Below are 57,671 nucleotides of genomic sequence, written 5' to 3'. Positions count from 1 at the left end.
AAGCAGACATCTCTGCTAAAGTACAGCAAGATTTGATTGCTGATGAGATGATCAAGTGGTTAGATAAGCAATAGCATGTAAAGCAAAAAAACTCACTAAATTTTTGTGAGTTTTTTTACATTAAAATCGCGAGCAAGATGGGCAGTGTGAACAGTGAAAAAAGTGTGCTCACTAACGTTGCACTTGATACGAAATCAGGCTCTGTTCCAAACTGTAACGCATACATCGTCGTGTTTGCTGCAGAAGGCATCGCCGCCATCAGAATCATGATCGCTGCGAGCCTATCATCTACCGGAAGAATTAGCGTGATACAAAATGCGATCAGTGGTGACACCGCTAATTTTAGTACTAGAGAATACGTTAATTTCTCCACTTGTACGTGGCGCAATGATATCTTCGCGAGCTGCATACCGAGTATGATCATGATGGTCGGTATCGCAGAGTTCGCCACAAGGTCAAGAGCTTCTGACACAGAACCTTTTATCGGTATGTGTAACTGTTGAAAGACTATACCCGCTATCGCTCCGTATACGATCGGCATCCGTCGCACTGCTCTTAACGCTGAAGAAATCCCGTCGTTTTCCGGACTGCCTTTTGCTGCATAATAGACTCCTACTGTACACATAACTAACTGCTGGATAACCATTAGAACAACCGCATAATCTAACCCTGCTGCCCCAAACGCGAAAAGCGCGACTGGAGTCCCATAGTTCCCATTATTCATGAAAGCAGAAGCTAAAATAACACCGCAGGTTTCCCTAACATTGTATCTTTTAAAATAACTGATCACATATACAAGACCGATCAACGTAAAACATAGAATGAGCGTATAGATGAGCATATATCCATACGTTTTCGTAAAAGTAGTTTCATAAAACGTTCGAAATACAAGAAAAGGAGACATCAGATACAATGCCATCGTGGAAAGTGTTTGTGTTTCAAAGCCTATCGTTTTTTGACCGATAAATCCGATACTAAAGATCGCAAATACCGGAAGAATGATGCTTAGTAGTTCTAACATGTCTTATCCTTCTTTCTGTTAACAACAACGGAAAAAGGCTGACCCGTGAGATCAGCACTTTTCTTATTATCATAGCACAAGGATAAGCATTCTTTTTACGAAGAGCTATCTAAAACGTATGTGCAGAATCTTTAGCACGCGCAATCGCCTTTTCTTTGATCTCATTCGCTTTATCTGGCATCGCCGCGTGTCCTTCTACAAACAATCCCTCGAACGATGGAACTCCAAAAAATTGCATGATCACGCTTAAATAACGGTGACCCATCTCCATTGCTGCTGCAGGTCCTTCTGAATAAATGCCACCGCTAGCCTGGATATGTAAGGCTTTCTTGTTCGTTAAAAGGCCAACGGGTCCCTGGTCCGTATACTTAAACGTTTTTCCTGCCACAGCAACTGAATCGACGTACGCTTTCATAACAGGCGGGAACGAAAAATTCCACATTGGCGTTACGAATATATATTTATCTGCAGAAACAAACTGCTCACAAAGCTCTGATAGTCTTCCTACTTTCGATTTTTCTTCAGAAGACAGCTCCTCAAATCCTTTACCAGATTGCAGTTTTCCCCATCCACTAAATACATCAAGGTCGATGTGAGGAATGTTCTCTTTATACAGATCCACGTGAATCCATTCATCATCCGGGTTAACTTTCTTGTATTCATCCATAAACGCTTTACCTACAGCCATGCTGTATGAACCTTTATCATCATGAGGATGTGCTGTGATATATAATACTTTTGTCATGTAATCTTACACTGCCTTTCTGTTTGTTGATTTCTTCTTAATGATTGTTGCATTTGGATATTTTCCTTTCACTTCTTAGCAAGTTGATTGGAGCGGAAGGTTGCTGACTCCTATGGGACGAGCGGTCAGGTGAGACCCTTAATGGCGCAATGTGGCAAGGGGCTCACCGGTCGCCCCATGGAAAGCGAGCAACCTGGAGCGGAAATCAACTACATTCAGTGTGCTGCAATCTATGCTTAAACATTTCTTTACGAATGATCATAAGGATTACCAGCAATGTTTGCCCTCGCTTCATCCGTTAAAAGAAACGGCTCTTGCAAAGTATCATCATTGAAAACTTCATGGTTTAAAAGACTTCCATCAAAATGAGTCGGTTTATCTTCATTCATCTAAACATTTCACCTCCAACAGAGATAGTTTAAACGGTTGTTTAACATTTGATTCATCACTCATTCGATAAAATAAAAAAAGCTATCTGCACAAACAGATAGCCATAGCAAAAGATTTGAATATTAGTAGCGTTGTCCGCCTAAAGCTTGTGCTACAAGACGCTTAGTGATTTCTCCACCTACAGATCCGTTTGCACGTGACGTAGTGTCTGGTCCAAGGTTTACACCGAACTCAGAAGCGATCTCATACTTCATTTGATCAAGAGCTCCTTGAGCTCCAGGTACTGATAATTGGTTGCTGTTGTTTTTAGCCATTCTATTCACCTCCCTTTCTTTTCTAATCTTAGAATCCCACTAACTTACAATCTTATTCATAACCTTATAAAATTTTTTTCAATGTTTCATTAGGTGCATGTGTATTTTCTGTTTCAAAAGTGATTTGATACGGTTTGTCCAAACACTTTAGACAAGTCTGCATAAGATAATGGAGAAGAGAGGATACACCGAATATTCTCTTTTCGGAAGTTCTATATGGGGGGAATTCATCGTGAGTTTCATTAGTATCTTAAACGGGGTTTTATCTTCTAAAAAACGTGCTAAAAGCAAGAAAAACAAGAAGAGAATCGGCTAACCCAATCAATTAAAGCCACAAAAAAGCTAGCATTTTGGTTAGCTTTTTTTGTTGAAGTTGGGTCGTTGAACTTAAACAAAAATTTGTGAATCTCACCCAGTTCGGATAGACTAATGTTGCTGATACCAGAGCATTTTTGAAAGTGAAAAATGAGGCAGAACTTCATTCTTCTTTAGGAGGATTTATTCGTGACACATATTCTAATTGTTGATGACGATAAAAATATACTCGAGCTTCTGCACTATCAACTAAAAGAAGCAGGATATCAAGTCTCTCAAGCAAAAGATGGGATAGAAGCTTTGAACATCTTACGCCTTAAAAGGTTTGATCTCGCTGTAGTTGATGTGATGATGCCTTATATGGACGGGTTTGCCCTAACACAAGAAATAAGAGAAAAATACGACATCCCTGTTATCTTACTAACCTCCAAAAACCAAATTGAAGACAAAGAACAAGGCTATCTATCAGGAACAGATGATTACCTAATAAAACCATTCGAAGCAAAAGAATTGCTCTTTCGAATGAAAGCTCTATTAAGACGTTACGATAAAAACCAAGATGATGAATCCGTCATCCGTATAGGCCATACAACCGTAAACAAAAAAAGCTATGAAGTTCATATTAACGATCGAACGATTCTACTACCACTGAAAGAATTTGAACTGCTATATTTTTTCATCTCGAATCCTATGCAGGCTTTCACACGGGATCAACTCATCCAACATATCTGGGGTATCGATTATGAAGGTGACGAACGCACGGTAGATGTACATGTAAAAAGGTTAAGAGAACGGTTTTCGAACCTGACTGATGACTTTCAAATCAAAACCGTCCGTGGAGTGGGTTATTTATTGGAGTTAAAAAAATGAAGTCGCTGTACACTAAATTTGTCGTGATAACGATAGGGATCATGCTTTTAAGCGGCGTTTTAGCCTTTATCGCTTCCAATACATACTATCAGCAAAAATTAAAACCAGCTAATGATCAAAAAAATACAGATATTGCGCTTGAGATGGCTTATTTTGTGGAAAAACACCCTACGATCAACCTGAACGATTACTTAGGAAACCTATCTACGGTCGGGTATCAGATCTACCTTGTTGAGAGATCCGGAAACGAAACGTTCTTCGGTGCAAAATTTCGTAACAATGAACTTTCTTCTACAACAAAACAATCTGTACTAAATGGTGATATCTATCATGGGATGCTTCATTTTCCAAAGCAAACGTTTGTAACGGGATTTTTTGCAAACGAACTAAGTAATTCGATTGGTGTTCCTCTAACACATCAGGGGAAAAAGTATGCTCTGTTTATTCGACCTGATATTAAACTCCTTTTTAATGAGATGCATGTTCTATTTGGCTGGCTTTTTGGCTTGATGATTGTCCTCAGTATTTTGATGGTAATCATAAGTACAAAATATTTAGTAAAACCTATCTCTAAATTGACCTCTGCTACCAAGTCACTCTCACATGGCAGCTATTCTGTTGAGCTCGATACGAAACGTCGCGATGAACTTGGTGAACTCTCTCAAAGTTTTCAGCAGATGGCTCGAAAACTCGAACAGTCAGATGAGATGCGAAAAGAATTCATCTCCAATATTTCTCATGATATCCAGTCTCCACTGTCTAATATAAAAGGATATACCAACCTGTTAGGAAAAGAAGAACTGCATTCAAGGGATCGTGAACAATACATCTCTGTTATAAATGGTGAAATCAGTAGACTCTCAAACTTAACGAAGCAATTATTACTTCTTGCATCACTAGATCGGAACGAAGATATCCTACAGAAAAAAACGTTCAATCTGTCACAACAGATTAAAGAACTCATTCGAAATTATCAATGGTTAATAAATGAAAAAGGAATCATGCTTTGCTATTCCTTACCTGATACCGAGTATTTCGGCGATCCTTCACTATTGAATGCCGTATGGGATAACCTTTTAACCAATGCCATTAAATATAATAACCCTGATGGAAGTATTGAGATAGCTGTTGAAACACGAGAAAAATCGATTTTCATCATCTTTAAAGATACGGGGATAGGCATGAACGAGAAAGAAGTGGAAAGAATTTTTGACCGTTTTTATCGGGCAGATGTGGCTCGATCGAAAACAGTTGAGGGTACAGGACTTGGTCTATCGATCGTCGCTACAATCGTAAAACTGCATGATGGAAAAACGGTTGTAAAAAGTAAGAAAAACGAAGGAACTACTGTTACCGTTGAACTTCCTATCGATTAAATATATCAGGCATTCTCAATGAAGATTCATTGGTGATGCCTTTTTTATATGCCCTTCTTCCCTTCTCCCCACAATTTGTAACGTGTTATTCATTCTCCGTTCATATAAGGATTCTAAACTTAGGGTGTAAAAAGATTGGAGGAGAGATGTTATGAGCATCGCATGGAAAGAGATCAAAAAGAATAAAATGAAGTTTTTTATATTAGGTTCCATCATCTTTCTTGTTAGTTTATTGACGTTTATCATTTCTGGGTTGGCCAATGGATTATCACAGGATAATGCTGCTTTGATTAAAGATTTACCGAACGGGCAGTTCTATATAAATCGTGACGCTGAAGAAAATTACAACCTTTCTAGAATCGATAATAGCGTTCAAGAACAAGTGATAAGCAAACAAAAAGACACGGTTGCCTTCTCTATTCAGATGGGCTTTTTAAACGATGAGAGTGACAAACAACGGAGTGTTGCTTTCGTAGCTTCTACCGATTCAAAATTATTCGAATCCGTGGCTCCCGGAGAAATCGTTCTGGACCGCTCTTTAGAGAAAGAAGGGATTGACGTTGGTGACACCTTAGCTTATAAACCATTTGATAAACCGCTTGTAGTTAAGCGTTTTGTTGACCATAAAAAGTTCAGTCACGCTCCTGTTGCTTACGTGAATATTGAAGATTACAAGAAAATGTATCGTTCTGAAGAGATGCAGCTTCTTTTCATACCACGTGCAGATGAAACACAAAATTTCAAAGAGCTGCAATCTTTTTCAAATAATGATTTTCTTAACACGATTCCAAGTTACAGTGCCGAACAAATGTCTTTGAATATGATCGTATGGTTTCTGATCGTGATCAGCGGAATGCTGTTCGCCATCTTCTTCTATATGATGAACGTCCAGAAAATCGGACTATACGGCATCTTAAAAGCAATCGGAGTCAAAACGAGCGATCTGTTTAAGATGATGTGGACACAAATGCTATACATCACTAGCCTATCCCTGGCTCTTTCTATTGGTTGTAGCCAACTATTCAAAAAAATTGCACCTGAAGATATGCCTTATCTGTTAACGAACGAAACCACATTACTATTGTCGATCGTCTTCATCGTGATCGGGTTTATTGGAGCTACACTATCTGGGTTACAAATGAAAAAAGTTGAACCTTTACATGCCATACAACAAGGAGAGGTTTAATATGGATATCTTTACGATTGGAGAATTAAGAAAAACATTTAGTAATGGTGAAGTGAAAGAAGAGGTTTTAAAAGGAGTAAACCTTACGCTTAAGAAAGGTGAAATCACAGCATTAGTCGGCTCATCTGGTTCAGGTAAGAGTACCCTGCTAACGATCGCTGCAGGGTTGCAGCCCGCATCAGATGGCAAAATCTTATTTGATGGACATAACTTAACTTCTATGACATCAGAGGAAATGCGCAGCATAAGAGCGAAGAAGTTCGGTTTTGTTTTCCAATTTGCCCACCTTGTCCCTTTTCTAACCGTTGAGGAGCAATTGGACCTCATGCTGGACGTATCTGAAGTGAAAATGCCGAAAGAAAATCGACAACAAGAAATCCATTATTTATTAGAACGAGTTGGACTATCTCATCGGAAACAGGCTTATCCCGCTTCATTATCTGGTGGTGAGAAACAACGCGTCGCCATCGCACGCGCGATTATTCATAAACCCCAAGTTCTATTTGCCGATGAACCAACCGCTAGTTTGGATTCAAAGAGATCTAAAGAAATCATGTCACTCCTACGTGACTTAACGAAAACGCTCAACATTACGACTCTTATGGTCACTCATGACGAAGAGATGCTTTCTTATGTGGACCATGTTGTTAAAATGAGCGATGGTTTGGTTGTTTAGAATAAACGGGAGAGCTATGGATTTATTTGTTCATAGCTCTTAAAAGTATGCCGGGGAGAATTTAGTAAATAAATAAAAATATATGTTTGACTAATCTCCAGTGGCTCTCCCCCAAGCTTCTCACGATTCAATCCTCGCTGTCCCTTTTTAGTAGTAAAAATCTAACACCTCACATATTTCCGCTTGAAACCAACTTGTCCTCGATCTACCGCTTTTTGAATATTTTCAGCAGCGAGTAGATACTTCGTTTTTTTCTCGTCCTGATTCATTTCTACCGGTCCTATAGCCTTTGCCGTCTCAACTGCTTGTTCATGTAATGGGATGTATGAGACACCCACTGTATAAACAAAATTATTCATCGAAGCCTTTGTTCGTGCAGGGGAACCATGAATAGTGTCTTTTACTACCTCCAGCATTTTTTCTAACTTCGTTGTAGAAAATTCGCTGTCTGGTCGATTACCTAATAACCAGCAGTAACAACTCCAACCCGCTGACATTCTAAGTTCTTCACCACTCCTGATCCATTTGTCCGCTACCTGTTGTGCAATTCCAGTTTCAGCTAGAGTGACTGCTACCACATAATCCGATAACATATAAAAATAAGCACCATCCATCCAACGCTCAAAATCATCTTCGGTCATGCTTGTCGGATCTGCGATGATTCCTGCAAAGTACATCGCATCGTAATTCCCTGTAGCGTAAAGCTCTTCAGCCAATGGTTGATTTCTTTTAATCTTTTTAGCTATCGGCTTCATAGCTCCAGTAGCTACACCAAACACCGGTTCTTTGGCGCCATTGGAGAGATAGATTTTCTTGGTTCGTTCCTTGCCAAGAGCTTCAAGTTCATGCATCACATCTTCTGCATTCATCTATTCCACTTCCTTTTTGTGTTGGAATTCAGGGTCAACTAGTGAGATGAATTTCATCATACACTCCCCTTTTCTCTTCTCGACTGGTTTAGATATTCCTCTTTTATCAGCAACCAACTTGCACCATAAAAAATGAGCGCTCCTTCCAGGACGGAAATGCACTCATTTTTGTACCTAATTATCTGATTATGAATACTTTTATAAAACGAGAAGCCTTTCAACTGTTTTTAGCCATTTCATAATCTCACAATCACTTCAGTTCCATCCTGTGCTTTTACATTCACGAGCTCTAATCCTTTGTGCTTTTTTAACTCTTTAATAATAGGTTTCAGTTCTGATTGATCTATGGAAGGGAAAGAAATGTTTATGTTTTTCTTTTCTAGATGAGGTTTCGACCATTTGTTTGCATGGCAAATGAATATTTTAGAAGTAATAAGGGATATGCCGATATTCAAAAGAACATAAGGGACAGGTATTGAGAATGTTGCCTCTTTTGTTTTGACATTTACATGTAACATATTAGCAACCTCTACTCAATCGTAATTGAAACGGTATCCCCGTTTGCTGATTTCACATCAACAATTTGTCCATCCAGTTCGTTTTCAATCGCTTCAAGGATTAAATTAATATCAATATCCTTTACATACTGTTCAGATTGGGGAATCTTTAAAGCAATGTTATGGCCAGCTGCTAGGACAACCTTAACTAACTTGATCGGGAGGTTTACATTCACGTTGTCACTCTCAGATACAACACGAATTCTTAATGTTTTGTCACTGTAGTTAGAAGATGTATGGCTTGACGGTCTAATTGTTGGACTCTGTTCTTTTTCCTGTAAGACATGAATTAATTCTGAGCCTTTATCTGTACCGATCTTGCCTTCTTGAACCATCGTTAAGACTTTCTCAATCTCACTTTTCATTTCTGATCCTCCTATTCATCTTTTAGCATTTTGATTGCTTCATCAGGCGTAATCTCTCCACGTTCAAGCATCGTAACAATCTTTTTCTCGTCTACCTCATTCTTCTTTTTAGATTCATAACCTAATGAAGATGCAATGTCGTTCAGCTTGCCTCGAACCGTTGGATACGAGATCCCTAGCTCTTTTTCTACCTCTTTAATATTGCCTCTGCATACAAGAAAGACTTCCACAAAATGAAGCTGTTCTTTCGTTAGAGAAACAAATTTAGATAGTTCAAATTCGTTCTCGATTGTCGTGTGACAATGCGAGCAGTGAAGTTTAGTAATCTTTAACGTTTGTGAACAAACCGGACAATTTGTAAGTAATGGGTGAGCCATCTCATTCTCCTTTCTCATCAATTAATCAGATTATATACCTTTAAATTGATAATGTGAATATTTTTTATAAAAATATTAATTATTTTTTATTTATAAATTAATTTTATGGCTTTTTTTAATCCAAATGTTTAATCCACCACTTAAATTATTAAAGTTCCATATAAAAAGACTTTCCTTATTAGAAAGTCTCCGTAAGTTTAAGATTAGATGACTTATCCAGAAGTTTGTGTTCTTCCAGTAAATCAATATTTCGCTTTTTGCTCGCATACTCTTTAATTTGTTTACCAATGTTCGCATAAAGCTCTAGATTCTCAAGCTCTGATAGCGAAATCCACTTAACAGCGGTCTGATTCGGATCAGGCTTTTCCGGTAATTTAGGTGTAGATCCACTTTTCAATGTACAGTCAAACATCATAACTAGCGTGTGTGTTTGGCCATACTTATTTTCGTTAAGATGCGGAGCATACTCATAAACAAAAGCTAACGGACCTACCTCCACATCAATATTAGCTTCTTCCCTTGCTTCCCTTTTTACCGCTTCAGTCAAAGATTCATGAGGTTCCGCTCCACCAGCTGGGAAATCATAAAAAACTCCCCGATAAGGATCATCAAACTCCGTTAATAAGATTTCATCATTTTCAATAATGAGCGCACCCACTCTTACTCGTATATGATAGGTCATTTCAATAGTCCCCCACTATCAAATAGATTTCATTAAAGCTTTTCCCCATATTCTATCAACGCTTATTAGTTCCTCGTCATTGAATTCCAGTCTATAAATATCAGGTTTTGTTGTGCTGTATAGAAACTCTAGACCATATGAAGGATTGAAGTAATTCATCATTAAGGTCATAACGGCACCATGAGTTCCGATCACCATATTTTTATCTTTATACGTATGTAAGAGTTCCCTTAATACTTGTACTGCCCTCTTTTGACAAGCAGCATTTGATTCCCCACCCTCAAGAGAGAAATTAAAGTCTACAAATGATCTTTCTAATAGAGGGCCGAGCTCATTATCTTCTAATCTATTTGAACTTGAAGAAAAAACTCTTTCCCTTAAATCCTCCATAACCAATACTTCTTTCTTTATATGTAAAGCTACCTTTTCAACTGTTAAAATAGAACGGAGGTAAGGGCTAGAGGCAACAACATCGATCTTCTTATCTCTTAAGAGTTCCGTAACACGCCGAGCATCTTCATACCCTTTCTCCGTTAATCCTCTCGTCCGCTCATTGCCTTCCTTTGGTGAGTCACCATGCCTTACCATATATACGATTGTGCTCATGAGATTCCTCCTATGTTGGCTTTCAAGTATTTCTTTTTCTGACTTCAGTAGCAATATAGAGTAACACTCCAAAAATCGCTCCACCAAACAGCATCAATCCAAAATTGCGCGCTAATAAATGAGAACGGGTTAAACATGCTTCCATATAAACCAAGAATTACTGCGATAAGTACCATGCATCCGGTAGAAACATATAATAGTTTTTTTGTGTTTTTTTCCTGCTTTTTTATGTTTAATATCCAGACGTCGATACAAGAATATATTAGCGCTGCGATTGCTCCTATTAAAAAACTTGATAGATTATCTGATACTAGTCCTACAAGTGATCCAAAAACTCCATGTAGTATTATATACAAAGTTAATTTGAGATTCTTTTGAATGACCAGTCTATTAAACAGATATTCAAGTAAACTTGAAACAATAATTCCGTAAGTGAACATAAAAAGTGCAGCATAAAAAAAGATTACAGAACCCCATATTAAATAGCTAATACCAGGATTGCCTCCATTCCAGGCAGTTCCCACTCCCAATATCATGGCTAAAATAAAACTCGAATAAAATGCAGTTAAGAATTTCCTACTTAATGACTTCCCCATATTTATACCTATACCCTTTTACAATCTATGATACTTTGATCAGGTGATTTTTGTAAATTTTACTTTCATCAATAACTAGCTATATCTTCTTTCTTTAATTTCAAAATGGTCCAAACATCTAATAAACCATATAAGATAGCAGCAAAACCACCTACTACTAAGGCAGCTGATCCATTTCCAATTAAAAGGCCAAAGAGGACACCGCCTATTCCGTGTAATAAAATATAAAGGTAGTAATGTGACTTCTTTCTATTACTTAAATTTTTAAAAAACATAGTCTCTAATAAAACAGAAACTAGATTACCATATGTAAAAATAATCCCTCCTGCAAAAATACAATAAAAGAGTATGCCTCTTACAAAATCAATGAGTCCTAAATCGAAAGTGGAAATAATAGCTGGAAGTTCAGGCAATATCATAATAAAAGAAAAAATGAGCGTTGATAGTGCAGAAACAAAACCTTTACGCAATATAAGATCTCTAACCATGAATAATCCTTTTTTTTTATATTTTCATAATTGATTGTACTACCAATAAATGTAATATACAATTGATTATCTAACGGTCATTGACATGGAAGAGTATATATATTCACTCATCCAGAATAACTTTTTCCAGCTCAAAACATTGAAAAGAAAAGCATTTTAGATCGTTTTCTTACTCTTACAATTATAAGAAGTGTTTATCGTTAAAAATTATGCCTTAAATATGTCATGGGTATTACATGTACTTTCCTCAAGCTAAAGGAGATCTTGGAAACAGTGAACAAAGAAGATATGCAAAAACAATTTTATAATGTTTATAGGGCACTGATAAGCATCTCGGAATTCGAAGAGTGGCTTTATGTAACACCAGAAATTGAAAATGTTTATGGTAATGACTTTTACTTCAACTTACTTGATTTAAATTATAGAAGTAGGTTTATTAAACATGACCTAGAAAAACTCATCAAGATGAAAATTCCATTTGGTGATTTTGAACATATGCGTATCGTTTCACTATTAGAACATATTATTAAAGAAAATCGAGACTTGGTAGAGGTACTAGAGGAATTATACGATGATTATTGCAGGGGATATTCGTTTCTTCGATTTTTAGGATTAACTTACATGAGCGGAATTGATGATCTTCCAAAACTAAAACAAAAAGAAAAGTGGAATAACAAGGAATTTGATTGTAAACGAAATATACTTAATACCATCAAACCAAAGATGGTTAAAGAAGCACAGAGATTGTTGTCATTATTAAAGAATGGACTGTTACGGATAAATGGTGAATATAATTTTGAGGATTTTCGAAACGAAGAAGAAAAGATTGAGCTAAATAATATTGAAAAGATGTTTAAGGACTAGATTAATTATTTTTCCTATTTTTTCCTTATATTTCGTTAATAGCAAGCAAGAAACCTTATTCTTATCAACTAGGCTAGAAGATAACATAAACTTTGTATTGCCATGTTAAATATCACATAAAAATAGAGAGGTATTTTATATTGAGTATACTAGGTGCAATTTTCATTACGATTTTTCTTAGTTCTATCTTTGTAACTATGTTTATGTCTATACTTGAATTTGAGAGCATATCGTCTTTAATTTTACTAACTACATACTTTTACACTTTATTTCTCCTGATCTGTGTATTTTTCTTTTACATTTTTCCATGTGTTCTACTGATTGATAAATATATAAGGCCGAGTAAAAAATCAAGATTTACACTTTATATCTTCTTAGGTGTAATAGGAAGTGTCTTTTTTTCTTACCTTATGAACATATACAGGAGTTCTAACTGGTTTATACTTCTCAACAGTATTACAACAATGATTATTTATTACTCTGTGGAATTTAAAATAAAAAAACGCATCGTTTTGAATAAATCCAGAAATTATGAATTATAAAACTCTATCTGGTTCATTTAAAGTAAATTAGCTCAAAGGAAGAACGACTCTTATAAGCTGTGATAGTATAATAATTTAAATTTGTTGCCTCCCATTCATCGAAAAAGGAGGTTCATATTAAAAAAAGCACCAGATTGTGTAGTAACTCATTTAATGAAAACTGGTATTAAGCTTACTAATATAGCTAACAGCATCTATATCAAATAACGTCCCCTTTAGCTGAAAAGAAACAACATACATTAAGAAAATTAAAGTTCCTTCCCTTCAAGATTATAAAATTTAGGTTCACTCTGCACTTCTTCTTTTGTTGGTTTATAAAAGAACCACACCTTCTCAGCATCAAGCGATATAAGTTCTGCTTTTCGCCTACCCAAGATTACTTGATCAACTTCAGAACTTACTATTCCGTAGTATTCACCATCTTTACCCCCGCCAACAATCATTTCTCCGTTAAGTCCTTGTTTAATAGGAATTTGGTTTGTGTTAGTATTCTTCCAACCATATGATTTAAGCTTGAATTCCGAAATATAAAGGGTAGGTATATTTTTATCTCCTTGAAAAAAGACATAAGCTTTATGTCCATGATCAACATATATAGTTTTATAAATTTTTTTAATACCAACGCTGATCTCATCACTATGATAAATTACTTCTTAAGGTGAAGTACTGAATGCACTTTTGTTATTATATTCAATTACTGCTAAAGCCAATCCAAATAATAAAACCATTCCTATAATTATGAATAGACCTTTTTTCAATTTTACACCCCTTCATAAAAGCTCAAACTATACTTTATTATGCTTTGTACTTTTCGTTATATAAAGCTACTAAATGATTACTGTATTAAAAAGGGCACAATCAGTTTTCTGAACCTTCAACTATTGCACCCGATTGTTGATTAAGTACAGAAAGAAATAATTAGAGTATTCATCCTACATTCAAAAAGATTATGTATTCATATTTTTCGTAGCACGGTTATACCAAAGATATATATTAAAAGCTCCGAAGACAATTGTTAGCACCATTATCGCAGCAAATATATTTTTAACTGGTAGCAGATAATTCGACAATACCATAAGAATCACATACAATAACCAACCAATGTTAAACAATTTTTTATTCATAACGGCACTCTCCTCTAGCTTAGGGATTCATAATGCTAACAGTTTTTTAAAATAAAATCTTGAAATATTCAGTTCAATAGGCTTTAATTGTTATTTTGATTGTATGCTTCACTATTTGTAACAATCACACTGGTTTTTGAAATAAATTTAAGCTCCAACAGAAGTCAAGTTTGCACTAAGAATAATCATTATCACCAAAATAACGAAGAGAATAATACGCTTCAAAATAATTCCCCTGTAATATTTATTACTACTTAATAAGGATAAATTCTTAACTCTAATCGCATCTTCCTTATTCAACAACCCTGCTACGTTTGTTTAATAAGTTCCATAAAAAAAGGCGTTAATCCTTCTTAGATCAACGCACCCGATTGTTGAATAAACTTTTTATATCCATTTTGCAAACCACGCAACATAATATGCAGCCGGGATAAAGATAAGTTGTGCCATGAATGTACCTACAAGTTTTGAGCTTATCATCGTTAACGAGTAACTTTTCAGAAAAATATACTTGCTTTCTTTCTTAACCACTCTGTCAGCTAGAACTGAAGCTTTTGGATCAATGAATAATGTTAAAAGGATCGTTGCAATACCGTTAATAATGCCAGATGACATTAATGCTGCTTGTGCATAATCTTTTGGTACCAACATTGAAGCATAAATAGAAGAAAGTACGCCTATTGTAAAAACCGCAGAGATTACAACATTTATAACAAATAAACGTTTAGGAATGGTACTCATTGTAATTCCGTTTAGATATGAAATCTTCGGAATTCTAATACACTTTATAAGTTTTTTAAATCCGCATAAATTTAAATTCTTAACTAGTAGTTTAATTATTGAACCTCTTTCATTTGAAAGCTGAACAATAGCTCTTGAAAAGATGGTGATGAATGTCGGAAATAACAGTATACCAACGATAACACCTACGGACGTTACACCAATTAGTACGCGATATTGTCCTTCAATAAAGGATAATTTATTTGAATTTGGTGCCTCCGCAATAAGTTTTGCGGTTAAAGGTTGTTGGATCATCGTAGAAAATCTCGATACAATAACCATTGTACTGAACAATGATAACGCTGTAGCTATGAGCTTTACTCTAGCTCCAGATATTCGGGTTGAATAAGCTAAGGTTTCAATGACCGTTATTATTAAAAGAAAAATAGATATGATTATTACTTTACCTGTGATTAAGTCCATTTTTTATCTTCCTTCACAAAGAATAATACCAATTATTTCTCAACATTCCCCTTAACACAAGCATAATAGCAAAAAAGCTTTCTTATTTACAGATAAGCACCTGATTGTGGAATAAGTAACAAGTAAGTTAACAGTTATTTAAACATAGATTTCAGCTCTTCAGGAACAATTACAACATCCTGAATTTCATATTTATCGTTAGGAGTTAAGTTAAGTAAAACCATTTCGTTATTATCAAATTCTAGCAACTGATAAGTTTTATAAGTTGTACCGGCACTCATTAATTGTTTTACTTTTTTTAAACCTTCATCTGAGATTTGTTCCTTTCGCCCTTCAGCCATAAGAGTTTTAGCGAGTTCGTAATTTTCAACTCTAACAGCTTCCTTGAACGACAATCCTACATCAACAGGTTCTCTTTTAGTTACTCCTTTCTAAATAACAATTCCTAAAAAAAGATTTAAACAAACAGAAAAAGCAATTACAATACTTTTGAGTTTCATAATTACCTCCCTTGTATTTATTACTACTTGTTCTTTCGCAATCCTGCACGGTTTATGAGTAAGAGAAATGCGAAGAACCATCTTATTGATGTCCAGCCATTGTACCCGATTGTGGAATAACTAGTACAGGAAGACTTTCCAATAGGTATAGTAATTTAAAAAATAAAACGCTCTGAGTGTACGACTCAATACTTTATTGCATCTAATATTAATGATGGAAAGGCTAGTTTATCTCCTTGATTTCTAGGATCAAACTTCTTGGAGCGAAAAATAACACCATCCTGACCATCCCATTCATTAAAGTGAAATTGACCGTCCTCATCACAGTATTCAAGTAAAGTTACTTTATACCCAGCAGCTTCAAATATTTTCGTTAAAGTTTTATAATTATAAACTATTTTATGACTTGAAGCAGGATGGTCTATTGGTCCAGGTCCACCTACTTTTATTATGTTTTGGTAATCCTTGTCTCGAAAATATCCATCAGGAACTGCACAACGAATATAACCTTTTGGTTTTAAAAACTTATAACATAGTTGTGCTGCACCAATCCCTTCTTCATAGGAAAGGTGCCCCCAAACGTGTTCGGCGAGAATAGCTGTTAAAGAATTTTCATCAAATTTTTTATTCCAGGTATCCATATCAATTAAATTAAGTTCATCTTGCTGAGTATGTATCCAACCTAGATTATTATTGTACTCGCCTGCTCCAATAACTACTTTGATTTCTTCTTGTTTTATTACCAATTGTTTCACCCCGAAGTTATTTATTGTCTATAAAACACAAAGGTTATTCTATTCACACCTCAGAATTCACCTATCCATGAAAATCAATCTTACCTTTAAAATTCAATAAAAAAGAGCACTTCCCCTTCTTGAAGAAATGCACCCGATAGTTGAATAGAAAAACAAATAAAATCCAAAACGTTTTTATCTATTTAACTTAGTGTTTAATACTTCTATTGAGAAAGCTTCTATTAATTCTTCTTTTTAATTAGTTGTCTAAGGTCCACAAATAAGTACATAGAACCTACAAATATCAACAGAAAAATTATAAATTCCATAATATCAGGTCCAATAAACCCGTTGGTGAATGACAAGAAATAAAACAAAAAACCGAATGAAATGTATATAGATGCCGTTATATGTTTCATAATTATCTACTCCTCATTTAGAATAAGTAAGATTTTCCTTCTTTCACAATCCTGCTCGGTAGTTCAATAAGTTCCATAAAAAAAGCGCTAATCCTTCTTGGATCAACGCACCCTATTCTTGAACAAAAATTGATTAACTAAAGCACGAGAAGTTCCATGCTATTCACGTCGTTTTATTCTTTTGTCTGGTCCTTATATCTCCAGCAATTCTATGGAATTACCATCTGGATCTGATATTCCTACTGAGGATCGACTCTCCTCTCTATTAATTCCCTGAATATGTTTACCACCACACTGAGAAACTTTAGAAAGTATTTCTTCCAAGTTTGATACTTGTACAGTAAATTGGATATTATTTTTTTCAGCTTTTATACCCAGCATTTCATTCGGACAAAATAATAAACCAATTTCCCCAATCTTTCCTTTATAAAATCGAAAGTCCCCCACCTTAAAAGGACTCAATTCGGCGTTTAAAAGTTGATTGTAAAAATTAACCATCTCGTCCTCTTGGTTATAAGCAATTGTAATTTGTGAGATTGCAAAAGATATTCCATTCATAACTAACACCTCCATCTCTTATTCAGCAATCCTGCTACGTTTGTTGTTTATAATTAAAAACAAAAACAATTTTGTTCAAAACTCTTCATTAAATAATAATTTTGTTTAACCTCATTAGTTTAGAGCCATTGACCTCAGTGGAAAAACTAAATTTTTCGTAGTAAGATACTAATCTGTCAGGACAATACAGCTCTACCCTTTCAACATTAGCTACCTTAGGGTGTTCTAAAATTTCGTTGATTAGTAAAGTTCCTATCCCATTATCTCTATATGATTTTTTTGTAATCACATCAAATATAAAAGCTCTATAAAGAGTATCTGTAATAACACGAGCAAAGCCAATCAATTCGTTAGTTTCGTTACTTAATATACCTATACTTACCCCGCTATTAGATATTAGTTCCTTAATTGATGATGGATCTCTGTTTTGAGTCCACCACTCGTTTTTAAATAATTCATAAACCTCTAATATAAGGTCTTCGTTAAACTCTTGAATAACTGTGTAATTCATCTTTTACCCTCATTCATTTATATATTTTGATTTACACCAATTATTTCAAATTTATACAATTTGTACAATCTACTTCTTCCACAATCTGGACCGTTTGTTGAATAACAGAAATAAAAAAAGACTCACGTTAAATGAGCCTTTTAAATATAAATTATGCGATTCCGGTTAATTATGAAAAATCACATTAATCCCCAACAGCAGCATTCCGATCCACTACATCATGGACGAGAAGTACACCTAGTTGATGGTGCTCATTTTGATAGAGTGATCCTTGAACGAATCTAATCTCACCATTCAGGTTAAGAACTTCAAGTTTGCAGTATGCAGCGTTGATTTGAAGGGCTTGGTACAAACTTGTTTCTTGAGAAAGTGTTACTCCGTTTACTTTCACAATGACTTCGCCGATCTTTAATCCCATCTTTGCAGCAGGTGTTCCTGGCACGACTGAAAGAATCATAACTCCCTGATCTCTTGGCACAAAGTGCGAGGGTCTTGAATCATCACGTTGACTTGTTACGAGGGTGATGAGTTCGCGACCAGCAAGCCCCGCAGCAATGGCTATCGCAATTAATAGCGGTAAATTATAAAAATGACCGACTGCTGCAATGCCTGTTACGATAAACCCTAGTAGTATTACTTGTCTACCAAGGTGTTTAATCGCTTCTTCTGGAAGCGTATGTGTGACCAGCTGACGATATCCAATGGCAAACGGCACGAGGAAGAATGAAAATCCTACCGCGCCCATTGGGAACAGCGGCCACCAGTCTAGTACAGGAATGGAGCCTACAGGAAGTACTAAGAACTGAGGAACAATCCAAAATCTCGTAGCTTCATGTGCCCCAATATAATGTCCTCTTTTACCTTTGAACAGTCGAGGGGACGTGCGATCTGCACCTTTCCAGATAACCAAAATTCCTTCTTGTATCAAAAGAACACCAATAATGACCGCTAATGAATCAAGCGGCGTTTTCTGAACATCTACAATCCATCGATCTACAAAAGAAATACCAAGTTGAAACTTAGGGAGCAATAGCCCGACAACTGCCGATAAACTTACAGCATAAGCCGGGTTCATAAACCTTGTTTTAAACGTTAATCCTAATGCCAGATAGACGACTCCGATTAAAGCAATCATTCCAAGCGGCAATGTAATACCAGCTGCCACAAAGATTACAGAACCGATGAGTCCGATCAGAATACCTGGCAGCAATGAAAATATTAAATTATCAATAACAGGATGCACGCGTACTTTAAACTCTTTTCTCTCTCGTTTCACACGTTTTAATCCAATTAAAAAAGCTACAAGAATAAAAACGTAAAAAAGCGGGTGTGAAAAAAGCAGCAGCATGCCCTGAAGTAATTCTTTCACAAAGGTGTCTGTCATGTGCGGTCTCTTCCTTTCTCAACTTTCAATTCATCCACTTTTTCTTCAATACGTTTCAACCTTCTATCCGTACTCACAGCTCGCTTCACTAATAACCCCACTCCAACGATAATGGCGATCAGCACCAAAAACAAAACCAGCTGATAAAGAACATCTCCAACATTCAATGACTGCATATTGTCTACCCCTTTAAACATGACAAAGGATTTTATCTTTCTAATCGTTTGATTTTCATTTTTTTAATACCCGCCATGGAAATTCTTCAAGGATTTTATTTGTTTTTGTTAAGACTTCCCTGAATAGTTGATTGGAGCGCAAGGTGCGAGACTCCTGCGGGACAGGCCGGCAGGTGAGACACTTATACGTGAAGCGTACGAATGTGGCTCACCGCCTGCCCCGCGGAAAGCGAGCAACCTGAAGCGCAAATCAACCTCTTTCAAAGACATCGAAGCTTCACCAAAAAAATCCGTAGAGAATAATTTCCTCTACGGATAGTATTCGTGTTTCAGTTGTTTTTTCCTGCCATAATCCCTTATTTTGCAAGCAATTCAATCGCCGTTTTACGTTGAACATCGTTCTTATCATCACGGATGGAATCGATCACTTTTGCCTCCATCTTACCAGCTGTCTTCGTATCGACTTTCCCTGTTGCTGGCAAGTTGTTCGCACGCTGGAACGCGGTTACCGCAGCTTGCGTCTTTTCATCAAAATAGCCATCTTCTCTACCCGTTTGGAACCCTAAACCGTTCAACATCACTTGAGCGTTCTTTACTTGCTCATTGTTCATATCAAACTCTAATGCTTTCTTCTCAACCGTAATAGGGTTTGTGTAGAAGTAGTCTGGCTGCTTCACTTCAAAAGTAGGCTTTACCCCTTTTTTGTGAATCCAGTTTCCATCAGGTGTCAGCCACTTAAACAATGTAAGCTTGATGTTCGATCCATCCCCAAGATCAATCGATTGCTGAACCGTACCTTTACCGAACGATTTCTCACCAACAAGGTCATAGTTTCCTGCTTCTTTTAAGGCAGCAGCTAAAATTTCGGACGCTGACGCACTACCTTTGTCGATCAAACCGATGATCGGATAATCTTTCTTTTCTTTTAACTTCGAAACATAACGTTCTTTGTTGCCTTTACGGTCTTCGATCTGAACGAATGGTTTCTTTTCAGGAATGATCTGACGAAGAATGCTATCAACCGCTTCTAGATAGCCTCCTGGATTACCACGAACGTCAATAACAAGACCATCAATCTTTTCTTTTTCTAACTCAGTCAACTGTTTCTTAAAATCAGATCCCGTTTTTTCTGAGAAAGATGTGATTTCAAGTACACCGATCTTTTTCCCTTTTACTTCTTCAATATCAGAGTAAACAGTCTCAATCGGAATCTCATCACGAGTTACTTTGACTGGCATTACATCGTTTACGCCTGTGCGTTTTACACCAAGAGTCACGACAGATCCTTTTTCGCCACGGATTTTTAACACGGCTTTATACAGATCTAGGCCTTCAACGCTTTTACCGTCGATCGTGATGATCTGATCGTTTGGCTTTAATCCTGCTTTTTCGGCAGGTGAATCTTTGAACGGTGCGACGATCGTTACTTTACCGTCTACCATACTTACTTCTGCACCGATTCCTTCAAAAGAAGAATCGAGTGACTGTGTAAACTGACTTGCCGTTTCTTCATCCATATAAACGGAATATGGATCTTTTAACGTTTTGACCATTCCTTGAATGGCACCTTCAAGGAGTTTGTCACGATCAACATCTTCTACATAACGAGAAGAGATGATCTCATACGTCTTCTGAAGCTTCGCAAACTCTTCGTCGTTGTCGACTTTCGTTGCGGTCTTCGGAAGATCGTTTACTTCACCGTTCTGTACATACTTCGAATCGTTTCCAAACAGTGCCATCGAACCATACATGCCACCGGCACCAACAAGCAAGGAAAGAACAATCAGCAGGGCCAACATTTTTTTATTTACGTTCATTCTGCTCACCTCGTTTTTGCAGGAAAAGGCATCACACCCTGCAAAGTGCGATGCCTTCCATTGTAAGAGTCTTTAGGCAACAGCCTGTCTCCTACTTCACTATATGAATAGCTTGTTTACTTTATGTGTTTATTTTACCAGTAAGCCGCAGGATTTACAGCATTTGTTTTTCCTGCATTCCAAGGTCCTTTGTGAAGTTCAAAGTGTAAATGCTGACCAAATGAATGTCCAGTGTTCCCCATGTTGCCTAGGAACTGCCCTTTTGAAACAGATCCGCCTGATACAGCGCGGCTGCTCATGTGAGCGTAAACCGTTGTCCATTGCTGCCCACCGATCGAGTGAGAGATGTATACAACGTTTCCGTATGAAGATGAGTACTCAGAACGAATAACTGTTCCATCTGCAGCTGCATAGATCGGAACGGTTCCACCTTGAGCGATGTCGATTCCTTCATGCATACCACTACTTCTGTTACCAAATCCAGAAGAAATTCTTCCAGCGGCAGGTTTGATGATCATACCGTTACCTGAAACAGGTCCCATTGAAGGAGCTGATCCACCTGAAGACGATGATTCACGAGCAGCTTTTTCACGTGCAGCTGCACGAGCTTGTTCAGCACGGAACGCATCTTCTTGAGATTTTAGAAGGGCACCTTCGTTTTCGATCTTATGTGCTTCAGCATGCAAGGAGTCTTCTTCTTTTTTAAGAGAAGCCATCAGACGAGTTTTCTCATCCATTTGCGCTTTTAATTGCTGTTGCAACGCTTGTAATTCTTTCATTGCGTTTTGTAGGTTAACTAGTTTTTTCTCAACGTCTGCCATCTTTTTCTCTAGAAGCTCTTTATCTTTCTTTTGTTCTTCTAAAAGCTGACGATCTTGTTCTGCAATCATGTTCAATGCTAGAACGCGGTCAAGAAAATCACCAAAATCTTTTGAACCAAGAACAACTTCTAAGTAAGAAACAGCTCCGCCAGATTCATACATAGAGTTAACACGTTCTTTTAATAGAGCATCTCGCTTATCGATTCGCTTTTGAACAACAGCGATCTCGCCCTTTAATACGTCGATCTCTTCTTTTGTTTCTGTAATATCTGTTTGTTTCGCTTGTACTTTCAGATCTGTTTCAGAAGAAAGCTTATCAATCCTTGCTACTTCAGCCTCAATCGCTTCCTGGCTGCTTTTGTTCTTGTCCAGCTTAGCTTTTGCAGCCTCCGCTTTCTTTGCATTTTCTTGTTGTTTTTTCTTGATGCTTGATAAAGATTCCGCGTGAACGACGGATTCAGAGTGATACCTAGTAAAGGCGCCCAGTGCTAAGCTTAGTGAAAGCACTGTACCAACCACTTTCCTTTTCATTCGTTTTCCTCCCTAACCCCAATTAATTGTTTCGTTTTTCTTGGATCTCTTTATTTCTGCTATCTTTACTTAAATCTTCAAGAACTTACGAACAGACGTTAAGCTTCCCCAAACGCCGATCACTCCACCAATCAGAATCATCAACAGCGCTAGCTGCGGGATAAGTGGTGTTACTGGCAATAGCTCAATGAATACTGTTCCTAATTTTTGATTAACGATATCGAAAATCGCTTGATAGCCTACTGTGATAACAACGATCGGAAGTACAGCACCCGCGACACCTAATGCAAATCCTTCAATGAAGAACGGCCAGCGGATAAATCCATTCGTCGCACCAACGAGTTTCATAATTTCAATCTCGCGTCTTCGTGTTACGATTGTTAATTTTATAGTATTTGAGATGAGGAACATCGCTGTGAATACAAGTCCTAATACGAGGACGATCCCAACGTTGCGGGCAACATCTGTTACTTTAAAGAGTTTCTCGACGGTCCCTTTTCCGTACTCAACTTTGTTTACAAATTTAAATTTCTCAACTTCTTTTGCTACAGCAGCCGTATCTTGTGGCTTTTCTGTATAGATGATGAACGCATCTCGCAGTGGATTTTCATTCTTAAGTGATGAGAAGGCTTTCCCTTCATCTCCTAAACTTTCGATCAGTTCATCAAGACCTTCTTCTTTAGATTGATACTCTACCTCTTTTACCTTACCAAGCTTTTCGAGCTCTTGTTTATAACCATCGTAACTTTCAGGCTTTTCTGTTCGTTCGATGTACGCTCTGATCTGTACATCGTCTTCAATCTGACTTGCAATATAGTTAATGTTCAAGAGGATTGCCAAGAACACGCTTACTAATAGCAAGGTTACCGTTACAGCAGAGATGGAAGCAAAGGACATCCAGCCGTTTCTTCCCATGCTCTTGAATGCTTCTACAAAATGTCGCTTTAAAGTTCTAATCTTCATAGCCGTAATCCCCCTTCGCCTCATCACGTACAATTCGGCCGCCTTCGATGGCGATTACGCGCTTTGTGATCGTATTTACAATTTCTTTATTGTGAGTTGCCATAACAACTGTCGTTCCACGAGTGTTAATCTCTTTAAAGATATCCATGATCTCCCACGCTGTTTCTGGGTCAAGGTTACCTGTCGGTTCATCCGCAATCACAACTGGTGGATGGTTTACGATTGAACGTGCAATGGATACACGCTGTTGCTCTCCACCTGATAACTCATCAGGGAACATGCGCGCTTTGTTTTTTAGTTTTACAAGATCAAGAACTTCCATAACACGTTCTCTGATCACTTTTGGCGATTCTTCAATAACTTCAAGTGCAAAAGCTACATTTTCGTATACCGTTAAACGCGGCAACAGTTTAAAGTCTTGAAAGATAACCCCAATCTTTCTTCGTACTTTAGGAATCTGTCTTTCTTTCATTTTTGCAAGGTTTGTTCCATTAATAATAATTGAACCTTGTGTCGGTTTCTCTTCACGATACATACATTTTATAAACGTGGATTTACCTGCTCCACTTGGTCCGACTACATAAACAAATTCACCTTTTTCTATGTAGACGTCAATTCCGTTAAGTGCCATAACACCGTTCGGATACGTTTTCCAAACATCAACCATTTCTATCAAACAAAATCACTTCCTTACTACCCCAAAAAATATTTCCCTGATCAATCAACAAGTTCTATATAAAGGTCTTTCGACAAAAACGCGATATATGTCATTTTTTTTCCGCAATAACTATTATAACATCTCGTACTGACAATTTTATTACAGTTGTGTTTCATCTTCCCTCAAACAAGGGACCATGGTCATGTTTTCTGATTTACGTAAGACATAAAATACGACACAATTCGCTGTAATCCTTCATATATCATTAAAAACCTGCAGGGAGACTTTTCGACACAAGCACTATAAAACCGACCATCGCTAAGAATTTTCGGGTCTTTTGGCCTGGTATTGTAGGGGTTTTTTCATAAGATAGTTCTTTAATTCTAGTAAAATGGGCACCTATGTGTGAATGGTACTTGAAAACAAAAGAAAACCAGTCGAGACGAGTCCCAACTGGTTACAGTTTTAAGTAATTATCCGCGTTTAAAGCCTTCTCCCAACACTTCATTCGCATTTACAACGATTACAAAAGCATCTGGATCTACACCTTTTACGTATTGTTTCAATTTTGTTACTTCATATTGAGCGACTACGACCATCAACATCGGTCGTTCATCTTGTGTATAACCACCGAACGCATTGATTTTCGTAACCCCTCTATAAATGTGAGTCAGAATCCCTTGACGAAGCTCATCTTCTTTATCTGAAATGATCAACGCCATCTTAGTCGTCCCTAGCCCGATCTGAACCACATCAATCGTTTTTGCCGTAATAAACATTGCAATAAGTGCATACAGAGCTTGTTCGATCCCAAAAAATAGTGCAGACGACGTAACAATTGTTCCATCTATAAGAAGGATGATCGATCCGAGTGAGGCACCCGTATATTTATGGACGATCTGTGCGAGCAGATCAACGCCACCCGTAGACGCTTTTCCACGGAACACGATCCCAAGACCAGCCCCAATTCCAAGTCCACCAAAAATCGCGCCAAGCAATGGATCTTCTGTAGCTGCTCCCCATCCTTCAAAAATAAAAACGAAGAAAGGAAGCACAACGGTTCCTACGAGCGTTTTTGCACCGAATCGTCTGCCGAGGAAAAATAATCCCGCAAAGAAGAGCGGAATATTTAAACTCCACTGTACAATAGAAGGTTTCCATTGAAAGAGTCCGTATAGGATCGTCGATATACCGCTCACACCGCCAGAAGCGATCTGGTTCGGTAACAAGAATACCGAGAATGCGAGTGCCACTAGTCCTGATCCAATCACAACATATACATATTCTAAAATGAGTTCAACAGTCGGGTGAAGGATCCCACGACGTTTTCGCATAGCCATCATCATTGCTGTCTTAACCCTCAAACTTTCATAAGGAATTTCTTTAAACCGAGAAAAAGTATACCAATCACAGTATACCCTTGTAAATGAGACCTTAGTGCCGCGGTGATGGGGTGAAGTGTGGGGGATGACGTTCGAGTTGGTTGAGGTAGTTTTTTGGTGTGTCGTAAATTATGAGAAACGTTGATTAGTGTCGAAAAATCGACTAACGTGATATTAACTCAATTAATGTGAATATTACTGATTTAACGTGAAATTATCGAAATTAACGTAAATATAATTCAATTATCGTGAATATCGTGCGTGTCATCATAAATTCATTGAGTTAAAATACACTGAAAATAGCTATTTCACCTTTTGTTCACCTCTCAAAAAACCTTCATAGTAGAAAAAAGTAGCTTAGGAGGTCCATTTTGATTATAAAACATCGTTCTCGACCTATTATTATAAAAAAATTAGAGTCACTTCTAAAGAGATTACCTCTATTAGATGAAAAAAGAGAAGAAATTCGCAATGCACTTAGAAAATGTTTATCTGGCTATCGAGGCGAACAGTCTTTGGACTATTATTATCGATATTTGACATCCAACAACCTCCGCTTTCTACACGGAATTAGAATCTTACATAAAGATTACTTTTTTCAAATCGACACCCTTATAATCACTCCGAACTTCCTTCTTATTATTGAATGTAAAAATATCGCAGGACACTTATATTTTGAGAGTCCATATGATTCAATGATTCGTTCACTTAATAATCAACGAGAAGCGTTTGATAATCCGGTTGAGCAAGTGAAACGACAGTCTTATCACTTGATGTCTATTTTAAATGATCTCAAATGTCCATCGGTCCCAATTGAATCCCTCGTGGTTATGACCAATTCATCAACGATAACAGAATTCTCTCCAGCCTATAAAGAAGCTCGCTCAAAAGTAATCAAAAGCTCAGGTCTAGTTCCTAAAATTGAAGTGCTAAGCAACAAACACCCAGGAACAATACTCTCAATAAAGGAAATAAAAAGAATTATTAAGCATCTTCTAAAGCAGCACCTACCTGAAGATCCGGATGTTTGCCGCAAATTTTATATTGATCCTGATTCTCTGTTGAAGGGTGTATTCTGCCCTGAATGTGATGTACAGTTTTTAAAACGTCACCAAAGAAGTTGGTATTGTTTTACATGCAGAAAAGTTTATAAAAATGCTCACGAATCAGCATTATTGGATTATGCTCTGCTAATTTCCATGACGATTACCAACAAGGACTGTAAAGAATTCCTCAACTTACCTTCAACCAGTCAAGGTTATCACATCCTAAAATCGCTAAACCTCCCCTTCACAGGTAATCGAAAATCCCGCATCTACCATCTTGATAACCTCGTTAAAAAAACAACCTCTAAGGAAGACGTTTCTCCTTAAAGGTTGTTCCACTATCAGTTATTGCTGGATGCCTAGTTCTACTAGGATGGTTTCTAGTGTTTTTCCTTTGTATTTCTTTCTAGGTGACGGTGTATCATCCACATGCTGATTTTGCAGCAGATAATTGGTTTGTACATATTTCATATCTTTTGCATCCACCTTTCCGTCGAAGTTAATATCTGCATCACGCTTCGCTGTTCCCCACGCGTTTTGAATCTCCATCGCATCATAAATGTCGATCACGTTATCCTGGTTCACGTCCCCCGCTTTTACATCAAGTGCGGTAATAAATCGGCTTTGACCGTAAAGTTCACCATTGTGTTCAAACCCGATATAGACTTTCCCTTTCGTCAAAAAGTGTCCAGGGACTTTCATTTCAACTGTGAATGCTTCTTTTTGCAGAGGCAGCTTGTCGTACTTGTATTGACCGTTGTCCGCAATGCGGGCTGATGGATCATGGGCGTTCCCTTGTGCATCGATAATCTGTAAAGAGCCACCTACTTTCGTCCAATCACGTTTTTCTGTAACGGTTCCTTCATCGTTTTTGAACCCTTGTGGTGTGATGTAACCATTGGCTGTAGAGAATTGTGGCTTCACTAACCAAGCAAAAGGAGCTTGAAGGACTGTTGTTGTGATAGTATTGTTATCCGTTACTTTTACATCCGGAAGCACACCTGCTCGAGTCGCGTAATAGGCATCACTTACTTTTAGCGTTACGTCAACGAGGTCAGCATGATCTAAAACACCGCTTTCTTCATTAAACTGAACCGTTATGACGCCATCTTTTACATCAATAGAGCCTTTATCTTTAAAGGAGTCACTTAGTTTAGCATCAACTAGTGAGACCGCTCCATAACTGCTGCTATTCAAGTTCCATTCTGCTTTTGTAAGATTCGTTAAGTTGTCTAACGAAAGGGTTGCTTTTACTGTATCTCCTGTTTTCAACACACCTTCTTTACTCTTTGTGTAGGAAACGGCCGTACCTTCTTTAACAAAATAATAATTTTTCTGCATCGCTTGATTTCCGGCTAAATCAAAACCGTCCATACGGAAATTGAGTGCCTTAACTTTTTCATTCATCGCAATCTCTTCAACGAACTTTCCTTCTTTGTCCATTTTGATTGCAGATGACGGAAAAGCGGAGTTCCAATAGTAGATCATCTTGTTTGAAGATTGATCTACGTTAAGGCCAACTTCTTTCATCTTGTCTACAAGTGGATCGTTAATTTTAATATCGAATGGATAGGTTGCTTGACCTGGTTTGTATTCTAAAAACGGTGATTCTCCGTCAAGCGAGCTTTCAAATGTTGGTGCTTCAATATCAATGAAAACGTGGCGATTTTCAATAATTTCTTTCCCAGTAGCTGTGGTAGAAATGAATTTAAGTTTATAGTGACCTGCTGGTGCATAAGAGACCTCAGAATCGATCGGCTCTGTTTCATCACCTGTGAATTTGTAGTACATGCCACTAAATGCGTTTAACACGTAATACGATTGGTTCTCGTTACGTCCACTTAAATTCAGTGTTCCGATAAACCCTAGATCTTTGCCTGTCTTTCCGTCTTGAAGAACCACTTCCATTTTCTCCATTGGTGCTTTAAAGTTAAATTCCATACCCGTGTAGATAGCGCGATACCCAAAGAACCCACCTTGGTTCAAATAGTTTGGAGCAATTGCGGGTGTTGCAAGCTCTAACTTGTTATAACCTTCTTCTGTAATACGAACACTGAATGGAATTCGGTATTGCTCGGCTGACTTTGCATGGTTTGTTAGTGTGATATACCCTTCATAAATTCCCTCTTTGGCCTTTTTCGGAATGTCGATACCCGCTGACACCTTTTTAAAATCTTCACCAGCGATCTTAATTTCCTCTGGAATGTTGATTTGAATGCCATTTTCCTTCAGGCTTGGTGAACCTTTTGTTTCTTTCACTTCAACTTTGAACGTTTTCTTTACGTTGTCATGGTTTTCAATTGTAATGGACTTTTTCAGTGAGAGATTTTTACCAGCATAATGACTACCATATGCAATGCCGCCTGTACGCTCTTTAATCTTTACGAGATTCGTAGAACTAGGAATTAACGTTTCATCGTTTACTTGAAAACTTGTCCCACTGTAAACCGCTTGATAAGGATCTACACGACCTGCACCTACTTCAAATACCGAGTAATCTCCGTTAAGAGGATCGGCAGTGTTCATTAAAATCGTTTTTACATCTTCAGGCTCTAAGTTAGGATTAGCATCGAGCATGAGAGCTGCGATACCAGCTGTATGCGGAGCGGCCATCGATGTACCTGAATATCGAGAATACGCATAATCATAATTTTCTTGATGGGTTGGGTTCACCATATAAGACGGTACGGTAGAAAGAACGGCAACCCCAGGTGCAGTAACTTCAGGTTTCATATCGTACGTTTGTCTTGCAGGACCTCTTGAACTGAAAGCCGCTAACCGATCACCTTCTGTTTGAACCTCAGTATATTTGCCGAACGTAAAATTCGATTTACCTACAGAGATCTGAGACTTAATCTTCTCACCCGCTGCTTTTGTTAACGAAAACGATGGGATAAATGTTGTCGACTCACCTAAATTTGCTTCGATCACTCCATCGACATTGTTATATAGAAGTACTGCAACAGCACCATTTTGTTTCGCGATTGTTACTTTTTCGTTCAGTGTCGTCTCACCACGAGAGATAAGAGCGATCTTCCCTTTTACATCTCTACCTGTGTAATCAGCCGCCTTTCCTAACCCCACATCAACAAGATCATATGATTTACCTTGTAGTTCGTTTAAATGATCAGCGTAATGCCGTGCTAGTCCTGTTAGTTGAATGCCACTCTCACTGCCCACTGATCCTGTAAAAGAAGCAACCGTCATCGGTACATCGCTCGCTCCAATCGTAAGAGCTAATGCTGCAGCACCAGGAGAACCTAGTGTGTATGCGTTAGGACCAGAGTTTCCTGCAGATACGACAGCTGTCACGTCATTAAGAACCGCATAGTTGATCGCTGTACTCGTCGGATAATATGGATCGTTGATACCGGCACCTAATGAAAGATTGATCACATCCATTCCGTCTTTTACAGCTTTCTCGATCCCCGAAATGATGCCTTCAGAAGAGCCCGTCCCATATGGCCCTAGTACACGATATGCATAGATATCGGCATCTGGGGCTACACCTTGAACGGATACATTCGGGTTCTTGCCTTGACCAGCGATCGTTCCGGCAACATGTGTACCATGCGACGTGTAATAGGCGTTGCCGTTAAACTCAGGTTTTTTAGAGTCTTGCCAGTTTTTATACGTCGTTTCCATCGGATCGCTGTCATTATCGACAAAATCATAACCGCCCTTATACACATCTTTTAAGTCAGGGTGATTATAGTCGATTCCAGTGTCTAAGATTCCCACTTTAACACCTTCACCAGTTATTCCCTCATTATGTAGCTGATCAATTTTCAAGTAAGGAATGCTCTCTACAGATGTTCCCGCACTGTTGCTGTTTAAGGCTTTCTCTTCTCCCATCGCAATCGGGTCGACTTTAAACGTTACATCTTTGTAAACGGCCTTAACGGCTTCTGATTGTAAAAGCGTTTCTACCTGATTCGCAGGAAGCTTCATCGCCACACCGTTATATACGGTTTTGTATGTGGAAGTAATTCTGTGTGTTGATTTTTTGGTCATAGGTCCGACCGAAGGAATGAGCTTCTCCACATCTTTCTTAAATTGAGCATGTTCTTGATCTACTTTGATGTCTGCTTGCTGTCGTGTGATCTTTTTGCCTTTCAACTGTGCATCTAATACAGCTGCTTGTCCGGGCTTTGACTGAAATTGAACGATTACGGAGATTTCTTTTTCACTCTGTAGATCTTCTTTTTTAAAGCCTTGAAGGCCGAAGACATCTGTAAGTTCAAGCTGCTTTAAAGCTTCTCTTTGTTTAGCGGTAAGCGAAGTCAGTATATCCTCAGCTTTAAAAGGTGCAGCACTTGTTTTTGGCGTAAACATTGTTGTGTTTGGAGATAGCAATAATCCCGCAGCTAAGGTAAGTGCCGTAGATTTTTTTATAAAAGATATTGTTTTCATCATTTCCCTGCTTTCTTTGTGGTTTTCAAATCATTTTTTATCACCTATTGAAGCGGTCTAATTAATGAATATCTTGGATGTTAAATTTTTCTAGTAAAACAAACTGCGGTCAGCACCTCTTTTCTATTTTTTGAATTTTTAGTAGATTCATATGTAATTGTAAATGCAGGATTGCCTTGTCGCTATCGGGGTTTCACACATGACTTGCTACCTATATCAACACAAAACTTAATAGGATTTTTTAAAAAAATGAGGTGTGAAATAGGGAAATAGCCTTAAAAAACGTTCAACTGAATTGGGGTTTTCTTTAGTAGAATAGAAAAAGGAGAGAATTTCTTAATAGAGATAGGGGGGCATCTCATGCTTGAAGGAAAAATCATAAAATTCTATCGTGAGCTCAGAAATATGACACAAAAAGAGCTTGGAGACGGTATATGTTCAGGTACACATGTGAGTAAGATCGAACGAGGATTGACTGAGGTTTCCAATGAAACGATCCAGTTTTTAGCGAATCGATTACAGATCGATATTCAAAATGAGATGAATTTGTACAGAAGTGTGGAACTTCTCTTAAAAAAATGGGAAGAAGCAATCATCATGAAACTGGACGTCAAAACAGAGAACATTAAAAAGCAACTCGAACAGATCGCTTTGTTGCAGATCCCAGATTTTCATCGCACCCACACCCTTTTATTAACACGCTATTACATACTCACCGAACAAAGAAATAAGGCAGAAACCCTTCTTCAAGAGATGGAAAGATGGACCGAACTCTCACCTCGTGAAAAGAGTATGCTTCTGCATATTAAAGGAATCTATGGACTTCAGATGAAGCATGATTATTACGAGGCTATCGATCTCTTAAAACAGGTAGACTCTACTTATTACAACAACCCAGAATACTATTATCATATGGCTGTCGCGTATCACTCTACCAATTCCCGCGTCCTGTCATACTATTACGCTAGCAAAGCGCTTCGCTTTTTCGAAAGGTCGCACTGCTATGCCAGAGTGATTGAAACAGAAATGCTCATGTTGATTCAAATCGAACAAGAGCCAACGAGCGGGCCACAGAACGAAAAATATATAGAACTGATCGAGATGTGCGAGAACTTTGGCTTGGAAAAACAAAAAGCGCTACTTCTTCACAACTTTGGCTATCACTCCCTTCTCCATGGCCATTTTGAAAATGCATGTCAGTACTACAAAGAATCGATGCAGCTAAAAGATCCTAACACTTCCAACTACTTAGGCTCACTTGAAGGATATGTGAATGCTGCCACTCTTTTAGGAAAAGAACCGATTACAAAGCTTCTTCAACTCGCAGAAAAAGGAATAAAAACAGCGCATGAGAACGGAAGCACTACGTTTGTTCACTTCTTTCAGATGCATATCTATCGATTGAAAAAGCAATACGACGAATATTATCATTACCTCGAAACAGAACTGTATCCGCATCTAAAAAAACTAGGTTATGTCTTGCCTGCTGAACACTATGAGATTATCCTGTTTGATTTCTATCATCAAAACGGAGATGTTAAACGGGCTAATGAATACGCGAAATTCATAGCAGACAAGAACCGTCGTACGAATCATTTTGTTTAAAAAATACATAAAGAAAGGAAGCCGCAGCGGGCTTCCTTTTCGTCTTTTAAGAAGGACGTCTCATTTGCACGACCTTATTTTCTTCTTCCATGGCGAGCTGTTCTTTTACGAGTTTCTTTTTATAGACCACGCGTGACAGCATGATGCTGATCTCATAAAGGACAAGTAGTGGAATAACGACTAGAAAATCCGACACTAAGTCTGGCGGTGTGATCAAGACGGCAACAACAACAAGTCCGAAGTACGAGACTTTTCTAGCTTTTGTTAGCACTTGTGGATTTAAGATTCCGAGCGATGTTAAGAACATAACCACCAATGGAATTTCAAACAAAAAGCCAAACGGAAGCGTTAGATTCATCATGAACTTAAAGTATTTTTCTGAAGTGAAGAACGTTTGGAAATGCCCTTCAGATAATCCTAACAGGAAATTTAAAACCATCGGGTAGACGATAAAATAACCGAATGATAAACCTAGTAAAAACAAGAAAAAGAGTGCTGGAATATAGGACAGTGTCACCTTCTGCTCTCTCTTACTCAGTGCTGGTTTGATAAACATCCACGTTTGATGAGCCGCAACCGGAATCGTGAACGCAATCGCGATGACACCGGATATCATAAAATACACCCATAAAATCTCGCTTGGTCCAAGAACAGCAAGCTGCTGATCCAAATCACGGATCAGCCAGTCATAGATCGGCTGAACGTAGAAAAAGGAAACAGAAAGAACGGTTATGAATACGGCAAGTGTAATAATAATGCGTTTTCTAAGCTCACCAAGGTGTTCCACAAAGTACATTTCTTCAGCTTTCATCATAAAACAGCCTCCTTTCTATCCTTAGTGGTTCATTTTTGTTTGATGTGTCTTGTTTGGACTTTAGGTTCATGTGTATTGGAGTTCAACCCACGAGTTTTAAATCTAGCCCATCATGAACAAAAAGATGCGGACTCTAACCGCGCCCGCATCTTCCACTTTTCTTTATTTTGACTGCGGCTTTTCTTCTTTTTCATCAGAAGACATGAGGTCTTTCGCTGAGTTCTTGAACTCGCGAAGCGTGCTTCCGAATGCTCGTCCGATCTCTGGCAGTTTAGATGGCCCGAAAATGATAAGCGCAATGATTAAGATCAAGATTAATCCGGGTACTCCGATGTTTGTGAAACCCATGTAGATCGCCTCCTCAAATTTTGGTGATCATTTGTTACTTTCTGTCTCAAAAAAAATTAGAACTTGAAACCAGTAATTGCTACAACAGATGGACGCGGCGTGTTGCCTCCGCGTACTTGCGGCCACGTGCTTGTTGGATTTGCTTTATCTTTCGTTTCCTCACCTGGGTGCTGAACACTTAGGAATAACGTTTTTTCATTCGGCGTGAAAGATGGTCCTGTTAACTCTGCTTCTTTTGGAGCAGATGCAAACTGGAACGCTTCTCCTTTAACACGGCCGATCGTAGGGATCATGAACATGCCATTGTTACCAAAGCTTGTCCACGCACCAGAATTCAGCTTGCTTGATGAAATATCCGTCACTGTCCATAGGTTTGCGTTTGAATCAAACGTTAGATTGTCAGGTGCACTGAATCCGCTTTGACGACCGCCTGCTGCAAAGATCTCAAATTCAAAGCTCTCTGCGCCATGATCTTCATCTTTTTCAAAAAAGCGTGTGATGTGGCCATGAATGTTACCATGTTTGTCGTTGTTCGTGTGTGCGATGAACACCGTACCGTCAAGTGGTGAAATCTCCACATCTTCCGGGCGATCTGTTGGTGTCGCACCTAGAAGGATTGCCGCATCGTGTGCGTTAACTACTACATCGCCTTGTGTTTTAAACTTTTCTAATAGGTCAGCTTTTCCTGCTGCTTTTTCACGAACCGCATCGATCGTTAATGGTAGCCATTTGCCGTTAGCAAGATCTGCTGCATAAAGTGTTCCCTCTTCTAAAAGCTTGCTGTTGTCTTTGCCTTTAGCTGCAGCGTACTTGCCTTTACTTACAAACTTGTACACACAAGCATCCTTTTTGTCATCTCCCATATAGACAACGACACGCCCGTCGTTTGCAATTCCAACGCTTGCATTTTCATGGTTGAAGCGTCCAAGAGCCGTGTGCTTTCTCACTTTAAAGTTTGGATCAAATGGATCAACTTCTACTACCCAGCCATAATGTGTTTGATCGAGATTAGCGGCTTTTGACGTATCTTCGTAGTTTTCTTCGCAAGATAACACCGTGTTCCATGGTGTACGTCCACCTGAACAGTTCGCAAATGTTCCTTGTGCAGAAGTTGCACTATTTACAGCTGCTGTCCCTTTCGCTGGTCCTGTTAGGGCGAATGGTGTTAATCCTGTTACACGTCGAGCGTACTCTGAATTCGTCTCCATCATCCACTTGCCGTTCTTCACTTTCACTTCGATAATCGAACCGCCTTGGTTGTAGAGCATCTTTTCAATTTGCGCCGGTGTGTATTTACCGTTCACTTTTTCTCCTTCAACATATAAAGGATTTGTATATTCGTGGTTTACCCAAAGCAAGCCATGTTCACTCGATTTGTCGATCGGAAAGTACATCGTAAAGTCATTATTAAATCCAAACGTGTCACCTTTTTTATTAATTACATCACCATAAGATGCAATCACTTCATATTGATATCCTTTTGGAAGGACAAGATCGTCTTTGTCCGTTGGTGCGATCGGGTGGAACTTAAATCCTTTTTTGCGAGGCTTCATGCGCATCAAGCTGTCTGATTGTGCATTAGCAGTTTCTGATAAAGCACCTAACCCTGTCGTAGCTGCAGCAAGTGCTGTTGCGCCTGTACCCAAATACGTTAAAAAGGTTCTTCTATCCAATGGCTTTTTTTCCATGTCATTTCCCCCTAGACCCAAATAATTAATGTTGCATCTATAAGAATACGGTCGAAATATTAAGCCACTATGTAGAGAATTTAAACAAATGTTTAAGAATTTTTAGTTTTTTTATAAAGTTCCAACGTTCGCCGACATAAAATGATCAACCCTGACGGTAGGAATATGATACAAAAAGGATTTGATTATTAGCTCATCAAACCTTTTATAAGATGAAGATTTCTGTTATAGAAAATATAAGTTGGGAAAATAGGGTACTATCCTTTATACTTAAGAAGACAAATGTCCATGTTTTTTCCCAATATACATTCCAACTTAAATAGGTATAATTAACTAGAGAGCTTTATTAGGAGTGAAGCGATGCAGATAGAAGTGGGGAGTTTCGTCATGTATAACGGCAAAGAATATCAAGTCGTTTGGATTTATGACAACGGAAACGTGGAGATCGTAACAGACGGACAACATAGAAAGATCGAGCTTGTACAAGAGGGAGATCTCACACACATACGATAAAAAAACTTCCGGAAGCAAATAGCTCGGAAGTTTTGTTTTTTGTTTTTATTTCATTTTTTGTAGTTTGTATTTGATGGTTTGTAATTGAAATTCACTTGTAATCTCTTAGTACTAGAAAGTTGTTGGTTTTTAACACCCTCGACAAGTTGATTGGAGCGGAAGGTGCGAGACTCCTGCGGGACAGGCCGGCAGGTGAGACACTTATACGTGAAACGTACGAATGTGGCTCACCGCCTGCCCCGTGGAAAGCGAAGCACCTGGAGCGCAGATCAACCTCTCTCAAAAACCTCAAATCATCATCCAAACTAAAAGGTTTTTTTACAACTTAGAACGCAAATAAGAATCAATAAACGGCGTGATCTCACCATCCATCACAGACTGCACATTACCAACCTCAGTATTCGTCCGGTGGTCCTTCACAAGACTATAAGGATGGAAAACATAAGAGCGAATCTGACTTCCCCACCCAATCTCCTTCTGCTCACCACGAATTTCATTCAGCTGTGCCTGCTGCTCTTCCAAACGACGCTGCACCAATTTCGCCATCATCATCTTCATCGCACGCTCACGGTTCTTGATCTGCGAACGCTCCGTTTGACATGAAACTACTGTGTTCGTTGGAATATGTGTCATACGAACCGCAGAGTCAGTCGTGTTAACGTGCTGCCCACCTGCTCCAGACGCACGATACGTATCGATCTTAAGATCCTCTGTACGGATCTCGATCTCCGTATCATCTGTAATCTCTGGCATCACTTCACACGAAACGAATGACGTATGACGACGGCCGGATGAATCGAACGGTGAAATACGTACGAGGCGGTGAACCCCTTTTTCAGCCTTCAAGTAGCCATACGCATTATGTCCTTTGATGCTAAGCGTTACGGATTTAACCCCAGCTTCATCACCTGGTAAGTAATCAAGCGTTTCTACTTTATACCCTTGACGCTCTGCATAACGCGTGTACATACGAAGCAGCATGGACGCCCAGTCTTGAGACTCTGTACCACCCGCACCTGGGTGAAGTTCAAGGATTGCGTTATTTTTATCATACGGTTCGTTCAATAAAAGCTGAAGCTCAAAATCATTCAGCTTTGTGATTAGAGATTTCAGATCTTTTACAAGCTCTTTTTGAAGATCCTCATCTGCTTCTTCTTTTACAAGCTCATGCGCGATCTCAAGATCTTCATAAGCGGAAGCAAGCTCTTCAAACTCGTTCACTTGCTCTTTTAATCCGTTCGCTTCATTAATCACGACTTGTGCTGCGTTTTGATCATCCCAAAACGTAGGTGCACTCATCTCTTCATCTAGTTCTGCGATACGCGCTTTCTTTGTATCGAGGTCAAAGAGACCCCCTAAAGTCGTTGATACGTTTTTCAATAACGTTTAATTCCTGTTTTACTTCTACTAAATCCATAGTCTTTGCACCTCATCTTATAATTGTTCCATCTTTAAAATATGCGAACGCTGTTAAAATTAACCCTTTTTTCACACCTGATTACAAGCGCAAAGAGAGCCTATTAAAAGACTCTCTTCTCTCACGCAACTTCCTATTCTTGTTCAGCTCCGTGACATTGCTTGTATTTCTTTCCGCTTCCGCAAGGACAAGGATCATTTCGCTTGATGTCTTGTGCTTTACGAACCGGCTTCTTCTTTTTTGCGGTATCTTGTTTATCGCTCGGAACAACGGCTTTACCTTCTGCCACTTGTTCACGCTGCATGTTTTGCTCGATCTGAGATTTTAAGATGTAAGTTGTAACTTCCTCTTCGATCGCTGCAACCATCGCTTCAAACATCTCGAAGCCTTCAAACTGGTATTCACGCAACGGATCGTTCTGTCCGTAAGCACGTAGGTGGATACCTTGACGAAGCTGTTCCATTTGGTCGATGTGATCCATCCACTTGCTGTCAACCGAACGTAAGATTACTGCTTTTTCAAACTCAGCGATTTGTTCAGCAGGAAGCTGTGTTTCTTTTTCAGCAAACGCCGCGTGTACTTTCGCTTGAATCTTCTCAATGATCTCTTCACGATCTAGACCGAAAAGATCTTTTTCCGTAAACGTCGGCTCTGTAAACATCACAGCATTCACATAGTCTGCAATCTCTTTCGTGTTCCATTCTTCTTGAACTTCCGCTTCCGGTGTATGAACCGTAACGATTCGCTCAAGTGTAGAATCGATCATGCGAAGAACGATATCACTTAAGTTCTCAGCATCAAGCACTTCTTGACGCTGTGCATAGATGATCTCACGCTGTTGACGCATAACATCGTCATATTGTAAAAGCTGTTTACGAGCATCAAAGTTCGATCCCTCTACACGTTTTTGTGCAGATTCAACAGCTTTTGTTACCATTTTAGACTCGATCGGCGTCTCTTCATCCATGCCAAGACGCTCCATCATCGTCATCAAGTTATCAGAACCGAATCGACGCATCAACTCATCTTCCATCGAGATGTAGAAGCGGGACGAACCTGGATCTCCTTGACGACCCGCACGACCACGCAACTGGTTATCGATACGGCGTGATTCATGACGCTCTGTACCAAGGATGTGCAGTCCACCAACTTCACGAACGCCTTCACCAAGCTTGATATCCGTACCACGACCAGCCATGTTCGTTGCGATCGTAACCATGCCAAGCTGACCCGCATTTTCGATGATCTCTGCTTCACGCTCATGGTTTTTCGCGTTTAGTACGTTATGCTTGATCTTACGCTTCGTTAAAAGCTGTGAAAGAAGTTCAGATGTTTCAACGGCAACCGTACCTACAAGGATCGGCTGTCCTGTTTTATGACGTTCTTCAATCTCAGCTGCAATTGCTTTGAACTTGCCTTGCATCGTTTTATAGATAAGATCCGATCTGTCATCACGCGCGATTGGACGGTTCGTCGGAATACAGATAACATCCATGTTGTAGATGTTACGGAATTCCTCTTCTTCCGTTTTCGCTGTACCCGTCATACCAGCAAGCTTGTTGTACATACGGAAGTAGTTTTGGAACGTGATCGTAGCAAGTGTCATGCTCTCACGCTGAATCTCCAAACCTTCTTTCGCTTCAATCGCTTGGTGAAGACCATCGCTGTAGCGACGACCAGCCATCAAACGTCCTGTGAACGGGTCAACGATCACGATCTCGCCGTCTTGAACAACATAATCCACATCACGCTGCATGATGATGTTTGCTTTTAACGCTTGGTTAATATGGTGATTCAATGTTACGTGCTGATAATCGTATAAGTTATCGATCGAGAACATCTGCTCCGCTCTGTTGATACCCTCTTCAGAAAGCTGAACGTTCTTCGTCTTTTCATCTACTGTATAATCGGTTTCTTTCTTCAGCTGACGGACAAACATGTTCGCCATCTGATAAAGCTGTGTTGATTTTTGTGCAGAACCTGAAATGATGAGCGGTGTACGCGCTTCGTCAATTAAAATCGAGTCAACCTCATCGACGATCGCATAGTTACGGCGCTGAACCATCTGTTCTTTATACACCACCATGTTGTCACGCAAATAATCGAAGCCGAACTCGTTGTTCGTTCCATATGTGATATCTGCTGCGTACGCCTCACGCTTCTCTTCTTTTGAAAGATCAGAGACGTTCAATCCAACACTTAAACCTAAGAAATTGTATAGCGGCGCCATGATCTCAGAGTCACGACGAGCCAAGTATTCATTGACTGTAACAACGTGAGTTCCTTTTCCATCAAGTGCGTTCAAATAAACCGGCATTGTCGCTACTAACGTTTTACCTTCACCGGTTTTCATCTCTGCAATGTTACCTTCATGAAGCGCAACCGCACCCATAATCTGTACAGGATAATGACGCATGTTTAATACACGAGCTGATGCTTCACGCACAGTCGCAAACGCTTCAGGGAGAAGGTCATCCAGAGATTCCCCTTTTTCGATACGGCTCTTAAACTCAGCCGTTTTGTTCGCCAAAGCCTCATCATTTAAAGCCTTAAACTCTTCAGCTAACGTTTCCACTTTTTCCGCAATTCTCTCGTATCTATTCAACGTTCGGTCATTGGAACTTGGAAAAATCTTTTTCAAAATGCTAATCATCCGAATAACGCTCCCTGTTCTCGAAAATTATATACCACTTCTATTCTACCAGTTTGTGAAACGAGCCACAAGAAATCCCAAATCTTTTCATCGGAATTGTAGCATTCATCGTAAAGATACTTCCTATATATGTGAAAAATTTGACACTTCCATAGAGACTGCGGACCTAAATTTTGGTAAAATAATATAAAGATGGATGAAGGAGGTTCTGAATGGAAAACACAGATCTAGACAGGACGAACAACGCTAGGCAAGGTCAAGAGATGCAGCTTCAAGAGAAAAAGCGTAGAAGTGAAAAAAGCAAAACGATCATGCTCACCCTCGTTCTCAGCTTCTTCATCATCGGGGGCCTTGGCACATGGGGATATTATTCACTGTTTGGTCCGAATTCTGTAGCGAGTGTGGACACACCGACTGATGAGGAATTGTCAGAAGCCGAAAAATCAAGCGGTACTGCTCTTTTTAAGCCAACCATAGAAGTTCCAAAGACCGAAATACAAAGGCGAATCAATGTAATTCATGAATTTTGGAACGGTGAGCTCGGCTATGATAAATGGTCGAAATATAACATAGACACACATACACCGGTATTAAAAGATATTGAAAGCGATATACGTAATAAAATTCTACCTTATGTTGCAGGTCCACTAAAGGTAGACATCGAGACTGCGCTTAGCAAGATTGAGAAAAGTATGAGTTCTGAGAGTGTAGAGCCATTAAAAGGTGTTCACCGCATCTTTCACGATCTCGATATATCGTTGAACGATTATAAAGCTAGCGATTATTGGGACGTGACGGAAACAGGTAAATGGATTAAGGAAGAAGTAAAAGAATAAGGAAGATTGGGCACTGTTCTCGTGGTTTTGTGGAGGGTGGTGTTTTTTTGTTTGCGAATGAAGTTTTGAGTGTAAATTTGTCGAACTTTCGATAAATCATTTTATCCGTGAAATTATCGCTGTTATACGTGAATATATTGCAAATTACCGTGAATACGTGAATATATTCTATGATGTGTTTTTGAGGCAGACATAACTATCTTTGTGTCCATCAGATACGTACTTTCTCCTTCAGCTCACTAATTTATAGGCGATCATTCTCTTCCCCTTCGCACAAAAAAAGAACTTCTCAACTTTTGAGAAGTTCTCTGCTTACATTTTTACGATTTCGCAGTCGTCATATAATGATCTTTCAACTGATCACGCAATGTTCGCTTTAAAAACTTACCAACTGACGTTTTCGGGATCTCATCCATGAACACGATATCGTCTGGAATCCACCACTTCGCAAACTGCGGCCTCAAAAACTCCACAATATCTTCTTTTGGAACTTTTCCTTTTGCCTCAGGTTTCAACACGACACATGCAAGTGGCCGTTCCTGCCATTCTGGGTGAGGGACGGCGATAACAGATGCTTCGAAAACATCCGGAAACGCCATGATGGCATTCTCTAAATCAACGGACGATATCCACTCACCGCCGCTCTTGATGAGATCCTTCGTCCGGTCGACGATCTTCACGAATCCTTCTTCATCTACCGTAACAACATCTCCGGTATGAAGCCATCCATCGTTGAACGTACCTTCCGTCCGATCATCGTTGTAATATTCATCCGCTATCCAGTTCGAACGCAGCAACAGCTCGCCCATCTCGTGGCCGTCCCACTTCACTTCCCCGTTCGCACCGATTACTTTCATCTCTACGCCTTGCACGACATAACCTTGTTTTGCTTTATAATCAAATTTCGCTTCATCGTCCATATCTGCTTGATAGGTTTTCAGTCGCGTTGCGATTACAAGTGGACTCGTTTCCGTCATACCATAAGCATGCATGAACGGAATATTATGTTTTTCTTCAAACGTTTTTATCATCCCTTTTGGTGCAGCAGATCCTCCGCAAATAACCGCTCGAAGACTAGAAGTATCATAACTATTCTGTTCGAGTTCTTGAAGAAGCCCCATCCAGATCGTTGGTACACCTGCAGCAAAAGTTACTTTTTCCATCTCAATCAGTTCCGCTAAAAGCTGTGGCGTGAATCGCGGTCCAGGCATGACTTGGCTTGATCCAAACCAGGTCGCTGCATACGGAAGTCCCCACGCATTTACGTGGAACATCGGCACAACTGGCATAAGAACATCACTTTCTGATACAGAACCGCCATCAGCAAGTCCTAGTGACATCGAATGTAGTACGGTCGAGCGATGCGTGTACGTTACGCCTTTTGGATTTCCTGTCGTGGCAGATGTATAGCACATCCCGACCGGATCGTTCTCATCGATATCCTGCGGAAATTCATAAGCCGGGTCACCTGTTTCTAAAAGTTTTTCATAATGATAGAGAGGCTGAAGCGGCGATTGCGGCAGCTCGTCTTCATCGGTCATCAATATATACGCTTTAACATTTGGAATATGATCTTTAAGAGCTTCAACAAGAGGTAGAATGTCCTGATCGACGAATAAAATCTGGTCATCGGCGTGATTGATAATGTATGCAATATGCTGAGGGGAAAGTCGGATATTGATGGTGTGAAGAACAGCTTCAACACCCGGAATGGCGAAATAAGCTTCTAGATGACGATGGTGATTCCATGCAAGTGTTCCAACCCGCTCACCTTTTTGAACACCAAGGCGTTTTAGCGCGCTCGAAAGCCTGCGTGTCCGCTCACCGATCTCCCGGTAACTGAACTTCCGTATTCCGGACATCGTACGGCTCGTTACTTCCTTTTTCGCAAAATACCGCTCCGCATGCTCTAGCATACTTGTAACTCGAAAAGGCACATTCATCATAACTACTTCTCCTCCTTAAATAGTAAACATAGTCATTAGTGTAAGCGTTTTCTTGTTACTCACTAGTTCCCCTTACCTACTTCAAAATCCTGCTGTTAAAACAGATTCCAAGAAACAAAACGCAGAAAAACACGAAAAATATTTTTTAGTTAAAAAAAGTTTGAAATATCATCCAGTTTTTGCGTTGCACTTACAATAAAGCTGTACGAGCAGGTTTGAAAGTAGTTGATTTCCACTCCAGGCTTATCGCTTTCCCCGGGGTGTGCGGACCGAAAAAGTGCAGACCTGAAGTTGCACTTTTCCTCATTTTGCTTATGATTGTCTTTGAAGGTGAAGTGCTTTATGTATAGCAAGGATCGTACCTAAATGAAGACCTTCGTGATAAAACGTTCGTGGCAGCACCTCCGCAAAGGTGTTCATCCCGAGTTCAGTTGTTTCGTCTAATTCTTGATGTAGCCGATGACCAAACTGCTCCTGAATCACTTGAACTTGCTCCATCAACCGGTGACGAAGTTCTTGAAGCGTTGGAGGTGTTCGCTGCCAATTCTCTGGCTTCGTTCCATAACCGAATAATTCTCGATAATGAATCGGGGCCGGATGATCTTCACGGATTTTATGATACAGCCAATCGTACTGATCCAAAAAAATATGCCCCAAGTTCCAGCGGATGTTGTTGTTAAATCCTTCAGGAACAAAATCCGCTTCCTCCTCAGTAAGTCCTTCCACAGCGCTTAATGTGTTGTGACGAAAAGCTGCGAGTTGTTTTATAAGGATATCGTTTTTCATGATTATGAGCTCCTTCAATTAAGATATATCGGCGAGAATTTGCTTTTATCGGCGAGTTTCCGATTATATCGGCAAGATTTCCATTTTATCGGCGAGTTTCCGGTTATATCGACGAGATCTTGAATTTATCGGCAACTATACTTCCCAAACTTAAAACACACCCCAAAAGTGTCATGGGGTGTGTAGTCTAGTTTTGTATATTAGTTTGTTCCTGCTATCAGGCCATATTTGCCATCTTTACGTCTGTACACGACGTTCATCTCACCAGTTTCAGCATTGTTATAAACGAAGAAGTTATGGCCGAGTAATCCCATTTGAAGGATAGCTTCCTCCGTATCCATTGGTTTCAGATCGAATCGCTTTTCACGTACGATCTCGAAATCGTCCTCTTCCTCTAACAGTGCCGTTGATACGCCTTCTGTACCGTTAGCAAACATGTGCTTTGTGCCTTCAGCATTTCTAAATTTACGGTTTACTTTAGTTTTGTGTTTTCGAATTTGACGCTCTAATTTTTCTACCACCAAATCAATCGCAGCGTATAAATCCAAATGACGTTCCTCTGCACGAAGCAGTAGGCCCTTCATCGGTATCGTTACCTCAATGGATTGTTCATTGTTGTACACCTTTAGATTTACGTGTACATCAGAGTTCGGAGTTTCGTTAAAGTACTTTGTGAGTTTCGTCACCTTTTTCTCAACATAAGCCCTAATGGCTTCAGTCACCTCGATGTTTTCTCCACGAATGTTAAAATGCATAACTTAACTCCTCCTTTCGGTGATGTATATATATTTCGATATACCCCAAAAGAATTCCTCCGTAACATTTAAAATATTTTGACAATTTTTTTACACTGTCGACAAATTCTTTACATTTGCTAAAAAGCTTATACAACCAGGCAAAAAACTCTCTCGAATCAACCATTTATTCGGGACGATTATCTTTTTCTAATATTTACAAATCTAAAATTAGAGGAAAAATAAATATCACTTACATTCTTTTAGTTTCAAACTATGTGTTATACTAGGAATTAACCTTTGAAGCTTTAAAACATTTTACAAAACCTGTTCCATCACCCTACTCGATCCCTGAGTGGGGGTTTTTTTATGTTATGTATTTTTTTAGACAAACAAAAAAACAGGCTCTAAAGAGAACCTGTTTTTGTATAACGAAGCTTATGCTTTTTGAACGTTAGCAGCTTGAGCGCCACGAGCACCTTGCTCAACTTCGAAAGTTACTTTTTGACCTTCGTCTAAAGATTTGAAACCATCAGATTGGATAGCTGAGAAATGTACGAATACATCGTCTCCGTTTTCGCGCTCGATGAATCCGAAACCTTTTTCTGCGTTAAACCATTTTACTGTACCTTGTTCCATGTTTGTTGCCTCCTAGTGCGTTACCACACGATATATTGCTACTCTTGCCCAAAGTATTGTTAAAGAAGAAAAGTCGAAACTCATACAATCTTTTACGCCGAACAAAAATAATCTATACCCATCATAACAGTGATTGCGTAATGTTGCAAACGAATCATTCATAATATGAAATATTTTCTAGAAATAAAAACCCGCCTGCGGTAACAGACGGGATTAAAAGTATGGTCATAGTGCCTTGAATTATAGTTTAGTTACGTTAGCCGCTTGAGGCCCACGAGCTCCATCTACAATATCAAACTCGACTTGCTGACCTTCGTCAAGGCTTTTGAATCCTTCAGTGTTGATTGCAGAGAAGTGTACGAACACATCGTCTCCGTCTTCGCGCTCGATAAATCCAAAACCTTTTTCTGCGTTAAACCATTTTACTTTTCCTAACATGCCTTTCACAATCCCTTCATCATGCGAATCTTTGTATAGATCTTCTATACACTTTATAGTATGACATATACCCAAAAAAGTTGTCAAAGGCTTAAGATTAGCGAAAAATAAGAAGTTTTGTCGAAAAATCTCATTGCTTTATATTGCATAAATATACGTAAGATGATCAATAAATACATTAGGATTGTGAGTTTGTATTTCTCTATAACGTTAGCCTTATTATGTAGAAATATCCTCCCGCTCCATAATATTCATAATCTATTACAAGACGGTTGATTTCCGATAACAATACCATTACAAAAATCAATATTAGGTTCTTACTTAATTCCCATTCTGTTACATTTGCTGATGTGATTAAATCAACATCTAATATCAACTAGTATAAATCAACATGTAATGAGGGGTTTTTTATGATAAAAGAATGGAACTTATTGCGAGTGATTGCCTGCTTATCAATTGTTTTTTTGCATAGCACATCTCAAATAGGATTAGCCACAGGATTCCCAGAAACAGAATACTACCAATTGTTAAGAACCATACTATGTTATGCAACTCCTACATTTATCGTATTATCTGAAATTATTTTAGCTAATCGATACCCAGATCAGTTGCCAGAAAAATTTTGGACAAAACGATTAAAATGGATATTTGCTCCATACGTTTCTTTTGCGATAATTGACGCATTAGTTAGTTACAAACTAAGTCCTGGAACAATTGATTTAAAACAAATGATTCTAAACAACATTTTCTTAGGACAATTTGAGGGGTATTTTATTTTAATCATCTTTCAATTTTATGTCCTACATTATTTTGTAACTAAGTATAAAATTCCCATAAATGTATTGATTCCAGTAAGTATTCTTTCAATGATTTTCCATTTTGAAATTCTTGACGGGAATTTTGCTTTCGTACAAGACAATATGGGTATTTTCAAAATCCCATTCACAGCATGGTTTGGGTATTTTACAATTGCCTATGTTATCGGGAAACATTATAAAAAAGTATCATCACTTCTTTATAAACACAAATGGTTCACCTTAGTTGGTGTAATAATTTCATTGTTTGGTGTATTTATCTTTTTCAAAGCAGGATACACAAGCGTTGGTTCACGAAGAATAGACTTATTGTCTCTATCAATCACTATCAGTGCAGCTGTAATAGCTTGGGGACAACTTATAAAAAACTTTAAAATTATTAATATCATCAGTAATTATTCATTTGGTATTTATCTAATTCATTGGCAGATTCAACGTTATTTTGGAAATGACATTGCTCAATACTTTGACAGTACATTTTCCAGAGTAATTGCTCTATTTTTCATATCTTTAGTGGCTTCCATGGCAATTATTAAAATAGTATCAATGTTGCCATTCGGCTCATTTGTAATCGGAAATGTAAAAAGAAAGAAATCTAACATTAAAGCTTTCCAACAAAAAGTAGCGTAATAGTAAGACCCCAAAAGAGTTAACTCTTTTGGGGTCTTGTTTATAACTGCAACATCTACACAAGTTTTACACAAACTATTGCGCCATTTATTTCTACTTCGTTACACAGCAAGCGACAGAAGTGAAATAGTAACACCGTTTTTACACTTCTAATCCAAGCTTGGCCACATATAATGCACTATACAGCGTAGGAACATTAAACAGTTGTTTAAAAGGAGGCAATGGACGTTGCTGCAAATGATTGAAAAAGTCGTACTAGCTATGGCGGCCATTCGTATTTTATCCGGTACCCTTGAGATTACCGCAGCGCTATTCATGCTGCATTTCAATACGGTAGAACGAGCTCTTGTTATCAATTCCATGCTTTCCATCATCGGTCCGATCATCTTTTTCTCAACGATGACGCTTGGAATCTATGGATTATCAACGAAATTGTCATTCGGCAGCTTGATCTGGATCATGTTAGGCGTTGTTTGTATTGTTTATGGGATAAAGAGATAGCCGTATTAAATAGAAAAAGGTAACTAAAACCGATAACCAGACAAATAAGTTAAAAACTCTTTTTGTTTCCCATGATTGTACTTCGTTAGTGCATAGGTATGTGCATCCGGAATGTCCACTGAATAACAGTCCACCTCTAGCAATCGTCCTTCTAACAGCTCTCTTCTTACGGTTGATAAAGGTAAGAACGAGATTCCTAACCCTTCTGCAATAAAGCGTTTTGTTATGTGAATTTGGGACACCTTCATCATCCGAACGCGGGGATAACGAGATTTCACACGTCTGCAGAGATCATCCCAATATCCTGGGTGGTTATGGGTTAGTAGATAATTTGAGAGCAGCACTTCTTTTTCATCTAATGGTGGTGCTGCTTCAAAATCCAATCCATCGTGCGGTGCCACTAAAACAATTTTGTCTTGATAAAGCATCTGACTCGTAATCTCAGAGTGTGTACTGCCTAAGCAAGAAAGCCCAAGGTCTACATCCTCGTTTAAAACCGCTTCTTCAATATCTTCTGAATCAATAATTTTTATTGAAATCTCAACATCAGGATTGGCTTTTACATAACGTTTCAAAACAGATGGGAGAATCGTATCCGCAATAAGCGGTGAGATTCCGATACAAAGCTTCGTATCGTAGCCTTGTTGAAACGCATTAAGGTCCTGTAGTCCATTTTCATACACTTCCATCAGTTTTCTCGCATGTTGCAGGTACCTTCTTCCTTCCGCTGTTAGCTTCACTCTTCTACCATCACGTAAAAATAGTGACATCCCTAATTCCGATTCCAGCATTTTTATATGTACAGAAACAGAGGGTTGAGAAACATGAAGAATTTCAGATGTTCTTCTAAAATTTTCGCATTCTGCCGCAGTGATAAATGTTTGTAGCCATGAGAACTCCATCTTTCTTCAACCTCCTAATTAACTTTTCTTATTAAACCAATTAAAAACAATTAATATCATAAATCAATTTCATTCTATACAATGATACTAAATAATGGAAGGAGTGAAAACCATGTTGCAAAAAGGTCTTAAAGGAATCGTTGCAGCGGAAACGGCGATCTGCCACATCGATGGTACAGAGGGCAAACTTATTTATAGAGGTTACGAGATCGGTGAACTCACTTCACGTTATTCGTTTGAAGAAATTGCCCACCTTCTTTGGTTCGGTAAACTTCCTAACGATGAACAATTACAAAATCTCAAAAACGAACTGATAAAAAATCGTGAGCTTCCTCTTCATATAAAAAGAATCTTAGATCACCTGCCTGAAGACATGGATTTGATGAGTGTGATCCGAACCGCTATTTCTTCTGAAGGTGTCTCGAGTTATGGATGGAAGCCAACCACTTCACAAGCTATTCGATTAACGAGTCTTGTTCCGACCATCATTTGCTATCGGTCACGTCGTATGGATGGTAAGCCTTTTGTTGAGCCATCTACCGAGTTAAACCATGTTGAAAACTATCTATTTATGTTAACTGGTGAGATTCCCACCAAAGCTCATACACTGGCGCTCGAAACCTACATGATTCTAACGCTCGAGCACGGAATGAACGCCTCCACTTTTTCGGCTCGGGTAACAGCATCGACCGAATCGGATATGGTTTCAGCTGCAACTGCTGCAATCGGAACGATGAAAGGACCTCTTCATGGCGGAGCACCTTCAGCAGTCATTGACTTGCTAGACGAAATTAGAAAAGTTGGAAATGCTGAACAAGTGATACGAGGTAAATTGGAGAACGGAGAAAAGCTCATGGGATTCGGTCACCGTGTTTATAAAACACACGATCCGCGAGCTGTAGCACTAAAAGCGAAACTGTTAGAGTTGGTCGGTGAAGATGAGTGGTTAGATCTCGCGCTGGAAGTAGAAACAACGGCTGTCGCGTTGCTTGAGGAATACAAACCGGGCAGAGCGTTATATACGAACGTTGAATTTTACGCCGCAGCTATTATGAAGGCGATCGAACTAGATCCTGCTTTATTCACCCCTACCTTTACAGCAAGCCGAATGGTCGGATGGACAGCGCACATTTTGGAGCAAGCTGAAGACAACACGATTTACCGTCCACAGTCCGTGTATACAGGGAAGTTTCACGATAAAGTTACAAGTAAAGAATAACCATTCTCTATAGAAGCATCTCTAATCCAAATGGTAGAATTTGAAGTAAGAACCGTTTGAGAAAGAGGTGCTTTTTCGTGATTCTAAAATCAATTTTATACAGAAAAGAAAAAAAACAAGAAGGATATCCTTTTCAGCTTCCGCTTCTTCAATCCTTTGATTCTCTTCACTTTCAAAAACCTGTCACCATCTTAGTAGGTGAAAATGGAACAGGGAAATCAACGCTGCTCGAGGCAATCGCAGATCAAGCAGGTTCTGTTCAGATCAATCGTTCAGAAAAAGAGAACACCGCCATCAAAAAATTAGCCAAACAATTCAAATTGACGTGGAGTGTGAAAACGAAAAAAGGATTCTTTCTAAATGCAGAAGACTTTGTAAGCTTTGTAAGGCGTGCGGCGGAAATGAAGGAAACGGCACTTCAAGAATTAGCAAACATCGAAGTGGAGTACAAAGACAAGTCTGCATATGCCAAGAGCCTTGCTTCCCTACCACACAATCGAACGCTCGCTGAACTCAAAGAGCTTTATAAGGATGGTCTTGAGTTTCGGTCACACGGAGAACGTTTTCTAGATTTTTTTCAATCACGTTTTCGCCCAGACGGCTTGTATATTCTCGACGAGCCTGAAGTTCCGCTATCCCCTATGAAACAGTTAAGTTTTATATCATTGTTAAAAGAGATGGAGCAACAGAACGCACAATTTATAATCGCAACTCATTCACCTATCTTAATGGCCTATCCTGGTGCAGAAATTATCAGTCTCGATTCCCTGCCACCCGCTCCAACGCCATACGAAGAACTGGAACATGTGCAGATTACGAAAAACTTTTTGGAGAGTCCGGAGAGGTTTTTGAGGCATTTGTGATATAGTGAGTTCCACATAAAAAGGCACTCCGCTGATCCACAGCAAGTGCCTTTTGTTAATTCTTTTTATCAAAATACATCCCATCCACTGAAACTGACTGATACGGGTTCGCATAGTGGGTGTTTTTTTCTTTCTTTTTCTTCATCGTTGAAAGATTGTGCTTAATCTCTTCAAACTGCCGCGTTAAGAGAGGATCAATCGTCTCATTCATCTTTACGATCAAACGCCCCATACGCTGTTCGTCTTCGGAATACGTGGCAGGTAAGTTTCTGATTGTCGCTTGACGCTGATTAAGTAATTCATTTAAACGATCAATATAGGTTTCGCGCTCTTCTTTTGGCAAACCTGCGCTCACATGATCATACAGATTCTTCGTAATCTCAAGCAGTATTTTTACTGCTGGCATTACACGCGCCCTGTCTCGCCATGCTGCATGCGGCGGTTAATCTGAATCACTTCTTTCCACGTGTTGCGGAAATCTAGCACATAATCTTCTACTTCATCTAGAATCTTCACGTCATTATGAATGTTTGCTTCAATCAGACGACGATTGATGTAATCATACATGGTCATCAGTGACTTTGATACTTCAAGATCCATGTTCAGTGTGACCATCAACTCTTGAATGATCTTTTGTGCTTTTAATAGGTTCGTATTCTTTTGTTCTGTATTCTTAAGCTCGATCCCTGTTCGCGCGAGACCGATAAATTTTAAACATCCGTTATAGAGCATGAGCGTCAACTCGCCGGGAGACGCTGTTTGGACTGAGTTATTTTGATACGCCTTATTTGCGTTAAGTATGGACATGTAAAGGTAACACTCCTTTTTGGTTTAAAATTACTGTCCGCCGCCAAACTGCTGCATTAAGTATGCTGATTGCTGATTCGAACGTTGAATGGCTGTTTCCATTGCTGAGAACTGACGCCAATAGCGATCCTCCACCTGCTTCAGTCGATCTTCAAAAGCTGAGATACGCTTGTCTACATCCGTTAACTCTTTTCCTAGCGTGAACTGAGCATTTGTACGAAGTGCGTTCCCTGCTTTTAGTTCGATTTTGTCAACAGTCTGGTCGATCGAGGCACGCAGTTTTTTTGCAATGCCTTCCACATTATTTGTGCTATCGCCAGTGAACATTTTCATCACAGCTTCAGGATTTGCAGCCAATGCTTCTCTTAGTTTCTTGTCATCGATCTCCAGTTTCCCTTTGTCTAGGTAGTTACGGGAAGTGGTAATTCCGATCTCAGAGAGCTGATCATATTTCGTGTCTCCTGTATTAACAGAAGCGTATAAAACCGAACGCATCGTGTTCAATCCACTCGAAAGGATAGAATCTCCACGCAGCATCCCGCTCTTCGCCTTCTCATCCCACAGTTCTGCTTCTTTTTCAGATAAGTCTTTGCGCTGTGCATCCGTTAGAGGAGGAAAATCACGGTACTTCGTTTCAGCAGTCTTTTTATTGATCGCTTCAATCGTTTCGTTGTATTTCTTTACAAAATCTTTAATGGAAGTGATTACACCTTCAGTATCTGTCGCTGAACTGATGGTGGATTCTCCTACTGCTTTTAATGAATAAGTAACACCGCTGATGGTGAAGTTGTTGGATGTACGTTCTATCCCAGTAATTCCATTAAGATCGAATTTAGCGTTTTCTCCATTGTCAGAGTTTGCCGCACCAAGATTTTTCCCATCAACGGAAAAACCAAGATTAGAAAAGAACGTTACTGTATCAGCACTTTCAAGAGAAAGATTCGAACCTTCACCTGTTAAGTTATTTGAAATCGCAAATTGCCCTGTAGATTCATCATAGAATGCAGACATTTCAAGTCCAGCTTCAGAAAATTTCTTTGCCACAGAATCTAATGTGTCCTTTGTTGGATCGATTGATATTGTTTTCTCCGCTTCTAGTGTTGCGTTCCCTGGTTTTTGAACTTTAAGTTTTAGCTCAATAGGTGTTGTTCCAAATACTGCATTTACATCTTTTAATAGCTCGGTACCTTTGGCCTTAACTCCAGTATCTAAAATTGGTGCAGATACCCAAGTCCTTGCAGATGCTAGATCTGTAACCTTAATTTTAGACGTAATATTAGAAGCACTTCCCGCGGCAGTTGCAGTTACCGCATTTGGATTCGTACTTGTAACAGTCTTCTTATTAAACGTCCCTTGAAGAGCGATTCCGTCTAGAACAAAACGATCAAGATCTGTCAGCAACTTATTCATCGAACGATAATCATCACGCTGCCACTCTAGCGTTGTTTTCTTTTGTGCTAGTTTATCGAGTGGGATGCGCTCTGCTTTCATTAAGTCGCCAACAATCGTATCGATGTCCATTCCGCTGGCTAATCCGCCAATTCTCATACTCACGGTTCATCACCGTCCCTAAATTTTTTTATCTACAAAAATACCCATAAAGTCAATCATATCGGCATACATATCAAGGAACTTTTTATTTGGAATCTCCTTGAGCACCTCTTGTGTCACTTCATCCACGACCTGAACGTAATAATCGTTCAACTTTTCGTGAAGCACAAATTTTGAAGAAGTGTGTGTTGGCTTTAACATATCGTTCATCGCATCAATCACTTTTTCTAGTGATTCTTTCGCTGGTTTACTCTGTACTGAAGCTTCGGCTTGAGTCGGTTGTTCTGGTTGGTTTTGGCTTTTAAGCACAGGCTCAGATTTTTGAAATACAGGAGAACTAATCGATTGCAGTTCCACCTTCATCGCCCCTTTTATTTTCTCTAAAATTTATATCGGATTCTTCAAACAATTGTTAAGGAGCGATATTGGTTGAAATAGAGAAAAAAAATTATTACAATTCGATGAAACTACTCAATCTTCTATTTATTTATTGTAAAATAGTTGCTTAGGAAGATAGTAAATGTAGAAAAATGACCTATAATGTCTGCGGCATTTACATACAGCAATACATACTCTAATAAATGAAAAATTGAAAACGAGAGGATTCTGGCAGTAATGAAACACCGACAATCGAAGCAACAACGAAAACGCAGCCAACAGCCTAACTCAAACGTTAAGCACACGAAAGCCATGGAACAACCTCTACATAAGAACAGATACATCACCGGCCTTGATGGACTCAGAGCCATCGCCGTACTTGCAGTTATCGCCTATCATCTGAATTTTGAATGGGCGGCAGGCGGTCTACTAGGGGTTACTGTCTTTTTTGTTTTATCAGGATATCTAATAACCGATCTATTAATTACTGAATATGTCACAACAAATTCTATTAACTTTAAAAACTTCTGGATCCGCCGAGCCCGAAGGTTATTGCCAGCCATGTTTACGATGCTTCTCGTCGTCGTCACATACGTAACCTTGTTCGAGCCATCCATGCTTGAAAAACTTGAAGAAGATACCGTTGCAGCTATTCTTTATGTAAGCAACTGGTGGTATATATTCCAAGATCTTTCGTATTTTGAGAGTTTTGGACCCCCTTCCCTACTAACCCACTTTTGGTCGTTAGCGGTGGAAGAACAATTTTATATCTTATGGCCTTTGGTCATTATCGTTCTATTAAAAATGAAAGTTCGTGAAGGCTCCCTGTTTTCTATGATGCTAGCTGGTGCTCTTCTTTCAGCAGCACTGATGACACTCATGTACGAACCAGGCGCAGATCCGAGCCGCATCTATTACGGGACAGATACGCGTGTGTTCTCCCTTTTACTAGGAGCAAGCCTTGCTGTCATCTGGCCGAGCCGAAAACTTTCTAGCAAGCTACCATCCGAGATTCGTTGGAAACTAGACTTTGTCGGACTTTCCGCTCTCGCTTTTATCTTTTACATGTTCGGAAGCACAGACCAATATCAAGACTTCCTCTACCAAGGTGGAATGGTCGCGATATCTGTAGCTGCTCTATTGGTAGTAGCCGTCATGGTCCACCCATCCAGCAGACTCAACACGTGGTTGAGCTTTAAACCGTTACGCTGGGTCGGCGTTCGTTCGTACGGCATCTATTTATGGCACTTCCCGATTATTGTTCTAACGAGCCCTCAATGGGGAGCGGAATCGCCAATCTTAGTGAGAACGACATTACAGATTGTACTTATCCTCGTTTTAGCAAACCTATCTTGGAAATACATCGAGAACCCGATCCGTAAAGGTGCGTTATCGAGATTCTGTCGAGTAGTAAAACGTGGAGAATGGAAACGCGAGCGGTCGTTTATCGGAAAGTTTGTGTTAACAGCTTGTATTCTAGGTCTTTTCATGTGCGTATCTGCGATCGGCTTCACGACAACTTCAGTAGCATTAAGTAAAGGTAAAGTAATCTCTGCTATACAAGACAAAGTTGGTAATGAAGACCCACCAACAGAGAATTCGGTGAGACCCGAACCGAAGCCTGATGGGGCTAATAAGGATGAAAAACCGGTAGAAGAGCCTTCAGTAGAATCACCATCAAACGATGAAGGAAGAGATGAAGAGAAACAACCTGTTCAAGATACACGCTCACTCTCAGTCATTGGCGATTCAGTTATGATTGATGTGACGCCTCACATAGAAGAAGTATTCCCGAATGCGAAAGTGGACGCGAAGATCGGACGCCAGTTTAGAGAAGCAGAAGATATCGTTCAGCAAAAGAAAAGTTCAGGCAGTTTAGGAGAAATTGTTGTCATTGAGCTCGGAGCGAACGGACCACTATCTGAAAAGAGAATGCATAACATGATTGAATTAATCGGTGATCGAGATATTTATATGATTACGACGCGTGTTCCTAAGCCTTGGCAGCGGGAAGTGAATGAGACGATTAAAAAAGTCGCTCCAGATTATGACAATGTTAAAGTGGTGGATTGGTTTACGAAGAGTGAGTCACATCCAGAGTATATTGGTAGAGATGGTGTGCATTTAACTCATACAGGTGCGAAAGAATATGCAGATTTTTTGATTAAACATATTGACTAAAAAGCTGAAGCCAATCATCCCAAGCTGAGGGTGATTGGCTTTTTCATGTTAATCTTTTTTAATGAGTGGATTTTCTTTTCCGTTTGGAGCTGGAAACTCTCCTTTTGGAAGGTCTTTTAGATAATCCGTCAGCTCCGGTAGGTAATAAGCGGATATCGTAATTTCGTATTTGAGCTGATCTTTGACAGCATCAGCTGAAGCCATCTCCAGTTCATCCATACCAGAAAACGTAATCGCCTCCACAACAATCACACGCTTTAACTCTTCAATTGTTTGAATAAACGTTTGAATGCTCTCATAATTTTTTGAGACAACAGACATTTCAGCTGTGATTTTTTTGACACCCTCAGGTAGAACCTCAGGTACAGGCGGTGTTGTAGCTTCACTTGGCTCAACATCGTCATCCTCGTTTGAAACCGTTTCTGCGGCTGTTTCAGAAGTTTCAGTGGAAGTTTCTTGTTCAGTGCTTTCATTTTCTGAAGATTCACCAGTTGGGGATTCTTCAGATGCAGCTTCCTCAGTCGATTCTTCTTCAGGTGCCACTTCTTCTTCGTCTTCTGATGCTTCTCCATCACTAAAGTCCATTGTTAAAATCAAGCTATCTGATAACACTTCTGCTTTTTCAAATTGCAGCATCAGTTGATCAATCAGTGGTTTTACCGGAACTTCTTCTTGTAAGGCGAACGTATTTTCACTCGTTTGTGCTGTAACTGCCGGAGGGGCTGTAGCTTTATCCAAAAAGTCTATTTGCTGTTTGGTTTCAGCATCAACGGACTCAATTTGCTGATGAAGAGGAGAAAGTACGCCGAAATAACCATAGACGCCTCCAACGAAAAACAGAACAATGACGCCAAGAGTGATGTATGTTAGAACCCGCTTATTCTCCGCCATTCTCTTCACCTTTTAACTCTAAAATTTTATCTCGCTCAAATTCAATCTTGTACAAGCTGCGATAACGAGGCAGATAATTCTTCATGGCTGTCATATCTTCCCCTTCGTTAATTTCCTCAAAGTTTGTCGTTTCCATCTTTTCAATCGTGGCTGTAGCTAAATAGGACGAGTTGGTAAGTTCATATAAATAATGCGACGTTTCAGCCAACGTATCAAACTGCGCTTCCACGAGAATCGTCTTCTTATCCTTATACTCGTATTTCATAAAAAAACCACGTTCTGGGAGAAGTGCGACAAGATGTTGAAGAAGGTCAGTAGCCGCTATTTTCTTACCCCGTATGTAGTCGATCTTCTCAGCGAGAGGGGCGGACTGTACAACAGGACCTGATTGCTCTTGGTTCTTGATTTGGGTTTGCACCAACAGCTTTTCTTGTTCTAACAATCTTTCTTTCTCTTTTAGTTCACCACGACTTACGTAATAATCCAGGCCAAGCCAAGTGCTAGAACCTAACAGCATAGTGATGGCAACAATGAATAGAATGGTAGTCTTAAGCGATTTCTGTTCCTTAACGGGCAACAGGTTGATGTCGACTAACATAGCTGCACCTCTTTTAAGCCAAGTCCTAAAACAACGTCAAACTGTGATGGCAGATGCTGATCAGACTGATCGATGGTGAGTACGGGCACGTCTAATTTAGAAGCAAGTCTTTCTTGTATGTACCTTAACTCGGGAAGCTCCCCAGAGAGAATGACTTTCGTAACGCCCCGTTCCCCATGATTGATCGTGAATTTATAATAGTTAACGATTCGCTCAATCTCAACGAGTTTATCCTCAATCAATCCGTGCACGTAGCCCGAGTCACCTTGCCAAACAATCTTTTGCACCCCAGTAGAATGTTGTTTAAAATTCCAACTTTTATAATCGGTCTCCATCTTCAAATGATTAAAAAAATACGGCTTATGATGGTGAAAAATACTTAATTGCACAGCAGGAATATCAAACTGCAAACAAAGGGTATGATCGGTTTCAGAAACAAGATCCTTCATAAAAATAAGTCGGTACAAGGCAACACATGATGCATCCGCCACAACGGGTTTTAACTTCGCATCTGTTAGCAACGACGAATAGTCGTGAACCATCTTTTCAGAGGCTGCAAAAAGTAGAATTTCACGCTTTTCCCCATCCGTCTCGAGCAAAACGAAATCAAAGACAGGATCTTCGAATGGTAAATGAATGGTATTCCCTAGCTCCATGTAAAGATATCCTTTGATTTCTTCATCTTTATGATTGGAAGGAATCTGGTGTTTACGAATGACGAGTTTGCTGTCTGGGATTAGAAATTGCACTTCACGTCCCCTAATCCCCCACTCCTCTACACACTCTTCTAGAATAGTGAGAAGGGTGTCACGGTCAGTGATGGTGCCATCTTGAATGAG

The 57,671-nt window shown here is 39.2% G+C and carries 59 protein-coding genes (2 of these 59 cut by a window edge); 15 read left to right on the top strand and 44 right to left on the bottom strand.

Translation table 11 applies throughout. The annotated features are described in order from the left end of the window. Window positions 1-74 carry the 3' end of an alpha/beta fold hydrolase gene (locus ACFS5O_RS07320; RefSeq protein WP_205725316.1) on the top strand. 652 nt of this gene lie to the left of the window's left edge, so only the last 74 of its 726 coding nucleotides appear in the window; the start codon falls outside the window, past its left edge; the stop codon is at window positions 72-74. Window positions 75-115: 41 nt separating this feature from the next. Here the strand turns inward: ACFS5O_RS07320 and ACFS5O_RS07315 are convergent, their stop codons facing one another. The 4 genes from ACFS5O_RS07315 to ACFS5O_RS07300 all read right to left on the bottom strand — a co-directional run bounded on the left by ACFS5O_RS07315 (window position 116) and on the right by ACFS5O_RS07300 (window position 2,470). Then, window positions 116-1,021 (bottom strand): AEC family transporter, encoded by a 906-nt coding sequence (locus ACFS5O_RS07315; protein ID WP_205725315.1) that lies wholly within the window; start codon window positions 1,019-1,021, stop codon window positions 116-118. Between the two features lie 109 nt (window positions 1,022-1,130). Continuing rightward, a complete protein-coding gene (locus ACFS5O_RS07310) occupies window positions 1,131-1,766 on the bottom strand; it encodes an FMN-dependent NADH-azoreductase (RefSeq protein ID WP_205725314.1) in 636 nt (211 codons plus the stop codon). Window positions 1,767-2,014: 248 nt separating this feature from the next. Next, the gene (locus ACFS5O_RS07305) at window positions 2,015-2,155 is read right to left on the bottom strand and encodes a hypothetical protein (RefSeq protein ID WP_205725313.1); all 141 of its coding nucleotides are present in this window, start codon (window positions 2,153-2,155) and stop codon (window positions 2,015-2,017) included. Window positions 2,156-2,278: 123 nt separating this feature from the next. Beyond that, the gene (locus ACFS5O_RS07300) at window positions 2,279-2,470 is read right to left on the bottom strand and encodes an alpha/beta-type small acid-soluble spore protein (protein WP_066397779.1); all 192 of its coding nucleotides are present in this window, start codon (window positions 2,468-2,470) and stop codon (window positions 2,279-2,281) included. Between the two features lie 504 nt (window positions 2,471-2,974). Between ACFS5O_RS07300 and ACFS5O_RS07295 the strand changes: the two genes are divergently transcribed. From ACFS5O_RS07295 to ACFS5O_RS07280, 4 genes are all read left to right on the top strand, one after another. Beyond that, window positions 2,975-3,655, top strand: a complete 681-nt coding sequence (locus tag ACFS5O_RS07295; protein ID WP_205725312.1) for a response regulator transcription factor — start codon at window positions 2,975-2,977, stop codon at window positions 3,653-3,655. Further along, complete coding sequence (locus ACFS5O_RS07290; protein ID WP_205725311.1) at window positions 3,652-5,031, top strand: sensor histidine kinase; 1,380 nt, start codon at window positions 3,652-3,654, stop codon at window positions 5,029-5,031. The genes ACFS5O_RS07295 and ACFS5O_RS07290 overlap by 4 nt, the downstream gene beginning before the upstream one ends. Before the next feature lie 151 nt (window positions 5,032-5,182). Further along, entirely contained in the window at window positions 5,183-6,217 is a 1,035-nt protein-coding gene (locus ACFS5O_RS07285; RefSeq protein ID WP_205725310.1) for an FtsX-like permease family protein, read from the top strand. A 1-nt stretch (window position 6,218) separates the two neighbouring features. Beyond that, complete coding sequence (locus ACFS5O_RS07280) at window positions 6,219-6,893, top strand: ABC transporter ATP-binding protein (protein ID WP_205725309.1); 675 nt, start codon at window positions 6,219-6,221, stop codon at window positions 6,891-6,893. Between the two features lie 161 nt (window positions 6,894-7,054). Here the strand turns inward: ACFS5O_RS07280 and ACFS5O_RS07275 are convergent, their stop codons facing one another. The 8 genes from ACFS5O_RS07275 to ACFS5O_RS07240 all read right to left on the bottom strand — a co-directional run bounded on the left by ACFS5O_RS07275 (window position 7,055) and on the right by ACFS5O_RS07240 (window position 11,433). Beyond that, window positions 7,055-7,762 carry a DNA alkylation repair protein gene (locus tag ACFS5O_RS07275; protein ID WP_205725308.1) on the bottom strand — a complete coding sequence of 236 codons (708 nt, stop codon included), beginning with the start codon at window positions 7,760-7,762 and terminating at the stop codon, window positions 7,055-7,057. A gap of 236 nt (window positions 7,763-7,998) precedes the next feature. Beyond that, window positions 7,999-8,280 carry a hypothetical protein gene (locus ACFS5O_RS07270; protein WP_205725307.1) on the bottom strand — a complete coding sequence of 94 codons (282 nt, stop codon included), beginning with the start codon at window positions 8,278-8,280 and terminating at the stop codon, window positions 7,999-8,001. Window positions 8,281-8,291: 11 nt separating this feature from the next. Continuing rightward, window positions 8,292-8,684 carry an SHOCT-like domain-containing protein gene (locus ACFS5O_RS07265; protein WP_205725306.1) on the bottom strand — a complete coding sequence of 131 codons (393 nt, stop codon included), beginning with the start codon at window positions 8,682-8,684 and terminating at the stop codon, window positions 8,292-8,294. An 11-nt stretch (window positions 8,685-8,695) separates the two neighbouring features. Continuing rightward, on the bottom strand, window positions 8,696-9,061 hold the full coding sequence (locus ACFS5O_RS07260; protein ID WP_205725305.1) for a DUF2089 domain-containing protein: 366 nt from the start codon (window positions 9,059-9,061) through the stop codon (window positions 8,696-8,698). 178 nt (window positions 9,062-9,239) lie between these two features. Then, entirely contained in the window at window positions 9,240-9,743 is a 504-nt protein-coding gene (locus ACFS5O_RS07255; RefSeq protein WP_205725304.1) for an NUDIX domain-containing protein, read from the bottom strand. Window positions 9,744-9,761: 18 nt separating this feature from the next. Next, window positions 9,762-10,349, bottom strand: coding sequence for a histidine phosphatase family protein (locus ACFS5O_RS07250; RefSeq protein WP_205725303.1), 588 nt, complete (start codon window positions 10,347-10,349; stop codon window positions 9,762-9,764). A 44-nt stretch (window positions 10,350-10,393) separates the two neighbouring features. Continuing rightward, on the bottom strand, window positions 10,394-10,945 hold the full coding sequence (locus ACFS5O_RS07245) for a hypothetical protein (protein WP_205725302.1): 552 nt from the start codon (window positions 10,943-10,945) through the stop codon (window positions 10,394-10,396). Between the two features lie 68 nt (window positions 10,946-11,013). Beyond that, window positions 11,014-11,433, bottom strand: coding sequence for a hypothetical protein (locus tag ACFS5O_RS07240; protein WP_205725301.1), 420 nt, complete (start codon window positions 11,431-11,433; stop codon window positions 11,014-11,016). 273 nt (window positions 11,434-11,706) lie between these two features. Between ACFS5O_RS07240 and ACFS5O_RS07235 the strand changes: the two genes are divergently transcribed. Beyond that, window positions 11,707-12,297: a hypothetical protein gene (locus ACFS5O_RS07235; RefSeq protein WP_205725300.1), complete on the top strand. Its 591-nt coding sequence runs from the start codon at window positions 11,707-11,709 to the stop codon at window positions 12,295-12,297. Between the two features lie 790 nt (window positions 12,298-13,087). Here the strand turns inward: ACFS5O_RS07235 and ACFS5O_RS07230 are convergent. The 13 genes from ACFS5O_RS07230 to ACFS5O_RS07170 all read right to left on the bottom strand — a co-directional run bounded on the left by ACFS5O_RS07230 (window position 13,088) and on the right by ACFS5O_RS07170 (window position 25,572). Further along, a complete protein-coding gene (locus ACFS5O_RS07230) occupies window positions 13,088-13,282 on the bottom strand; it encodes a hypothetical protein (protein WP_205725299.1) in 195 nt (64 codons plus the stop codon). A gap of 1,068 nt (window positions 13,283-14,350) precedes the next feature. After that, window positions 14,351-15,166 carry a lipid II flippase Amj family protein gene (locus ACFS5O_RS07225; protein WP_205725298.1) on the bottom strand — a complete coding sequence of 272 codons (816 nt, stop codon included), beginning with the start codon at window positions 15,164-15,166 and terminating at the stop codon, window positions 14,351-14,353. Between the two features lie 134 nt (window positions 15,167-15,300). After that, on the bottom strand, window positions 15,301-15,561 hold the full coding sequence (locus tag ACFS5O_RS07220) for a hypothetical protein (RefSeq protein ID WP_205725297.1): 261 nt from the start codon (window positions 15,559-15,561) through the stop codon (window positions 15,301-15,303). A gap of 290 nt (window positions 15,562-15,851) precedes the next feature. Further along, window positions 15,852-16,412 carry a class I SAM-dependent methyltransferase gene (locus ACFS5O_RS07215; RefSeq protein WP_205725296.1) on the bottom strand — a complete coding sequence of 187 codons (561 nt, stop codon included), beginning with the start codon at window positions 16,410-16,412 and terminating at the stop codon, window positions 15,852-15,854. A 599-nt stretch (window positions 16,413-17,011) separates the two neighbouring features. Continuing rightward, on the bottom strand, window positions 17,012-17,377 hold the full coding sequence (locus ACFS5O_RS07210; RefSeq protein ID WP_205725295.1) for a VOC family protein: 366 nt from the start codon (window positions 17,375-17,377) through the stop codon (window positions 17,012-17,014). An 88-nt stretch (window positions 17,378-17,465) separates the two neighbouring features. After that, window positions 17,466-17,888 (bottom strand): GNAT family N-acetyltransferase, encoded by a 423-nt coding sequence (locus tag ACFS5O_RS07205; protein WP_205725294.1) that lies wholly within the window; start codon window positions 17,886-17,888, stop codon window positions 17,466-17,468. A gap of 184 nt (window positions 17,889-18,072) precedes the next feature. Then, window positions 18,073-19,272: a PDZ domain-containing protein gene (locus ACFS5O_RS07200; RefSeq protein ID WP_205725293.1), complete on the bottom strand. Its 1,200-nt coding sequence runs from the start codon at window positions 19,270-19,272 to the stop codon at window positions 18,073-18,075. Beyond that, on the bottom strand, window positions 19,269-19,448 hold the full coding sequence (locus ACFS5O_RS07195) for a hypothetical protein (RefSeq protein ID WP_318300134.1): 180 nt from the start codon (window positions 19,446-19,448) through the stop codon (window positions 19,269-19,271). Before ACFS5O_RS07195 ends, ACFS5O_RS07200 begins: the two co-directional genes overlap by 4 nt. A 356-nt stretch (window positions 19,449-19,804) precedes the next feature. After that, window positions 19,805-21,265 (bottom strand): S41 family peptidase, encoded by a 1,461-nt coding sequence (locus tag ACFS5O_RS07190; protein ID WP_205725291.1) that lies wholly within the window; start codon window positions 21,263-21,265, stop codon window positions 19,805-19,807. Window positions 21,266-21,399: 134 nt separating this feature from the next. Beyond that, window positions 21,400-22,617 (bottom strand): murein hydrolase activator EnvC family protein, encoded by a 1,218-nt coding sequence (locus tag ACFS5O_RS07185; protein WP_205725290.1) that lies wholly within the window; start codon window positions 22,615-22,617, stop codon window positions 21,400-21,402. A gap of 69 nt (window positions 22,618-22,686) precedes the next feature. Beyond that, the gene (ftsX, locus tag ACFS5O_RS07180; RefSeq protein WP_205725289.1) at window positions 22,687-23,580 is read right to left on the bottom strand and encodes a permease-like cell division protein FtsX; all 894 of its coding nucleotides are present in this window, start codon (window positions 23,578-23,580) and stop codon (window positions 22,687-22,689) included. After that, window positions 23,570-24,256, bottom strand: coding sequence for a cell division ATP-binding protein FtsE (gene ftsE / locus ACFS5O_RS07175; protein WP_205725288.1), 687 nt, complete (start codon window positions 24,254-24,256; stop codon window positions 23,570-23,572). The genes ftsX and ftsE overlap by 11 nt, the downstream gene beginning before the upstream one ends. 455 nt (window positions 24,257-24,711) lie before the next feature. After that, complete coding sequence (locus ACFS5O_RS07170; protein ID WP_198768344.1) at window positions 24,712-25,572, bottom strand: YitT family protein; 861 nt, start codon at window positions 25,570-25,572, stop codon at window positions 24,712-24,714. A 419-nt stretch (window positions 25,573-25,991) separates the two neighbouring features. Between ACFS5O_RS07170 and ACFS5O_RS07165 the strand changes: the two genes are divergently transcribed. After that, window positions 25,992-26,993, top strand: a complete 1,002-nt coding sequence (locus ACFS5O_RS07165; RefSeq protein WP_205725287.1) for an NERD domain-containing protein — start codon at window positions 25,992-25,994, stop codon at window positions 26,991-26,993. A gap of 18 nt (window positions 26,994-27,011) precedes the next feature. Here the strand turns inward: ACFS5O_RS07165 and ACFS5O_RS07160 are convergent, their stop codons facing one another. Further along, the gene (locus tag ACFS5O_RS07160; RefSeq protein ID WP_379838890.1) at window positions 27,012-31,082 is read right to left on the bottom strand and encodes a S8 family serine peptidase; all 4,071 of its coding nucleotides are present in this window, start codon (window positions 31,080-31,082) and stop codon (window positions 27,012-27,014) included. A 357-nt stretch (window positions 31,083-31,439) separates the two neighbouring features. On the opposite strand from ACFS5O_RS07160, the gene ACFS5O_RS07155 reads away from it, so the two are divergent. Further along, the gene (locus tag ACFS5O_RS07155) at window positions 31,440-32,684 is read left to right on the top strand and encodes a helix-turn-helix domain-containing protein (RefSeq protein WP_205725285.1); all 1,245 of its coding nucleotides are present in this window, start codon (window positions 31,440-31,442) and stop codon (window positions 32,682-32,684) included. A 46-nt stretch (window positions 32,685-32,730) separates the two neighbouring features. Here the strand turns inward: ACFS5O_RS07155 and tatC are convergent, their stop codons facing one another. The 3 genes from tatC to ACFS5O_RS07140 all read right to left on the bottom strand — a co-directional run bounded on the left by tatC (window position 32,731) and on the right by ACFS5O_RS07140 (window position 35,534). Beyond that, entirely contained in the window at window positions 32,731-33,495 is a 765-nt protein-coding gene (gene tatC, locus ACFS5O_RS07150) for a twin-arginine translocase subunit TatC (protein WP_205725499.1), read from the bottom strand. Window positions 33,496-33,660: 165 nt separating this feature from the next. Continuing rightward, the gene (gene tatA / locus ACFS5O_RS07145) at window positions 33,661-33,846 is read right to left on the bottom strand and encodes a twin-arginine translocase TatA/TatE family subunit (protein WP_066245439.1); all 186 of its coding nucleotides are present in this window, start codon (window positions 33,844-33,846) and stop codon (window positions 33,661-33,663) included. Window positions 33,847-33,902: 56 nt separating this feature from the next. Then, window positions 33,903-35,534, bottom strand: coding sequence for a PhoX family protein (locus tag ACFS5O_RS07140; protein WP_205725284.1), 1,632 nt, complete (start codon window positions 35,532-35,534; stop codon window positions 33,903-33,905). A 360-nt stretch (window positions 35,535-35,894) separates the two neighbouring features. Between ACFS5O_RS07140 and ACFS5O_RS07135 the strand changes: the two genes are divergently transcribed. Beyond that, complete coding sequence (locus ACFS5O_RS07135; RefSeq protein WP_153237401.1) at window positions 35,895-36,047, top strand: hypothetical protein; 153 nt, start codon at window positions 35,895-35,897, stop codon at window positions 36,045-36,047. A gap of 318 nt (window positions 36,048-36,365) precedes the next feature. On the opposite strand, the gene prfB is transcribed toward ACFS5O_RS07135, so the two are convergent. Then, window positions 36,366-37,464, bottom strand: a protein-coding gene (gene prfB / locus ACFS5O_RS07130; protein ID WP_228116152.1) for a peptide chain release factor 2 whose coding sequence is annotated in 2 segments (ribosomal slippage) — window positions 36,366-37,400 and window positions 37,402-37,464 — 1,098 coding nt in all. Because the reading frame shifts where the segments join, the coding sequence is not laid out codon by codon here. Between the two features lie 133 nt (window positions 37,465-37,597). Next, entirely contained in the window at window positions 37,598-40,117 is a 2,520-nt protein-coding gene (secA, locus tag ACFS5O_RS07125; protein ID WP_066397924.1) for a preprotein translocase subunit SecA, read from the bottom strand. Between the two features lie 212 nt (window positions 40,118-40,329). Between secA and ACFS5O_RS07120 the strand changes: the two genes are divergently transcribed. Continuing rightward, window positions 40,330-40,953, top strand: coding sequence for a hypothetical protein (locus ACFS5O_RS07120; RefSeq protein ID WP_205725283.1), 624 nt, complete (start codon window positions 40,330-40,332; stop codon window positions 40,951-40,953). Window positions 40,954-41,273: 320 nt separating this feature from the next. On the opposite strand, the gene ACFS5O_RS07115 is transcribed toward ACFS5O_RS07120, so the two are convergent. From ACFS5O_RS07115 to ACFS5O_RS07095, 5 genes are all read right to left on the bottom strand, one after another. Beyond that, window positions 41,274-42,899 carry a long-chain fatty acid--CoA ligase gene (locus ACFS5O_RS07115; RefSeq protein ID WP_205725282.1) on the bottom strand — a complete coding sequence of 542 codons (1,626 nt, stop codon included), beginning with the start codon at window positions 42,897-42,899 and terminating at the stop codon, window positions 41,274-41,276. Between the two features lie 312 nt (window positions 42,900-43,211). Continuing rightward, the gene (locus ACFS5O_RS07110; protein WP_318300133.1) at window positions 43,212-43,685 is read right to left on the bottom strand and encodes a DinB family protein; all 474 of its coding nucleotides are present in this window, start codon (window positions 43,683-43,685) and stop codon (window positions 43,212-43,214) included. Window positions 43,686-43,885: 200 nt separating this feature from the next. Then, window positions 43,886-44,440, bottom strand: a complete 555-nt coding sequence (gene hpf, locus ACFS5O_RS07105; protein WP_205725281.1) for a ribosome hibernation-promoting factor, HPF/YfiA family — start codon at window positions 44,438-44,440, stop codon at window positions 43,886-43,888. 417 nt (window positions 44,441-44,857) lie between these two features. Then, entirely contained in the window at window positions 44,858-45,058 is a 201-nt protein-coding gene (cspC, locus tag ACFS5O_RS07100) for a cold shock protein CspC (protein ID WP_066397937.1), read from the bottom strand. A 240-nt stretch (window positions 45,059-45,298) separates the two neighbouring features. After that, on the bottom strand, window positions 45,299-45,496 hold the full coding sequence (locus ACFS5O_RS07095) for a cold shock domain-containing protein (RefSeq protein ID WP_130296881.1): 198 nt from the start codon (window positions 45,494-45,496) through the stop codon (window positions 45,299-45,301). Window positions 45,497-45,906: 410 nt separating this feature from the next. Between ACFS5O_RS07095 and ACFS5O_RS07090 the strand changes: the two genes are divergently transcribed. Together ACFS5O_RS07090 and ACFS5O_RS07085 are read left to right on the top strand one after the other, a co-directional pair. Continuing rightward, window positions 45,907-46,941 carry an acyltransferase family protein gene (locus ACFS5O_RS07090; RefSeq protein ID WP_205725280.1) on the top strand — a complete coding sequence of 345 codons (1,035 nt, stop codon included), beginning with the start codon at window positions 45,907-45,909 and terminating at the stop codon, window positions 46,939-46,941. Between the two features lie 237 nt (window positions 46,942-47,178). Continuing rightward, on the top strand, window positions 47,179-47,442 hold the full coding sequence (locus ACFS5O_RS07085; RefSeq protein WP_066400357.1) for a YqhV family protein: 264 nt from the start codon (window positions 47,179-47,181) through the stop codon (window positions 47,440-47,442). A 23-nt stretch (window positions 47,443-47,465) separates the two neighbouring features. Here the strand turns inward: ACFS5O_RS07085 and ACFS5O_RS07080 are convergent, their stop codons facing one another. Beyond that, on the bottom strand, window positions 47,466-48,344 hold the full coding sequence (locus ACFS5O_RS07080) for a LysR family transcriptional regulator (RefSeq protein WP_205725279.1): 879 nt from the start codon (window positions 48,342-48,344) through the stop codon (window positions 47,466-47,468). Window positions 48,345-48,456: 112 nt separating this feature from the next. On the opposite strand from ACFS5O_RS07080, the gene ACFS5O_RS07075 reads away from it, so the two are divergent. Both ACFS5O_RS07075 and ACFS5O_RS07070 read left to right on the top strand, forming a co-directional pair. Next, the gene (locus ACFS5O_RS07075) at window positions 48,457-49,563 is read left to right on the top strand and encodes a citrate synthase/methylcitrate synthase (protein WP_205725278.1); all 1,107 of its coding nucleotides are present in this window, start codon (window positions 48,457-48,459) and stop codon (window positions 49,561-49,563) included. Between the two features lie 77 nt (window positions 49,564-49,640). Further along, window positions 49,641-50,426: an AAA family ATPase gene (locus ACFS5O_RS07070; RefSeq protein WP_205725277.1), complete on the top strand. Its 786-nt coding sequence runs from the start codon at window positions 49,641-49,643 to the stop codon at window positions 50,424-50,426. Between the two features lie 55 nt (window positions 50,427-50,481). Here ACFS5O_RS07070 and fliT read toward each other — a convergent pair whose 3' ends face one another. Genes fliT through flaG form a run of 4 tightly spaced genes read right to left on the bottom strand, consistent with a single transcriptional unit; the run spans window position 50,482 to window position 53,141 of the window. Beyond that, a complete protein-coding gene (fliT, locus tag ACFS5O_RS07065) occupies window positions 50,482-50,832 on the bottom strand; it encodes a flagellar protein FliT (RefSeq protein ID WP_205725276.1) in 351 nt (116 codons plus the stop codon). Continuing rightward, a complete protein-coding gene (gene fliS, locus ACFS5O_RS07060; RefSeq protein ID WP_205725275.1) occupies window positions 50,832-51,233 on the bottom strand; it encodes a flagellar export chaperone FliS in 402 nt (133 codons plus the stop codon). The genes fliT and fliS overlap by 1 nt, the downstream gene beginning before the upstream one ends. A gap of 30 nt (window positions 51,234-51,263) precedes the next feature. Then, window positions 51,264-52,781, bottom strand: a complete 1,518-nt coding sequence (locus ACFS5O_RS07055; protein WP_205725497.1) for a flagellar hook-associated protein 2 — start codon at window positions 52,779-52,781, stop codon at window positions 51,264-51,266. A 21-nt stretch (window positions 52,782-52,802) separates the two neighbouring features. After that, window positions 52,803-53,141 carry a flagellar protein FlaG gene (gene flaG / locus ACFS5O_RS07050; protein ID WP_318300132.1) on the bottom strand — a complete coding sequence of 113 codons (339 nt, stop codon included), beginning with the start codon at window positions 53,139-53,141 and terminating at the stop codon, window positions 52,803-52,805. Window positions 53,142-53,399: 258 nt separating this feature from the next. Between flaG and ACFS5O_RS07045 the strand changes: the two genes are divergently transcribed. Further along, window positions 53,400-55,343 (top strand): acyltransferase family protein, encoded by a 1,944-nt coding sequence (locus ACFS5O_RS07045; protein ID WP_318300131.1) that lies wholly within the window; start codon window positions 53,400-53,402, stop codon window positions 55,341-55,343. Window positions 55,344-55,391: 48 nt separating this feature from the next. Here the strand turns inward: ACFS5O_RS07045 and ACFS5O_RS07040 are convergent, their stop codons facing one another. The 3 genes in view from ACFS5O_RS07040 to pilM are tightly spaced (each overlapping or abutting the next) and all read right to left on the bottom strand, a layout consistent with a single transcriptional unit that may run on beyond the window. Beyond that, entirely contained in the window at window positions 55,392-56,234 is an 843-nt protein-coding gene (locus ACFS5O_RS07040; RefSeq protein ID WP_205725273.1) for a hypothetical protein, read from the bottom strand. Continuing rightward, window positions 56,221-56,832, bottom strand: a complete 612-nt coding sequence (locus ACFS5O_RS07035; protein ID WP_205725272.1) for a hypothetical protein — start codon at window positions 56,830-56,832, stop codon at window positions 56,221-56,223. Before ACFS5O_RS07035 ends, ACFS5O_RS07040 begins: the two co-directional genes overlap by 14 nt. Continuing rightward, window positions 56,826-57,671, bottom strand: the 3' portion of a protein-coding gene (pilM, locus tag ACFS5O_RS07030) for a type IV pilus biogenesis protein PilM (protein WP_205725271.1). Its footprint extends 138 nt past the window's final position; only the last 846 of its 984 coding nucleotides appear in the window; the start codon falls outside the window, past its right edge; its stop codon occupies window positions 56,826-56,828. The genes ACFS5O_RS07035 and pilM overlap by 7 nt, the downstream gene beginning before the upstream one ends.

It is taken from the genome of Fictibacillus nanhaiensis, assembly GCF_042686385.1.
Classification (GTDB): Bacteria; Bacillota; Bacilli; order Bacillales; family Fictibacillaceae; genus Fictibacillus; species Fictibacillus nanhaiensis.
Note: the sequence above shows the minus strand (reverse complement) of the source record. Positions and strands in the feature narration are given on the sequence as shown.

Bases quoted from the DNA above. Each gene is read 5' to 3' on its own strand.
- ACFS5O_RS07055 (WP_205725497.1), bottom strand. From the start codon at position 52,781: ATGAGAATTGGCGGATTAGCCAGCGGAATGGACATCGATACGATTGTT.
- ACFS5O_RS07290 (WP_205725311.1), top strand. From the start codon at position 3,652: ATGAAGTCGCTGTACACTAAATTTGTCGTGATAACGATAGGGATCATG.
- ACFS5O_RS07200 (WP_205725293.1), bottom strand. From the start codon at position 19,272: ATGACAGACACCTTTGTGAAAGAATTACTTCAGGGCATGCTGCTGCTT.
- ftsX (WP_205725289.1), bottom strand. From the start codon at position 23,580: ATGAAGATTAGAACTTTAAAGCGACATTTTGTAGAAGCATTCAAGAGC.
- secA (WP_066397924.1), bottom strand. From the start codon at position 40,117: ATGATTAGCATTTTGAAAAAGATTTTTCCAAGTTCCAATGACCGAACG.
- ACFS5O_RS07155 (WP_205725285.1), top strand. From the start codon at position 31,440: ATGCTTGAAGGAAAAATCATAAAATTCTATCGTGAGCTCAGAAATATG.
- ACFS5O_RS07260 (WP_205725305.1), bottom strand. From the start codon at position 9,061: ATGGCTCACCCATTACTTACAAATTGTCCGGTTTGTTCACAAACGTTA.
- ACFS5O_RS07240 (WP_205725301.1), bottom strand. From the start codon at position 11,433: ATGGTTAGAGATCTTATATTGCGTAAAGGTTTTGTTTCTGCACTATCA.
- hpf (WP_205725281.1), bottom strand. From the start codon at position 44,440: ATGCATTTTAACATTCGTGGAGAAAACATCGAGGTGACTGAAGCCATT.
- ACFS5O_RS07095 (WP_130296881.1), bottom strand. From the start codon at position 45,496: ATGTTAGGAAAAGTAAAATGGTTTAACGCAGAAAAAGGTTTTGGATTT.
- ACFS5O_RS07075 (WP_205725278.1), top strand. From the start codon at position 48,457: ATGTTGCAAAAAGGTCTTAAAGGAATCGTTGCAGCGGAAACGGCGATC.
- ACFS5O_RS07255 (WP_205725304.1), bottom strand. From the start codon at position 9,743: ATGACCTATCATATACGAGTAAGAGTGGGTGCGCTCATTATTGAAAAT.
- ACFS5O_RS07210 (WP_205725295.1), bottom strand. From the start codon at position 17,377: ATGAATGGAATATCTTTTGCAATCTCACAAATTACAATTGCTTATAAC.
- ACFS5O_RS07045 (WP_318300131.1), top strand. From the start codon at position 53,400: ATGAAACACCGACAATCGAAGCAACAACGAAAACGCAGCCAACAGCCT.
- ACFS5O_RS07245 (WP_205725302.1), bottom strand. From the start codon at position 10,945: ATGGGGAAGTCATTAAGTAGGAAATTCTTAACTGCATTTTATTCGAGT.
- ACFS5O_RS07265 (WP_205725306.1), bottom strand. From the start codon at position 8,684: ATGAAAAGTGAGATTGAGAAAGTCTTAACGATGGTTCAAGAAGGCAAG.
- ACFS5O_RS07090 (WP_205725280.1), top strand. From the start codon at position 45,907: ATGATAAAAGAATGGAACTTATTGCGAGTGATTGCCTGCTTATCAATT.
- ACFS5O_RS07305 (WP_205725313.1), bottom strand. From the start codon at position 2,155: ATGAATGAAGATAAACCGACTCATTTTGATGGAAGTCTTTTAAACCAT.
- ACFS5O_RS07315 (WP_205725315.1), bottom strand. From the start codon at position 1,021: ATGTTAGAACTACTAAGCATCATTCTTCCGGTATTTGCGATCTTTAGT.
- ACFS5O_RS07160 (WP_379838890.1), bottom strand. From the start codon at position 31,082: ATGATGAAAACAATATCTTTTATAAAAAAATCTACGGCACTTACCTTA.
- fliS (WP_205725275.1), bottom strand. From the start codon at position 51,233: ATGTCCATACTTAACGCAAATAAGGCGTATCAAAATAACTCAGTCCAA.
- ACFS5O_RS07170 (WP_198768344.1), bottom strand. From the start codon at position 25,572: ATGCGAAAACGTCGTGGGATCCTTCACCCGACTGTTGAACTCATTTTA.
- ACFS5O_RS07285 (WP_205725310.1), top strand. From the start codon at position 5,183: ATGAGCATCGCATGGAAAGAGATCAAAAAGAATAAAATGAAGTTTTTT.
- ACFS5O_RS07110 (WP_318300133.1), bottom strand. From the start codon at position 43,685: ATGAAAAACGATATCCTTATAAAACAACTCGCAGCTTTTCGTCACAAC.
- ACFS5O_RS07230 (WP_205725299.1), bottom strand. From the start codon at position 13,282: ATGATTGTTGGCGGGGGTAAAGATGGTGAATACTACGGAATAGTAAGT.
- tatC (WP_205725499.1), bottom strand. From the start codon at position 33,495: ATGAAAGCTGAAGAAATGTACTTTGTGGAACACCTTGGTGAGCTTAGA.
- fliT (WP_205725276.1), bottom strand. From the start codon at position 50,832: ATGCCAGCAGTAAAAATACTGCTTGAGATTACGAAGAATCTGTATGAT.
- ACFS5O_RS07275 (WP_205725308.1), bottom strand. From the start codon at position 7,762: ATGAATGCAGAAGATGTGATGCATGAACTTGAAGCTCTTGGCAAGGAA.
- ACFS5O_RS07310 (WP_205725314.1), bottom strand. From the start codon at position 1,766: ATGACAAAAGTATTATATATCACAGCACATCCTCATGATGATAAAGGT.
- ACFS5O_RS07300 (WP_066397779.1), bottom strand. From the start codon at position 2,470: ATGGCTAAAAACAACAGCAACCAATTATCAGTACCTGGAGCTCAAGGA.
- ACFS5O_RS07080 (WP_205725279.1), bottom strand. From the start codon at position 48,344: ATGGAGTTCTCATGGCTACAAACATTTATCACTGCGGCAGAATGCGAA.
- ACFS5O_RS07280 (WP_205725309.1), top strand. From the start codon at position 6,219: ATGGATATCTTTACGATTGGAGAATTAAGAAAAACATTTAGTAATGGT.
- ACFS5O_RS07085 (WP_066400357.1), top strand. From the start codon at position 47,179: ATGATTGAAAAAGTCGTACTAGCTATGGCGGCCATTCGTATTTTATCC.
- ACFS5O_RS07115 (WP_205725282.1), bottom strand. From the start codon at position 42,899: ATGATGAATGTGCCTTTTCGAGTTACAAGTATGCTAGAGCATGCGGAG.
- ACFS5O_RS07185 (WP_205725290.1), bottom strand. From the start codon at position 22,617: ATGAAAAGGAAAGTGGTTGGTACAGTGCTTTCACTAAGCTTAGCACTG.
- ACFS5O_RS07035 (WP_205725272.1), bottom strand. From the start codon at position 56,832: ATGTTAGTCGACATCAACCTGTTGCCCGTTAAGGAACAGAAATCGCTT.
- ACFS5O_RS07140 (WP_205725284.1), bottom strand. From the start codon at position 35,534: ATGGAAAAAAAGCCATTGGATAGAAGAACCTTTTTAACGTATTTGGGT.
- cspC (WP_066397937.1), bottom strand. From the start codon at position 45,058: ATGGAACAAGGTACAGTAAAATGGTTTAACGCAGAAAAAGGTTTCGGA.
- tatA (WP_066245439.1), bottom strand. From the start codon at position 33,846: ATGGGTTTCACAAACATCGGAGTACCCGGATTAATCTTGATCTTAATC.
- ACFS5O_RS07195 (WP_318300134.1), bottom strand. From the start codon at position 19,448: ATGCAGTCATTGAATGTTGGAGATGTTCTTTATCAGCTGGTTTTGTTT.
- ACFS5O_RS07250 (WP_205725303.1), bottom strand. From the start codon at position 10,349: ATGAGCACAATCGTATATATGGTAAGGCATGGTGACTCACCAAAGGAA.
- ACFS5O_RS07225 (WP_205725298.1), bottom strand. From the start codon at position 15,166: ATGGACTTAATCACAGGTAAAGTAATAATCATATCTATTTTTCTTTTA.
- ACFS5O_RS07205 (WP_205725294.1), bottom strand. From the start codon at position 17,888: ATGAATTACACAGTTATTCAAGAGTTTAACGAAGACCTTATATTAGAG.
- ACFS5O_RS07135 (WP_153237401.1), top strand. From the start codon at position 35,895: ATGCAGATAGAAGTGGGGAGTTTCGTCATGTATAACGGCAAAGAATAT.
- ACFS5O_RS07270 (WP_205725307.1), bottom strand. From the start codon at position 8,280: ATGTTACATGTAAATGTCAAAACAAAAGAGGCAACATTCTCAATACCT.
- ACFS5O_RS07040 (WP_205725273.1), bottom strand. From the start codon at position 56,234: ATGGCGGAGAATAAGCGGGTTCTAACATACATCACTCTTGGCGTCATT.
- ACFS5O_RS07120 (WP_205725283.1), top strand. From the start codon at position 40,330: ATGGAAAACACAGATCTAGACAGGACGAACAACGCTAGGCAAGGTCAA.
- ACFS5O_RS07190 (WP_205725291.1), bottom strand. From the start codon at position 21,265: ATGAACGTAAATAAAAAAATGTTGGCCCTGCTGATTGTTCTTTCCTTG.